Source organism: Roseomonas genomospecies 6, from assembly GCF_008365375.1.
Classification (GTDB): Bacteria; Pseudomonadota; Alphaproteobacteria; order Azospirillales; family Azospirillaceae; genus Azospirillum.
The window spans coordinates 1-55,308 of record NZ_QOKW01000027.1; the positions used below are offsets into that span (position 1 = coordinate 1).

General features: G+C 69.6%; 54 protein-coding genes and 1 tRNA gene (1 of these 55 only partly in view). 25 read left to right on the forward strand and 30 right to left on the reverse strand.

The genetic code is table 11. The features are described from left to right. Nucleotides 1–211: 211 nt before the first annotated feature. The 5 genes from purH to DS843_RS24720 form a co-directional block, all read right to left on the reverse strand. The gene (gene purH / locus DS843_RS24700) at nt 212–1,816 is read right to left on the reverse strand and encodes a bifunctional phosphoribosylaminoimidazolecarboxamide formyltransferase/IMP cyclohydrolase (protein WP_149471490.1); all 1,605 of its coding nucleotides are present in this window, start codon (nt 1,814–1,816) and stop codon (nt 212–214) included. 217 nt (nt 1,817–2,033) lie between these two features. Further along, nucleotides 2,034–3,668, reverse strand: a complete 1,635-nt coding sequence (locus tag DS843_RS24705) for a heparinase II/III family protein (protein WP_149471491.1) — start codon at nt 3,666–3,668, stop codon at nt 2,034–2,036. A gap of 148 nt (nt 3,669–3,816) precedes the next feature. After that, the gene (locus DS843_RS24710) at nt 3,817–5,133 is read right to left on the reverse strand and encodes an RsmB/NOP family class I SAM-dependent RNA methyltransferase (RefSeq protein ID WP_149471492.1); all 1,317 of its coding nucleotides are present in this window, start codon (nt 5,131–5,133) and stop codon (nt 3,817–3,819) included. A 72-nt stretch (nt 5,134–5,205) separates the two neighbouring features. After that, nucleotides 5,206–5,967: a hypothetical protein gene (locus DS843_RS24715; protein ID WP_149471493.1), complete on the reverse strand. Its 762-nt coding sequence runs from the start codon at nt 5,965–5,967 to the stop codon at nt 5,206–5,208. Between the two features lie 190 nt (nt 5,968–6,157). Beyond that, nucleotides 6,158–6,991 (reverse strand): hypothetical protein, encoded by an 834-nt coding sequence (locus DS843_RS24720; RefSeq protein WP_149471494.1) that lies wholly within the window; start codon nt 6,989–6,991, stop codon nt 6,158–6,160. Between the two features lie 388 nt (nt 6,992–7,379). Between DS843_RS24720 and DS843_RS24725 the strand changes: the two genes are divergently transcribed. Then, the gene (locus tag DS843_RS24725; RefSeq protein WP_149471495.1) at nt 7,380–7,676 is read left to right on the forward strand and encodes a hypothetical protein; all 297 of its coding nucleotides are present in this window, start codon (nt 7,380–7,382) and stop codon (nt 7,674–7,676) included. A gap of 102 nt (nt 7,677–7,778) precedes the next feature. Here DS843_RS24725 and DS843_RS24730 read toward each other — a convergent pair whose 3' ends face one another. Together DS843_RS24730 and htpX are read right to left on the reverse strand one after the other, a co-directional pair. Next, entirely contained in the window at nt 7,779–8,711 is a 933-nt protein-coding gene (locus DS843_RS24730) for a DHH family phosphoesterase (protein WP_149471496.1), read from the reverse strand. Nucleotides 8,712–8,818: 107 nt separating this feature from the next. Then, a complete protein-coding gene (gene htpX / locus DS843_RS24735; protein WP_149471497.1) occupies nt 8,819–9,709 on the reverse strand; it encodes a zinc metalloprotease HtpX in 891 nt (296 codons plus the stop codon). Between the two features lie 157 nt (nt 9,710–9,866). Here htpX and DS843_RS31910 point away from each other — a divergent pair, with 157 nt between their 5' ends. From DS843_RS31910 to DS843_RS24750, 3 genes are all read left to right on the forward strand, one after another. Beyond that, entirely contained in the window at nt 9,867–10,109 is a 243-nt protein-coding gene (locus DS843_RS31910; RefSeq protein WP_286192297.1) for a succinate dehydrogenase assembly factor 4, read from the forward strand. Nucleotides 10,110–10,269: 160 nt separating this feature from the next. Continuing rightward, complete coding sequence (locus DS843_RS24745) at nt 10,270–10,767, forward strand: thermonuclease family protein (protein WP_149471498.1); 498 nt, start codon at nt 10,270–10,272, stop codon at nt 10,765–10,767. A 78-nt stretch (nt 10,768–10,845) separates the two neighbouring features. Next, nucleotides 10,846–11,202: a hypothetical protein gene (locus tag DS843_RS24750; protein ID WP_149471499.1), complete on the forward strand. Its 357-nt coding sequence runs from the start codon at nt 10,846–10,848 to the stop codon at nt 11,200–11,202. Between the two features lie 68 nt (nt 11,203–11,270). Here the strand turns inward: DS843_RS24750 and acs are convergent, their stop codons facing one another. Next, nucleotides 11,271–13,211 carry an acetate--CoA ligase gene (acs, locus tag DS843_RS24755; RefSeq protein ID WP_149471500.1) on the reverse strand — a complete coding sequence of 647 codons (1,941 nt, stop codon included), beginning with the start codon at nt 13,209–13,211 and terminating at the stop codon, nt 11,271–11,273. 341 nt (nt 13,212–13,552) lie between these two features. Here acs and DS843_RS24760 point away from each other — a divergent pair, with 341 nt between their 5' ends. Continuing rightward, on the forward strand, nt 13,553–13,843 hold the full coding sequence (locus DS843_RS24760) for a hypothetical protein (RefSeq protein WP_149471501.1): 291 nt from the start codon (nt 13,553–13,555) through the stop codon (nt 13,841–13,843). Nucleotides 13,844–13,879: 36 nt separating this feature from the next. On the opposite strand, the gene DS843_RS24765 is transcribed toward DS843_RS24760, so the two are convergent. The 4 genes from DS843_RS24765 to tsaD form a co-directional block, all read right to left on the reverse strand. After that, nucleotides 13,880–14,293, reverse strand: a complete 414-nt coding sequence (locus DS843_RS24765; RefSeq protein WP_149471502.1) for an EVE domain-containing protein — start codon at nt 14,291–14,293, stop codon at nt 13,880–13,882. Nucleotides 14,294–14,309: 16 nt separating this feature from the next. Continuing rightward, nucleotides 14,310–14,594: a YciI family protein gene (locus DS843_RS24770; protein WP_149471503.1), complete on the reverse strand. Its 285-nt coding sequence runs from the start codon at nt 14,592–14,594 to the stop codon at nt 14,310–14,312. A 213-nt stretch (nt 14,595–14,807) separates the two neighbouring features. Further along, a complete protein-coding gene (locus DS843_RS24775; RefSeq protein WP_149471504.1) occupies nt 14,808–15,818 on the reverse strand; it encodes an NAD(P)H-dependent glycerol-3-phosphate dehydrogenase in 1,011 nt (336 codons plus the stop codon). A gap of 67 nt (nt 15,819–15,885) precedes the next feature. After that, nucleotides 15,886–16,974, reverse strand: a complete 1,089-nt coding sequence (tsaD, locus tag DS843_RS24780; RefSeq protein WP_149471505.1) for a tRNA (adenosine(37)-N6)-threonylcarbamoyltransferase complex transferase subunit TsaD — start codon at nt 16,972–16,974, stop codon at nt 15,886–15,888. 86 nt (nt 16,975–17,060) lie between these two features. Between tsaD and DS843_RS24785 the strand changes: the two genes are divergently transcribed. From DS843_RS24785 to DS843_RS24805, 5 genes are all read left to right on the forward strand, one after another. Further along, nucleotides 17,061–17,927 carry a class I SAM-dependent methyltransferase gene (locus tag DS843_RS24785; RefSeq protein ID WP_149471506.1) on the forward strand — a complete coding sequence of 289 codons (867 nt, stop codon included), beginning with the start codon at nt 17,061–17,063 and terminating at the stop codon, nt 17,925–17,927. Nucleotides 17,928–17,982: 55 nt separating this feature from the next. After that, nucleotides 17,983–18,909 (forward strand): hydroxymethylbilane synthase, encoded by a 927-nt coding sequence (gene hemC / locus DS843_RS24790; RefSeq protein WP_149471507.1) that lies wholly within the window; start codon nt 17,983–17,985, stop codon nt 18,907–18,909. A 5-nt stretch (nt 18,910–18,914) separates the two neighbouring features. After that, entirely contained in the window at nt 18,915–19,670 is a 756-nt protein-coding gene (locus tag DS843_RS24795; protein WP_149471508.1) for a uroporphyrinogen-III synthase, read from the forward strand. A gap of 62 nt (nt 19,671–19,732) precedes the next feature. Beyond that, nucleotides 19,733–21,607, forward strand: a complete 1,875-nt coding sequence (locus DS843_RS24800; protein ID WP_149471509.1) for a carph-isopro domain-containing protein — start codon at nt 19,733–19,735, stop codon at nt 21,605–21,607. Further along, nucleotides 21,604–23,010 (forward strand): heme biosynthesis protein HemY, encoded by a 1,407-nt coding sequence (locus tag DS843_RS24805; RefSeq protein ID WP_149471510.1) that lies wholly within the window; start codon nt 21,604–21,606, stop codon nt 23,008–23,010. The genes DS843_RS24800 and DS843_RS24805 overlap by 4 nt, the downstream gene beginning before the upstream one ends. 184 nt (nt 23,011–23,194) lie before the next feature. Here DS843_RS24805 and DS843_RS24810 read toward each other — a convergent pair whose 3' ends face one another. The 3 genes from DS843_RS24810 to DS843_RS24820 all read right to left on the reverse strand — a co-directional run bounded on the left by DS843_RS24810 (nt 23,195) and on the right by DS843_RS24820 (nt 25,816). Continuing rightward, on the reverse strand, nt 23,195–24,472 hold the full coding sequence (locus DS843_RS24810) for a pentapeptide repeat-containing protein (protein WP_149471511.1): 1,278 nt from the start codon (nt 24,470–24,472) through the stop codon (nt 23,195–23,197). Between the two features lie 7 nt (nt 24,473–24,479). Continuing rightward, entirely contained in the window at nt 24,480–25,448 is a 969-nt protein-coding gene (locus DS843_RS24815; RefSeq protein WP_149471512.1) for a protein phosphatase CheZ, read from the reverse strand. A gap of 143 nt (nt 25,449–25,591) precedes the next feature. Then, the gene (locus DS843_RS24820; protein ID WP_149471513.1) at nt 25,592–25,816 is read right to left on the reverse strand and encodes a hypothetical protein; all 225 of its coding nucleotides are present in this window, start codon (nt 25,814–25,816) and stop codon (nt 25,592–25,594) included. 182 nt (nt 25,817–25,998) lie between these two features. Here DS843_RS24820 and DS843_RS24825 point away from each other — a divergent pair, with 182 nt between their 5' ends. Beyond that, nucleotides 25,999–27,090, forward strand: a complete 1,092-nt coding sequence (locus DS843_RS24825; protein WP_149471514.1) for a Do family serine endopeptidase — start codon at nt 25,999–26,001, stop codon at nt 27,088–27,090. A gap of 6 nt (nt 27,091–27,096) precedes the next feature. After that, nucleotides 27,097–27,825 (forward strand): hypothetical protein, encoded by a 729-nt coding sequence (locus DS843_RS24830; protein WP_286192298.1) that lies wholly within the window; start codon nt 27,097–27,099, stop codon nt 27,823–27,825. Between the two features lie 10 nt (nt 27,826–27,835). On the opposite strand, the gene DS843_RS24835 is transcribed toward DS843_RS24830, so the two are convergent. Then, nucleotides 27,836–28,105 (reverse strand): DUF2934 domain-containing protein, encoded by a 270-nt coding sequence (locus tag DS843_RS24835; RefSeq protein WP_149471515.1) that lies wholly within the window; start codon nt 28,103–28,105, stop codon nt 27,836–27,838. 80 nt (nt 28,106–28,185) lie between these two features. Further along, the gene (locus DS843_RS24840; protein ID WP_149471516.1) at nt 28,186–28,851 is read right to left on the reverse strand and encodes an NnrU family protein; all 666 of its coding nucleotides are present in this window, start codon (nt 28,849–28,851) and stop codon (nt 28,186–28,188) included. A 307-nt stretch (nt 28,852–29,158) separates the two neighbouring features. On the opposite strand from DS843_RS24840, the gene DS843_RS24845 reads away from it, so the two are divergent. The 4 genes from DS843_RS24845 to DS843_RS24860 all read left to right on the forward strand — a co-directional run bounded on the left by DS843_RS24845 (nt 29,159) and on the right by DS843_RS24860 (nt 32,673). Further along, nucleotides 29,159–29,704, forward strand: a complete 546-nt coding sequence (locus DS843_RS24845) for a hypothetical protein (RefSeq protein ID WP_149471517.1) — start codon at nt 29,159–29,161, stop codon at nt 29,702–29,704. Between the two features lie 190 nt (nt 29,705–29,894). Next, nucleotides 29,895–30,380, forward strand: a complete 486-nt coding sequence (locus DS843_RS24850; RefSeq protein WP_149471518.1) for a DUF4398 domain-containing protein — start codon at nt 29,895–29,897, stop codon at nt 30,378–30,380. Beyond that, nucleotides 30,380–31,150: an OmpA family protein gene (locus DS843_RS24855; protein ID WP_149471566.1), complete on the forward strand. Its 771-nt coding sequence runs from the start codon at nt 30,380–30,382 to the stop codon at nt 31,148–31,150. The genes DS843_RS24850 and DS843_RS24855 overlap by 1 nt, the downstream gene beginning before the upstream one ends. A 215-nt stretch (nt 31,151–31,365) precedes the next feature. Next, a complete protein-coding gene (locus tag DS843_RS24860; RefSeq protein ID WP_286192299.1) occupies nt 31,366–32,673 on the forward strand; it encodes a methyl-accepting chemotaxis protein in 1,308 nt (435 codons plus the stop codon). Here DS843_RS24860 and DS843_RS24865 read toward each other — a convergent pair. Next, entirely contained in the window at nt 32,670–34,262 is a 1,593-nt protein-coding gene (locus DS843_RS24865; protein WP_149471519.1) for a phospholipase D-like domain-containing protein, read from the reverse strand. The genes DS843_RS24860 and DS843_RS24865 overlap by 4 nt on opposite strands. Before the next feature lie 254 nt (nt 34,263–34,516). Between DS843_RS24865 and DS843_RS24870 the strand changes: the two genes are divergently transcribed. After that, nucleotides 34,517–34,981 (forward strand): hypothetical protein, encoded by a 465-nt coding sequence (locus DS843_RS24870; protein ID WP_149471520.1) that lies wholly within the window; start codon nt 34,517–34,519, stop codon nt 34,979–34,981. A 73-nt stretch (nt 34,982–35,054) separates the two neighbouring features. On the opposite strand, the gene DS843_RS24875 is transcribed toward DS843_RS24870, so the two are convergent. The 4 genes from DS843_RS24875 to DS843_RS24890 form a co-directional block, all read right to left on the reverse strand. After that, nucleotides 35,055–37,349 (reverse strand): sensor histidine kinase, encoded by a 2,295-nt coding sequence (locus tag DS843_RS24875; protein WP_149471521.1) that lies wholly within the window; start codon nt 37,347–37,349, stop codon nt 35,055–35,057. Between the two features lie 102 nt (nt 37,350–37,451). Further along, nucleotides 37,452–38,165 (reverse strand): gamma-glutamyl-gamma-aminobutyrate hydrolase family protein, encoded by a 714-nt coding sequence (locus DS843_RS24880; RefSeq protein ID WP_149471522.1) that lies wholly within the window; start codon nt 38,163–38,165, stop codon nt 37,452–37,454. Continuing rightward, nucleotides 38,165–39,151: an amidoligase family protein gene (locus tag DS843_RS24885; RefSeq protein ID WP_149471523.1), complete on the reverse strand. Its 987-nt coding sequence runs from the start codon at nt 39,149–39,151 to the stop codon at nt 38,165–38,167. The genes DS843_RS24880 and DS843_RS24885 overlap by 1 nt, the downstream gene beginning before the upstream one ends. A 75-nt stretch (nt 39,152–39,226) precedes the next feature. Beyond that, nucleotides 39,227–40,906 (reverse strand): sensor histidine kinase, encoded by a 1,680-nt coding sequence (locus DS843_RS24890; RefSeq protein WP_167525455.1) that lies wholly within the window; start codon nt 40,904–40,906, stop codon nt 39,227–39,229. Between the two features lie 539 nt (nt 40,907–41,445). On the opposite strand from DS843_RS24890, the gene DS843_RS24895 reads away from it, so the two are divergent. Then, a complete protein-coding gene (locus tag DS843_RS24895) occupies nt 41,446–44,418 on the forward strand; it encodes a PAS domain-containing protein (RefSeq protein WP_149471525.1) in 2,973 nt (990 codons plus the stop codon). Between the two features lie 7 nt (nt 44,419–44,425). Here DS843_RS24895 and DS843_RS24900 read toward each other — a convergent pair whose 3' ends face one another. Then, the gene (locus DS843_RS24900) at nt 44,426–44,647 is read right to left on the reverse strand and encodes a hypothetical protein (protein WP_149471526.1); all 222 of its coding nucleotides are present in this window, start codon (nt 44,645–44,647) and stop codon (nt 44,426–44,428) included. Between the two features lie 300 nt (nt 44,648–44,947). On the opposite strand from DS843_RS24900, the gene DS843_RS24905 reads away from it, so the two are divergent. The 3 genes from DS843_RS24905 (at nt 44,948) to DS843_RS24915 (ending at nt 47,614) form a co-directional block, all read left to right on the forward strand. Next, nucleotides 44,948–45,898: an ABC transporter substrate-binding protein gene (locus DS843_RS24905; RefSeq protein ID WP_149471527.1), complete on the forward strand. Its 951-nt coding sequence runs from the start codon at nt 44,948–44,950 to the stop codon at nt 45,896–45,898. 129 nt (nt 45,899–46,027) lie between these two features. Continuing rightward, complete coding sequence (locus tag DS843_RS24910) at nt 46,028–46,816, forward strand: ABC transporter permease (protein WP_149471528.1); 789 nt, start codon at nt 46,028–46,030, stop codon at nt 46,814–46,816. A 9-nt stretch (nt 46,817–46,825) separates the two neighbouring features. Continuing rightward, nucleotides 46,826–47,614, forward strand: coding sequence for an ABC transporter ATP-binding protein (locus DS843_RS24915; RefSeq protein WP_149471529.1), 789 nt, complete (start codon nt 46,826–46,828; stop codon nt 47,612–47,614). 81 nt (nt 47,615–47,695) lie between these two features. Here DS843_RS24915 and DS843_RS24920 read toward each other — a convergent pair whose 3' ends face one another. Further along, a complete protein-coding gene (locus tag DS843_RS24920; protein ID WP_149471530.1) occupies nt 47,696–48,064 on the reverse strand; it encodes a hypothetical protein in 369 nt (122 codons plus the stop codon). 411 nt (nt 48,065–48,475) lie between these two features. Between DS843_RS24920 and DS843_RS24925 the strand changes: the two genes are divergently transcribed. Next, nucleotides 48,476–48,703 carry a YMGG-like glycine zipper-containing protein gene (locus tag DS843_RS24925; protein WP_149471531.1) on the forward strand — a complete coding sequence of 76 codons (228 nt, stop codon included), beginning with the start codon at nt 48,476–48,478 and terminating at the stop codon, nt 48,701–48,703. Nucleotides 48,704–48,819: 116 nt separating this feature from the next. On the opposite strand, the gene DS843_RS24930 is transcribed toward DS843_RS24925, so the two are convergent. Both DS843_RS24930 and DS843_RS24935 read right to left on the reverse strand, forming a co-directional pair. Further along, nucleotides 48,820–48,893: transfer RNA gene (locus DS843_RS24930), tRNA-Gly, on the reverse strand. Nucleotides 48,894–48,928: 35 nt separating this feature from the next. After that, nucleotides 48,929–49,588 (reverse strand): GNAT family N-acetyltransferase, encoded by a 660-nt coding sequence (locus DS843_RS24935; protein WP_149471532.1) that lies wholly within the window; start codon nt 49,586–49,588, stop codon nt 48,929–48,931. 414 nt (nt 49,589–50,002) lie between these two features. Here DS843_RS24935 and apaG point away from each other — a divergent pair, with 414 nt between their 5' ends. Continuing rightward, on the forward strand, nt 50,003–50,395 hold the full coding sequence (gene apaG, locus DS843_RS24940) for a Co2+/Mg2+ efflux protein ApaG (protein WP_149471533.1): 393 nt from the start codon (nt 50,003–50,005) through the stop codon (nt 50,393–50,395). Between the two features lie 321 nt (nt 50,396–50,716). Then, nucleotides 50,717–51,349 (forward strand): GTP cyclohydrolase I FolE, encoded by a 633-nt coding sequence (folE, locus tag DS843_RS24945; RefSeq protein ID WP_149471568.1) that lies wholly within the window; start codon nt 50,717–50,719, stop codon nt 51,347–51,349. A gap of 13 nt (nt 51,350–51,362) precedes the next feature. Here folE (DS843_RS24945) and DS843_RS31915 read toward each other — a convergent pair whose 3' ends face one another. Next, nucleotides 51,363–51,965, reverse strand: a complete 603-nt coding sequence (locus DS843_RS31915) for a response regulator (protein ID WP_149471534.1) — start codon at nt 51,963–51,965, stop codon at nt 51,363–51,365. Nucleotides 51,966–52,202: 237 nt separating this feature from the next. Between DS843_RS31915 and ybaK the strand changes: the two genes are divergently transcribed. After that, nucleotides 52,203–52,685, forward strand: a complete 483-nt coding sequence (gene ybaK, locus DS843_RS24955) for a Cys-tRNA(Pro) deacylase (RefSeq protein WP_149471535.1) — start codon at nt 52,203–52,205, stop codon at nt 52,683–52,685. Nucleotides 52,686–52,716: 31 nt separating this feature from the next. Here the strand turns inward: ybaK and DS843_RS24960 are convergent, their stop codons facing one another. The 3 genes in view from DS843_RS24960 to DS843_RS24970 are tightly spaced (at most 41 nt apart) and all read right to left on the reverse strand, a layout consistent with a single transcriptional unit that may run on beyond the window. Next, nucleotides 52,717–53,640: a DMT family transporter gene (locus tag DS843_RS24960; protein ID WP_149471536.1), complete on the reverse strand. Its 924-nt coding sequence runs from the start codon at nt 53,638–53,640 to the stop codon at nt 52,717–52,719. Continuing rightward, nucleotides 53,621–54,310 (reverse strand): GTP cyclohydrolase I, encoded by a 690-nt coding sequence (folE, locus tag DS843_RS24965; RefSeq protein WP_149471537.1) that lies wholly within the window; start codon nt 54,308–54,310, stop codon nt 53,621–53,623. Before folE (DS843_RS24965) ends, DS843_RS24960 begins: the two co-directional genes overlap by 20 nt. A gap of 41 nt (nt 54,311–54,351) precedes the next feature. Further along, on the reverse strand, nt 54,352–55,308 hold the 3' portion of the coding sequence (locus tag DS843_RS24970; protein ID WP_149471538.1) for a sensor histidine kinase. 588 nt of this gene lie beyond the right edge of the window; the window shows 957 of its 1,545 coding nt (coding positions 589–1,545); its start codon lies off the right edge, out of view; its stop codon occupies nt 54,352–54,354.

Sequence of the window (55,308 nt, forward strand, 5' to 3'; positions counted from 1 at the left end):
TCCGGCGCTTGGCTCAGAACATCTTGCGGGCGCACCCCTTGGACCGGTCGATGAGCCTCAAAATGTTCAGGGCCATGATCAGCCAAGAATTCTTCTTCGAACTCTTTGCTTACATGCGATAGCCCTGACTTCGCGGGGGAGGGAGCTTGATCCCCTCCCCTGCGAAGCGGCGGAGGGTTAGGGAGGGGGCAAGCGCGTCCTCAATGGCGGCTCAGTGCCGGAAGTGCCGCATCCCCGTCAGCACCATCGCCAGGCCCTTCTCATCGGCGGCGGCGATGACGTCGCTGTCGCGGATCGAGCCGCCGGGCTGGATCACCGCCGTCACACCCGCCTCCGCCGCGGCCAGCAGGCCGTCCGCGAAGGGGAAGAAGGCGTCCGACGCGACCACCGAGCCCTTGGTCAGCGGCTCGCTCAGACCGGCGGCCTTGGCGGCCTCCGCCGACTTGATGGCGGCGATGCGGGCCGAATCGACGCGGCTCATCTGGCCGGCGCCGACACCCACCGTGGCGCCGTTCTTGGCGTAGACGATGGCGTTCGACTTCACATGCTTGGCGACGCGGAAGGCGAACAGCAGGTCGGCCAGCTCCTGCTCCGTCGGGGCGCGCTTGGTCACCACCTTCAGGTCGGCGGGGGTGATGCGGCCGTTGTCGCGGTTCTGCAGGAGGAAGCCGCCCGAAAGCTGCTTCACCATCATCCCCGGCTCCGCCGGGTTCGGCACGTCCTTGGTCAGCAGGACGCGCAGGTTCTTCTTGGTGGCGAGCAGCGCGCGGGCCGCGTCGTCGGCGTCGGGGGCGATCACCACCTCGGCGAACAGCTTGGAAATCTCCTCCGCCGTGGCGGCGTCCAGCGGGCGGTTGACGGCGATGATGCCGCCGAAGGCGCTGACCGGGTCGCACAGCAGGGCCTGCTTGTAGGCGTCCAGCAGGTTCGCACCCTCGGCCACGCCGCAGGGGTTGGCGTGCTTGATGATGGCGACGGCGGGGCGCTCGAACTCGGCGACCAGCTCGAAGGCGGCGTCGGTGTCGTTCAGGTTGTTGTAGGACAGCTCCTTGCCCTGGAGCTGGATCGCCGTCGCCACGCCGGGACGCTGCTCGCCGGTGACGTAGAAGGCCGCCTGCTGGTGCGGGTTCTCGCCGTAGCGCAGGGTCTGGCTGAGCTTGCCCGACAGGGTGGTGCGCGGCGGGAAGGTCTCGCCGAGCTGGCCGGCCAGCCAGGAGGAGATGGCCGCGTCGTAGGAGGCCGTGCGGGCGTAGGCGCGCTGGGCCAGGGTGCGGCGGAGCTTCAGCGTGACGGCGCCGTCATGGGTGGCCAGCTCGTCCAGAACCGCCTCGTAATCCTCGGGGTCGGTGACGACGGTGACGAAGTCGTGGTTCTTGGCCGCGGCGCGGATCATCGCCGGGCCGCCGATGTCGATGTTCTCCACGCAGTTGGCGTAGTCGGCGCCCTTCGACACCGTCGCCTCGAACGGATAGAGGTTCACCACCACGAGGTCGATCGGCGGGATGTCGTGGGTGGTCATCGCCTCGGCGTGGATGTCGCGGCGGGCCAGGATGCCGCCGTGAACGCGCGGGTGCAGCGTCTTCACACGCCCGTCCATGATCTCCGGGAAGCCGGTGTGGTCGGAGACCTCCTTCACCGGGATGCCGGCCTCGGCCAGCCGTTGGGCGGAACCGCCGGTGGACAGGATCTCCACGCCCTTGGCAGCCAGCGCCTGGCCGAGCGCGACGAGGCCCGTCTTGTCGGACACGGAGATCAGCGCGCGCGTGATGCGGACGAGATCGGGGGCGGGCGAGTGGGCGACGTTCGGCGGGCTCATCGGGGCATCCTGGTTGTCATGGAACCGGCTGCGGCGGACGGGACTTGGGAAGACGGAACGGAGGAAGACGGAACTCAACAAGGCGGAAAAGCGAAACACCCCGCTTCGCCACCCCCGCCGGGGCGGGGATCACGGTTGCAGGGCGACAACTCCACAGACTCGAAAGACAGGCACCGTTCCGTATTCCCACGGCCCATCCGCCGCGGATGCGCGCGGTTTACCCCCCCTTGCGCTCGCGGCGCAAGGCCCATTTCACGGTCTTGATGTCGGAACCGGTCTGCCCGGTGATGGCGATCTGGGTGGTCCGCCGCGGTTCGTCGCCGCTGCCCAGGTAAATGCTCTCCTCCAGCGCCAGCGTGCCGCCCGACGCGCGCAGCCGCCAGCCGGCCCCGCTGTTCAGCCGAAGAAGCACCTGCGTCCCGCCCGGGATCGGCGTCGCCTGGACCGAGGGGTGGAGATGGAAGCGGATGGTGAAGGGCCGCGGCTCCGGCGTGGCGCCGATCACCGGTTCCAGCATGTCCTCGCCGCGCAGGTCCTCGCCGTTCTCCGCCAGATAGACGCGGCGGCGGTGCAGATAGCCGAAGTTGCGGCTGTAGCCGTTGTGGGTGGCGACGACCAGCACCGCCCCGTCGTTCTCCTGCCGCTCGCAGCCGACATGGGAGGGGCGCCGGCCCAGCCCGCCGTCCTCGATCACCTCCGACGAGTTGGTCTCGGCCAGCACGACGGTGGAATGGGCGGCGGTTCCGGCCAGGGCGGCGCGCCAGGGGCCGGTCTTCACCGGGTGCGTGCCGCAATTGACGATCAGCCGCTCCTTGCCGACCGACATCTCCAGCGACAGGGTGCCGGCGTGGGCGGTGGCGTCCAGGCCGGTGACCGGCGGCACGCCGGTGTCCATCAGCACCATGGTGCGCCCGGCGATCAGCCGTTCGAAGCCGGTGTGCGGCGCGCTCTTCAGCGGGCGCCCGCGGGCGTCGGCCTGGGCCAGCACCGTGTCGACCAGCGCCGCGTCCTCCTCCCGCCCGCCGTTGAACAGGGCGAGGCCGCCGTCGCCATGGCGGAAGAAGCGCAGGGCCGGGGTCATGCGGTCGATGGCGTGCTGCAACGCTTCCGGCACGTCGGCGCGGGCGGCGCGCAGGACCGACCGCACGTCGATCAGGTCGCGCAGGATGCGGAGCTGAACGGACGGGCAGCGTTCGACATGGCCGCCGTCCGGCAGGATCTGGCGGGGCAGCTCGCGCTCCAGCAGCTTCAGCGCGTCCTGGCCGGTGCGCTGGTTCTCCGGCAGGCAGAAGCCGCCATAGACGAGGCCCTTGGCCGCGGTGACCAGCGCCTTGCCGTCCAGCGCGCCGGGCACCACGCGGGTCAGATGCTTGACCTGCCGGGCGAGGCTGTCGAACACCGCGGCGCGGAACTCGTCGTCGGCGGAGGCGCAGTAGAAATCGTGCAGGCCGATCCAGGCGGCGATGCGGGCACCCAACACCTCCGGCGCCCAGGTCTGGGCGTTCCAGCCGCCGTTGTGCTCCAGCCAGGACAGCACCAGCGCGCGGGCGCGCCGCCGCGCCGCGTCGCCGCCGACCGCCCGCAGGTCGCGCATCCATTCGAAGCCGTGCAGGGCGCCCTGCCAGGCGGCGTTGCCGGCCCGCCAGTTGGGCGCGCCATGGGCGTCCGCCGCCGCGCTCTGCCCGCCGAAGCGGAAGACGCCGGCCAGGACCGCCGAGCCTTCCCCGGCGTCGCCCGGCCAGGGGTCCGGCGGCACGATGGACAGGGCGGTCGGCGCGCGGCCTCCCAGCGTCAGCTTGTAGATCGGGTTGCCGAAGGCGATCTGCGCGACGCCGTCCCGCAAGCGGCCCATTTTCCCACGCCCGGCGCTCATCGGCTCACCCCGTCACACGGCAGGGCGAGGCGATGGCCGGTGCTTCGATGAAGAAGGTCGGGCGATCGGGGGGATGCATCCTGTTGTCGTATCAAATTCGCCTCAACCCCCGCAAGCCGATGGTGCCCTAATCGTGCAACCGTCTCAGCCTTGCCACGAAGAACCCGTCGATGCCGCCGAGGTCCCCGAGCATGCCCGGCAAGGATCGTACCTCACCGCGCTCGTTGATCAATTCGGCCAAATTGCCATCCCCCGCATGACCGCCGCTCAGATCCCCCGGCGTGATGGGAAGACGTTCGACCCGCGGGTCGCGGGACAGGATGCGGTCGATCTGCGCCTCGCCCTCCTCCGGCTGGATGGAGCAGGTGCAGTAGATCAGCGTGCCGCCAGGCTTCACCAGATCGACGGCGTGGGCCAGCAGCCGGCTTTGGGCCTTGGCCAGCTTGGCGATGTCCTCCGGCGCCTTGACGCGCAGGATGTCGGGGTGGCGGCGGATCGCCCCGGTGGCGGAGCAGGGCGCGTCGAGCAGCACCGCGTCGGCGGGCTGGTCCGGGGTCCAGGTGGCGGCGTCGGTCGCCAGCACCTCCGCCGACAGGTTCAGGCGGGCGAGATTGTCCCGCACCCGCTCCAGCCGCTTGGCGGAACGGTCCACCGCCGTCACCTGCGCCCCTTGCGCGACGAGCTGGGCGGTCTTGCCTCCGGGCGCGGCGCACAGGTCGTAGACGCGCTTGCCAGCCAGGTCGCCGAACAGCTTGGCCGGCAGGGAGGCGGCGAGATCCTGCACCCACCATGCGCCCTCGGCGAAGCCCGGAAGTTCCGTGACGTTGCCGCCGCTGGAGCGGCGCAGCGTGCCGGTGGGAAGCAGCGTGGCCTCCAGCCGCTCCGCCCAGGCCGCGGGATCGGCCTTCACGGTGATGTCCAGCGGCGCCTCGTGCAGGTGCGCCTCCACGATGCCGCGGGTGCGGCCGATGCCGTAGGCCTGCCGCCAGGCCAGCCACAGCCAGTCCGGCGTGTTCAGGCGCCCGGCGTCCTGCTGCGCGGCCAGTTCCGGCCCCTCGCGCCCGATGCGGCGCAGGACGGCGTTGATCAGGCCCTTGTAGGGTTCCGCCCCCCTGGCCGCGGCCAGCTCCACCGCCGTGTCCACGGCGGCGTGGGGCGGCGTGCCGAGGAAGACGAGCTGCGCCGCCCCCAGACGCAGGATGTCGTGCACGGTGGCCTTGGGCAGGCCCGGCTTGGCGAGGCTGCCCTGGATCAGCGCGTCGATCTGGCCGAGCCGGCGCAGCACCGTGGCGACCAGAAGCCGCACGAAGCCGCGGTCGCGCGGGTCGAGCCCCCGCAACTCCGGATGCGCGTCGAACGCATCGTCGAAGGGAATGGATTTGCGCAGCACATCGCGCAGCAGATCGAGCGCGGCGGAGCGCGCGGCGAGGGAAGCGTCGGACATGCCGCTGGATGTAGCGCGCCGGGCCGCGGGTGTCGAGTAGCCGCTGCGCGGGACAGCGTGGAATCGGACGCTCTACCGGGCCAGCGCGCCGCGCCGTCCGCCCTCGTGGTCGGGATAGGGGCCGACATCCTCCACGACGAAACAGGCCACGCCCCGGACCTCGCCCCGGCGCAGGACGAAGCGGTTGCCGTTTCCGGCCTTCATCGCCCACAGGCCAGTGCCCTCGAGCGCACCCAACTCCAGCTCCGGCGGCACGGGGTCCTCGCCCAGCCGCTTCAGGAAACGGTCGGCGCGGACGCGGTCGTCCGGCGGCAGGCTGCGCGCCGCGCGGGCGTCATAGCGGTCGCTCTTCACGTAGCGGGTCCCCGCCCCCTGGATGGGGCTGGACGGCCCGCCGGGATCGGCCGCGGCGCGCTCCAGCATCAGCGCCCAGCGCGCGTCCCGCACCAGGGCCAGCGCGCGGCGGTGGACGGCGCGGCAATGCTCGGCCAGCTCGTGGAAGCGCGGCATCAGGTCGCGCTTGCGGAAGCCGACCTCCGTCATGACGCGCTCCACCGCCCCGTCCGCCGCGGTGCCGGAGGCGGGGATGCCGCGCGTCTCCAGCGCCAGCAGCGCGTCGATGCGCCGGTCGCGGTCCGCCGCGGCGGTGCGCTGCTCCAGCGTTCGCGCAAGTTGCTCCAACGCCGCCTCGGCGCGGTGCTCCGCCTCCGCGATGCGGAGGAGAACGTCGTCGCGGGGGGCGGCGGGGGGAACGGTCAGCCAGCCCGCATCGAACAGCGGGGCGCTGGACAGCAGGGCGGTAGTGTGGAGCGAATCGGTGAAGGTGGCGGTCACGGCATTCTATCAAATGTGTTTTCGAGCGATGATACCATCGGCCCCATTCACGTTATGCTGCAATTTCCCGCCAGTCCACCGACACCGGGTGGTCCGGACGCATGAACTCCACTCATTTTCAAAAAAGCGCCTTCCAAATCGCATTACGCATAAGTCATGCAGCACCATTAACCACTCATCTTGTGGCTTATTATTTTTTCTTTTTTGATGATTTGTTGTTCTTTCTTATTATTCCTATTTCATTCAATTCTTCTTTCGAGAAATCATCATCATCGAATACCCCAAGGATGCTCACAAGATCCTCTTTCTCCCCTGACCACCGACGAAACACAATATGTTTGTCTTCACCATTCTTTGCACCCCCGACATCGCTGATAATACTTATCAATCTTCCACTCATACGACTGATGATATTTCCTTCTCCAAGCTGACCACTCAGAACCATTAGCTTGGCATCACAGTGCCCATCCTTGTCATCGCTACTTCGATGTATTATATGTATATTATTTCTTTTGAACACAAAACAACACCCAACGTTACTTTCTTGCAAGCCTCCCACCTTTTGTTTGTCAAAGCAAAATAGAGCGGGGATTTCCTTTCCCGAATTAATATTGATATATTCAAGCTCTATAACCATCATCCCTCTGAGTATCTTTCCTTCATAAATCTCGGATTCTCTGAAATATTCGTAGACTCCCTCCGTACTACGGCATCTCTCCATATGGCTATCAGAGTACAGGTCGTAGCCCATGTAGGTTAAGTACGCAGAAAAGAATTCATAACTCTTCTTTCGATCCGGCACAAACGCACCAGAATCACAAAGCCACCCTCTCTCATTAAGAAATTGGTATAACTTATTACGATCCTCATTTTTTATGTTTGCTTTTCCATTAAGCCATTTTGAAAATTCAGATTGTTTAATCGATAGGCTTGCCTCTTTAATCAACCACGCATAAGTTTTTATATGCTTTTTACTTTTCGCGTCCTTTATGGATTTCCTTAAATCATGCTGCGCCACATCCATAGCCGCACCCCCTCCCTCATACGCTGCCATGAGTCGAAGCAACGAAGCCGTTTGGGAAAATTACACACGATTTTCCCAATTTTTCCATCAACAAAGCCATTTATGCCAATTTTTTCAGAAAAATTCCTTCTTCATGCACATGTAGTCAGTTTTCTTTGGAAAAGTATCCATATCACCTCCCACAATATTCTTCGCGATGCCAAACAATCAGAAAAGACATTACCCTCGTGCGCTCATATATTTCTTCTGGGATGATCCTTTCGATTCATTCCTGTTGCGAGCCACACCGTTTGCGGATACCTTATTTCAACAAGCATTGACTGGCCATAGTCGTTGCCGGCAGATCCGGTTCTGCACCCTAATCCATGACATAGCGATGGAGATGGTGATGTCCGATGATTCGTCTCGATCCCGCAACAGCCGCTCGTCCGTAGATCATCACGAGAAGAAGCGCACCTTCGTACTGCGCGGCGCGGCCGTTATGCTGCTTCGGCGACTCGATAGGCGGCGGACAGCAAACGCCAAGTCCGTGCCAACCCCGATAATCGTCGAACCGTTGAGGCTGCCGGAGCCGGAGTGCTCCTTTTGCCAAGGCAACGGCTTTGAATACACGCCGCTGCACGGCGGCAACGGGCACCTTGGGTGGTTCGTCACCGCCTGCCGGTGCCAAGAGCACCGGCATTAACCCGCAAAGCCCGTTCCCTCAGCGACTGAAAAGCAAGGATATTGAATTCCGTGGCCTCGCAGACCTTGCTGCGGGGCCACACGCCTCTGATGCGAGCGTCCGTCAGCCGTCCGCGCGCATGCGGGCGACGATCTCCTCCAGCGCCTGGTCGGCCCTGTCGTTGTCCACCTGGCAGGTGCCCGCGGCCTCGTGCCCGCCGCCGCCGTATTCCAGCATCAACGGACCGATGTTGGTCCTGGAACTGCGGTTGATGATCGACTTGCCGCAGGCCAGAACCGTGTTCTGCTGCTTCAACCCCCAAAGGACGTGGATCGACACGTTGGCTTCCGGGTACATGGCGTAGATCATGAAGCGGTTGCCGGCGTAGATGGTCTCCTCCCGCCGCAGGTCGATGACCACGACGTTGCCGCGCATGGTGCTGCACCGGGCGAGCTGGTTGGAGAATTTCGCCTCGTGCTCGACATACAGGTCCACCCGCTCCTTCACGTCGGGCAGGGCCAGGATCTCGTCGATGCTGTGGTTCCGGCAACAATCGATCAGCTCCATCATGAGCTGATAATTGGAAATCCGGAAATCGCGGAAGCGGCCCAGGCCCGTGCGCGCGTCCATGATGAAGTTCAGCAGGGTCCAGCCCTGCGGCTTCAGAATGTCCTCGATGCCGTACTGGGCGGAGTCGGCTTGATCGACCGCGGCCATCATCTCGTCGGAGATGGTCGGGAACCGCTCCTTCCCGCCGTAGTAGTTGTAGACCACGCGGGCGGCGGAGGGGGCCTCGGCCTCGATGATGTGGTTGTCGCGCTTGCCGACGCGGATCGTCTCCGACAGGTGATGGTCGAAGGCCAGATGGACGCCGGGCACATAGGGCAGGTTGGTGGTGATGTCGCGCTCGGAGATCTCGACCTTGCCGTCCTGCATGTCCTTGGGATGCACGAACTTGATCTCGTCGAGGATGCCAAGCTCCTTCAGAAGCACGGCGCAGACCAGCCCGTCGAAATCGGACCGGGTGACGAGGCGGTATTTCGTGACGTCGGACATGCGGTTCCCCCCTGATCGCCCCACAATCGGCAAGCAGGGGCGAAAGTAGTCTTACGCCTTTCGTCGTGCAACCGGGAACCGTATGGCCGGGAACCGTGGGGGGCGGCTCACCCCCAGGGGCTGTGCGGCATGAAGGAGGCGCCGGCCATGCCGCGCAGGCGGCGGACCCGCTCCTCCATGTTCGGATGGGTGGAGAACAGGCTGTCGAAGCTGCGCCCGTGCAGCGGGTTGGCGATAAACAGATGCGCCGTGGCCGGGTTCGACTCCGCCGCGTAATTCGGGATCTGGTGGGCATAGCCATGGATGCGGGTCAGCGCGTCGGCCAGCCACAGCGGGCGTCCGCAGATCTCCGCGCCGATGCGGTCGGCCTCGTATTCGCGGGTGCGGCTGATCGCCATCTGGACGATCATCGCGGCGAAGGGGGCCAGGATGGCGACCAGGATGCCGCCGATCAGCCCCAGCGGATTGCCGCCCTGCCCGTTCTGGCTGTTGCTCTGCGACGCGCCGAAGAACATGCCGAAATTGGCGAGCATGGAAATGGCGCCCGCGATGGTCGCCGTGACGGTCATGATCAGCGTGTCGCGGTTCTTCACATGGGCCAGTTCATGCGCCATGACGCCGGCGACCTCCTCCGGGCTGAGCAGGCGCAGCAGGCCGGTCGTCGCGGCGACGGCGGCGTTCTCCGGGTTGCGCCCGGTGGCGAAGGCGTTGGGCTGGTCGTTCTCCATGATGTAGACGCGCGGCATGGGCAGGCCGGCGCGCTCGGCCAGTTGCTGGACGATGCCGTAATATTCGGGGGCGGTGTAGGCGTCGACCTCCCGCGCGCCGTACATGGACAGCACCATGTCGCCGGAATTCCAATAGCTGAACAGGTTCATGCCCAGCGCCACCACGAAGGCGATCATCATGCCGCCCTTGCCGCCGAGCAGATAGCCGACGCCCATGAACAGGGCGGTCAGGCCGGCGAGAAGGATGGTGGTCTTCACATAACTGGTCATGGCGATCTTCCGGGCGATCTTCTGGATGGCTTTGCTGTTGCTGAGGGCTATGGATGGCCGCCGGAGGCTTTCCGCCGGGCCTGTCTGGTGATATGGGCTTGGCGCAAGGCATCGTTCAAGATGGCGAGCCACCGCACCCGATCCCAAGAGGACGGCCATGACCGAGACCACGACCACCGGCAGCACGCCGGCCACCGCCCCGAAGCCCGCCGCCGGGGCCGATCCCACGGAGGCGAAGGCCCCGGAAACGAAGGCCCCGGAGACGAAAGCTCCGGAGACGAAGGCCGAAGAGACGGCCAAGGGACCGGAGCAGATGCCCGGCGAGATCGGCGGCCCGCAGGGGCCGGAGCCGACCCGCTTCGGCGATTGGGAGTTCAAGGGCCGCTGCTCCGACTTTTGAGCGTCATCTAGGACGAAGTGCCTGCACAACGCCGCTCTCGGCGTGAATACAAATGTGTTCAGGATATCATACCTAGGTTGTACTTGATGCGTTCCTGTTCGCGCGCTACTCTGTGGCCGGCTCAAGACCGCCACCGGTCAGCGCCATGGGAGCCCGCGCCATGGGAACGCACACGCCCGCCGACCGACGTCCGAACCGCCCCGCCGCGGCGCGCCTTCCGCTGCGGTTGGCCTTTCTGCTGTGTGTCCTTCCCGGCGCGGTCCAGGCCGCTCCGCCCGCCCTGCCCGGCCCGATCCCGGCGGAGGTGCTGGAGGTCCTGGACGGCGACACGCTGCTGGTGCGCGCCACCATCTGGCTGGGGCAGGTCGTGGAAACTCATGTCCGGGTGGACGGGCTGGACGCTCCGGAGATGCGCGCCCGCTGCCCGCGCGAGCGGGAACTGGCGGAGTCCGCCCGCGACCACGCGCGCCGCCTGATCGGGGCTGCCCCGGTCCGGCTGCTCGACGTCCAGGCCGACAAGTACGGCGGGCGGGTGCGCGCCCGGGTGCTGACCACCGGCGGCGCCGACCTGTCGGCCGCGTTGATCGAGGCGGGGCTTGCCCGTCCCTATCACGGCGAGCGGCGCCAGCCCTGGTGCGATGGGACGAGCACGGGCTAATCCGGTTCCACCGGTTGGCGAATCGGGAACCCGCCGTCTCGCTCCGCTGTTGCCCCTCCCACCAAGGAGGAGCGAACCATGACGACTCAGGTTTCGGCTTATGTCCCTGGCGCCATCGCCTTGCTGGCCGCCAGCCTCGCCCTGTCCGGCGCCGCCGTCGCGCAGGACGCCAAGACGATGGAGGGCGGCCTCGGCGCCGCCCCGCCGTCCCAGGGCGAAGCCTGGATGGAATCGACCGGCGCCCAGGACCCCACCCTGGGCGAGCGCCGGACCGACAAGCAGAAGAACGCGGTGGAGACCCGCGCGCAGGGCCGCGTCGGCTCCGTTCCCGACGCGGCGAGCGGCGACTCCGGCCTGAAACCCGGCACCGCCGAATCCATGAGGAACCAATCCGGCAGCGGCGCCTCCGGCGAGTCGGACCCCTCTCCCAAATAGCGGTTCCAAAACGAAACCGGGGGCCACGAAGGCCCCCGGTCCGTAGACAGGTCCGATGAACGCCGCGGTCAGGCGTTGTTCATGCGGTTCTCGATCAGATCCGTCACGACGGTCGGATCGGCCAGCGTCGAGGTGTCGCCCAGGCTGTCGTGCTCATTCGCGGCGATCTTGCGCAGGATGCGGCGCATGATTTTGCCCGAACGGGTCTTCGGCAGGCCCGGCGACCACTGGATCAGGTCCGGCGTGGCGATCGGGCCGATCTCCTTGCGGACCCAGGCCACCAGCTCCTTGCGCAGCTCTTCCGTCGGCTGCTCGCCCGCGTTGAGCGTGACGTAGGCGTAGATGCCCTGGCCCTTCAGGTCGTGCGGGTAACCCACGACGGCGGCCTCGGCCACCTTCGGGTGGGCGACCAGCGCGCTTTCCACTTCCGCCGTGCCCATGCGGTGGCCCGACACGTTGATCACGTCGTCCACGCGGCCGGTGATCCAGTAATAGCCGTCCGCGTCGCGGCGGCAGCCGTCACCGGTGAAGTAGTAGCCCGCGAAGGTCGAGAAGTAGGTCTGGACGAAGCGCTCGTGGTCGCCGAACACCGTGCGCATCTGGCCCGGCCAGCTATCGGCGATGCACAGGTTGCCTTCCGTCTCGCCTTCCAGCTCCTTGCCGTCGTTGTCCACGACGACCGGCTTCACGCCGAAGAAGGGCTTGGTCGCGGAACCCGGCTTCTGGCCGATGGCGCCCGGCAGCGGGGTGATCAGGATGCCGCCGGTCTCGGTCTGCCACCAGGTGTCCACGATCGGGCAACGCCCCTCGCCGACCACGTTGTAGTACCAGAGCCAGGCTTCCGGGTTGATCGGCTCGCCCACCGAACCCAGGATGCGCAAGGACGCGCGGGAGGTGCTCTTCACCGGACCCTCGCCCTCGCGCATCAGCGAACGGATGGCGGTCGGGGCGGTGTAGAAGATGTTGACCTTGTGCTTGTCCACCACCTGCCAGAAGCGGGAGATGTCCGGATAGGTCGGGACGCCTTCGAACATCAGCGTGGTGGCGCCGTTGGCCAGCGGACCGTAGACGATGTAGCTGTGGCCGGTGACCCAGCCCACGTCCGCGGTGCACCAGTAGACCTCGCCGTCCTTGTAGTCGAAGACGTACTGGTGGGTCATCGACGCGTAGACGAGATAGCCGCCGGTGGTGTGCAGCACGCCCTTCGGCTTGCCGGTCGAACCGGAGGTGTAGAGGATGAACAGCGGATCTTCCGCGCTCATCTCCTCCGGCGGGCAGTCGGCGGACACCGACGCGATCTCCTCGTGGTACCAGAGGTCGCGGCCCTCGGTCCAGGCGACGTTGCCGCCGGTGTGCTTCACGACCAGCACATGCTTGACGCCCGGCGCTCCGGCGACGGCCTTGTCGGCGTTGGCCTTCAGCGGAACCTTGCGGCCGCCGCGCAGACCTTCGTCGGAGGTGATGACGAAGTGGCTGTCGCAGTCGACGATGCGGTCCTTCAGGCTGTCCGGCGAGAAGCCGCCGAACACGATCGAATGGATGGCGCCGACGCGCGCGCAGGCCAGCATGGCATAGGCGGCCTCGGGGATCATCGGCAGGTAGATGGTGACGCGGTCGCCCTTCTTGACGCCGTTCTTCTTCAGAACGTTGGCGAGGCGGCAGACCTGCTCGTGCAGTTCCTTGTAGGTGATGTGCTTGGAAACGCCGGGATCGTCGCCTTCGAAGATGATGGCGGTCTGGTCGCCGCGCGTCGAAAGGTGACGGTCGACGCAGTTGGCGGAAACGTTCAGCGTGCCGTCGTAGAACCACTTGATGTGAACATCGCCGGTGTAGCTGACGTCCTTCACCTTGGTGTAGGGCTTGATCCAGTCGATGCGCTTGCCCTGCTCGCCCCAGAAGGCTTCAGGATCGTTGATCGACTGCTCGTACAGGCGGGCGTAGGCGGCTTCGTCCACATAAGCGGTCTTGGCGATTTCCGGCTTAACAGGAAAAAACGAATTGTCGGACATTGGCTCGCGATTCCCCCGTAGTGCTTCTGGTTACGCCCTGAAGGGCTGTTGGAGGGCGGTTTCCGACCGCCCCTGTTGCCGGTCATTATCCACACAAGTTCCCGTCTCCACAAGCAGAACGGCTGATTGTCCGTCACCTCCATCGGAGCTTTCCGTTCCACTTTGTTGCGGCGCACCGCTCATTCTTTTGAATTCACCCGCTTCGTGGGCGGCGCCTCAGCGCGACTATTTGTCGCGCATAGCACGAAAGCATGACGAGGCACCGGCGGAACCCGCTTAACCCGCCCTTAACCGCCGTATCGTTAGCGTGCATGGCGTTCACCCACCAGCGGGACACCGGGATGGCCAGCACGACCAACGCGGACGGCACGACCCACGACGGCTCCACCTCCGGCGCCGATTTGGCCGGACGCCTGTCGGAGATGGGCAGCCGCACGAGCCTGATGGTCATCGACGCGGCCCTGCGCACGGCGTCTCTGGCCGGTTCGGAAGCGTCTGCTTGCGCCGCTCTGGCACCCTTCGGTCAGGAAGCGGGCTTCGCCGGGGCCGCGGCGGAGATGCAGGCGCTGGCCCGGCGGATGGTTCAGGCCACGCAGGATTTCCAGGCGGTCATCCGCGAACCGGCGGAATAATCTCCCGCCGCGGACGACCGCCCTTTCAAGAACCCGTCACGCCTCGATCCCGGCCAGCCCGCAGACATGCGCCCATTCGTCGTCCGTCACCGGACAGACCGACAGGCGCGACTGCCGCACCAGGGCCATGTTCTGAAGCAGCGGATCGGCCTTCATGGTCTTCAGCGTGACCGGCGTCTTCACGGGCAGCAGCGCCCGCACGTCGACCATGCCGAAGCGCCCCGCCTCGTCGCTCGGGTCCGGGTAGTATTCCCGCGCGATCTCGACGACGCCGACCACCGCCAGCCCCTCGTTCGAGTGGTAGAAGAAGGCCCGGTCGCCGACCTTCATGGCCTTCAGGTTGTTCGACGCCTGGTGGTTGCGCACGCCGTCCCAATGGGTGGTGCCGTCGGCGACCATGCGCTCCCACGAATATTTGAAGGGCTCCGACTTCAGAAGCCAGCGGGCCATCGCCGTCCGCCCCCGGTCAGGACTTCGGGTAGACCCGGCGCCACGCCCGGATCTCGACGGTCTCGAACAGGCCGGCCTTGGCGTAGGGATCGTCGGCGGCGAACGCCTTCGCGGCGGCCTCGTCGGCGCACTCCACGATCAGCAGGCTGCCGGCCATGCCCTGGCCGTCGTCGGACAGCAGCGGGCCGGCGGCGAACAGACGGTCGGCGTGGGCTTCCAGATAGGCCAGATGGGCCGGGCGGTTGTCGGCCCGGACCTGGGCGGCGCCGGCCTTGTCGGTGCAATGGAACATGTACAGCATGGGTGACTCTCCCGTTCGGTCGGGCGGGAGCCTAGCGCAGGCGCGTCCGCTGCGGAAGGTGCGGCGAACGGGGAGCCGGTTCACCACGAAGACACAAAGACACAAAGTTTTTCACAAAGAACCCCGGCACCCCCGACGCCATCCGGGCGATGCCGGACCCCTTCGTGAAAGTCTTCGTGCCTTCGTGTCTTTGTGGTTAAAAAAAACGCCCCCTCAGCGCCCCTCCTCACGGAACGGCCGCGACAGCAGCCCGTCGATGGTCTCGTCCAGCCCGGCACCGCGGTTCAGGATGGCGTCCACGGCGCCGCAGATCGGCATGTCCACGCCCTTCCGCCCCGCCAGCCCGACCACCGCGGCGGCGGTGTAGACCCCCTCAGCGACGGAGCGGCGCTCCGCCAGCACCTCGGCCAGGGTCCGCCCGGCGCCCAGCGCGGCGCCCAGCGACATGTTGCGCGATTGCAGGCTGGAGCAGGTCAGCGTCAGGTCGCCCAGCCCCGACAGGCCCATCAGCGTCTCCGCCCGCCCGCCGAGCGCCAGCGCCAGCCGCGTGATCTCCGCCAGCCCGCGGGTGATCAGCGCCGCCCGCGCGTTGTCGCCCAGCCGGCGGCCTTCCACCACGCCGCAGGCGATGGCCAGCACGTTCTTCACCGCCCCGCCGATCTGCGAGCCGACCACGTCGTCGGACAGGTAGGGGCGGAAGGTGCGGCTCCCCAGCGCCTCGACCAGCCGGGCGCCCAGCGCGGCGTCGGCGCAGGCGAGCGTCACCGCGGTCGGCAGGCCGCGCGCCACCTCCGCCGCGAAGGTCGGGCCGGACAGCACGGCCAGCGGGGTCCCCGCCGGCAGGGCGGTTTCCGCCGCCTCGCTCATCAGGGCGTGGCTGTCCAGTTCGATTCCCTTGGCGCAGATCACCACGGGGGTGCCTGGCCGCAGATGGGCGGCGAGGCCGGCGCAGGCGGTGCGCAGATGCTGGGCCGGTGTCACCAGAAGGATGGCGTCGCAGGCCGCGGCCTCCGCCAGATCGCCGGTCGCGCGCAACTCCGGAGGCAGAGGCACGCCCGGCAGGAAGTCGCGGTTCTCCCGCGCGCCGTTGACCGACTCGACCACCGCCGGCTCGCGCGCCCACAGCAGGGCCTCCCGCCCGGCGCGCAGGGCCGCCAGGGCTAGCGCCGTGCCCCAGGCTCCGCCGCCGATCACCCCGATCCGCCGATACCGCGCTTCCGCCATGGATGCCCCCTCCCGTTCCGTCGCCCGCCTGTTTAGGGGGAGCCTCCGCGCTCCGCAAGCCGGACGGTCACGCCTTCACGCCGGACCCCACGCCGGCCTTGCCGATGGCGGGCTTCGCCGTGGGGTCGAGCGGCCAGCGCGGGCGCGGGGCGAAGTCCAGCGGGTCGGTCTGGCCCAGCCGCAAGCGCTCGATCCCCGCCCAGGCGATCATCGCCGCGTTGTCGGTGCACAGCCGCAGCGGCGGCGCCACGAAGGGCATCCCCTCCCGGTCGGCCAGCTTTTGCAGGCGGGCGCGCAGCGTCTTGTTGGCCGCAACGCCGCCGGCCACCACCAGGGCGCCGCCCTGCGGGTGCATCTCCTTGAACCGGCGCATGGCGCGGGCGCAGCGGTCGGCCATCACCTCCGCCACCGTGGCCTGGAAGGCGGCGGCGAGGTCTGCCCGGTCTTCCGCCGACAGCGCCTTTGCCGACTGCGGCGTCCCCAACTCCTCCACATGGCGCCGCACCGCGGTCTTCAGGCCGGAGAAGGAGAAGTCGCAGCCGGGACGCCCGACCATTGGGCGCGGCAGATCGAAGCGGCCCGGATTCACCGCCTGCGCCGCCGCCTTTTCCAGCAGCGGCCCGCCGGGATAGCCGAGGCCGAGCAGCTTGGCCGTCTTGTCGAACGCCTCCCCCACCGCGTCGTCGATGGTGGTGCCCAGCCGCCGGTATTGCCCCACCCCCTCCACGACCAGAAGCTGGCAATGCCCGCCGGACACCAGCAGCAGCAGATAGGGAAAGGGCACGCCGTCGGTCAGCCGGGCGGTCAGTGCGTGGCCTTCCAGATGGTTCACCGCGACGAAGGGCAGCCCGCGCGCCGCGGCGATGGCCTTGGCCGTCATCACCCCGACGATCACGCCGCCGATCAGCCCCGGCCCGCCGGTGGCGGCCACGGCGTCGATGTCGCCGAGGCCCAGCCCGGATTCGTCCAGGGCGCGGCGGATCAGCCCGTCCAGATGCTCCAGATGGGCGCGCGCGGCGATTTCCGGCACCACCCCGCCATAGGGCGTGTGGTCGTCCAACTGCGAGAGCACCACGTCGGCGCGGATCTCCCGCGCGTCGGTGACGATGGCCGCCGCCGTCTCGTCGCAGCTCGTTTCGATTCCAAGAACGATCATGATGGCCGTCAAACTAGCCGTCTCCGCCGCTCTGGTATAGGGTCTTGGCCCGGATTTCTCCCGGATCTTTCAGGGTTCCGCCCCCCATGAACAGCGATGTGCCCGACGACGACGCCAGCATCCTCTATTACGACGGCGACTACCCGTCGCTGGAGATCGGGGAGGCGCGGGCGGAGCACGCCGCGACGCTGGCCCGCCTCGGCATGCTGGGCGACGTGCCTTTCTACAGGGATCGCGCGGACGAGACCGGCGGGCCGGTGCTGGAGATCGGCTGCGGCACCGGGCGGCTGACCATCCCGCTGGCCCGCGCCGGGCACGAGGTCTGGGCGGTCGACGTGTCCGACGCCATGCTGGACCAGCTCCGCGCCAAGCTGGCGCGCGAGGCGCCGGAGGTGCGGGCCCGCGTCCATGCGGTGCGGCAGGACGCCACGGCGCTCGACCTGCCGATGCGGGATTTCCGGCTCGCCGCCATTCCCTTCAACGTGCTGATGCTGATCCCCGATCTGCCGTCGGAGCGCCGTGCGCTGTCCGCCGTCGCCGCGCATCTGGCGCCGGGCGGGATGCTGGCGCTGGACGTGATGAACCCGCTGACCCTGCCGCTCGACGCCGAGACGACTCCCAGCCCGTCGGAACCGCGGCGCAGCCCGCACACCGGCAACCGCTACGTCCGCAACACCATGGCCACCCGCCTGGACGAGCGGCAGTGCCAGCGCATTCACGGCTGGTACGACGAGCTTCTGCCCGACGGCAAGATCGCGGTGACCGAGTACGGCTTCACCTGGAGGATGATCTTCCGCTACGAGCTGGAACTGATGCTGGAGGCTTCCGGATTCGTCCTGGAGCGGCTGGTCGGGGATTTCGAGGACGCCCCCTGGACCGTGGACAGCCGCCGCATGGTCGTCACGGCGCGGCGCGCCTCTTCCTTCACCGCCTCCCCCTTCACCAAAGAGTAGCACGCCCGTCACCAGGGCTTGCAAACCGCGGTGGATCGCCTAGAACACTGGCCTCATGACCCAACCGCTCCGCATCGGCACGCGCGGCAGCCCGCTGGCGCTGGCGCAGGCCCACGAGACCCGCGACCGGCTGATCGCGGCGCACCCGCATCTGGCCGCCCCCGGCGCCATCGAGATCGTCGTCTTCAAGACGACCGGCGACCGCATCCTGGACCGCACGCTGGCCGAGGCCGGCGGCAAGGGCCTGTTCACGAAGGAGCTGGAGGACGCGCTGCTCGAAGGGCGCGCCGACCTCGCCGTCCATTCGATGAAGGACGTGCCGACCTGGATGCCGGAGGGGCTGGAGGTCTCCACCTTCCTGCCGCGCGAGGACACGCGCGACGCCTTCTTCTCGCGCGGCGGCCATACGGTGGACACGCTGCCCGCGGGTTCCGTCGTCGGCACCGCGGGCTTGCGCCGTCAGGCCCAGATCCTGGAGCGGCGGCCCGACCTGAAGGTCGTGCCCTTCCGCGGCAACGTGCAGACCCGCCTCGCCAAGCTCGACGCCGGGGAGGTGGACGCCACCCTGCTGGCGCTCGCCGGGTTGCGCCGCCTTGGCCTGACCGACCGCATCACCGCCGTGCTGGAGCATGAGGAGATGCTGCCCGCCGTCGCCCAGGGCGCCATCGGCATCGAGATCCGCAGCGCCGACGACGCCACCCGCGCCCTGCTCGCCCCGCTGAACTGCGCCGCCACGGCGGCCCGCGTCACGGCGGAGCGCTCGCTGCTGGCCGTGCTGGACGGCTCCTGCCGGACGCCCATCGCGGCCCTGGCCACGCTGGACGGCGACCGGCTGCATCTGAAGGCCAAGGTGCTGTCCAACGACGGGCGGCAGGTCTTCCGGGCGGAGCGCAGCGGCAGCGACGGCGACGCGGCGGCCATCGGCGCCGACGCCGGAGCGGAGATCAAGGCGGTGCTGCCGCCCGACTTCTTCCAGAGCTGAAGGAGATGGCAGGGCCGCACCTTCTGGTCACCCGTCCGGCGGAGGATTCCGAACCGCTGGCCGGGCGGCTGCGCGCGCTCGGGTTCGCCGTGTCGGTGGAACCGATGCTGGAAATCCGCTGGCTGGACGGGCCGGAGCCGGACGTCGAAAACGTACAGGCCCTCCTCTTCACCAGCGCGAACGGCGTACGGGGCTACACCAGACGTACGAGCCGGCGTGACCGCCCGGTCTACGCGGTCGGCGACGCCACCGCCACCGCCGCACGGGAGGCCGGATTCGCGCGGGTCGAGAGCGCATCCGGCGACGTGTACGCCCTGGCCGCGCTGGTGCGCGCACGCTGCACCGCAACAGCCGGCCCGCTGCTTCATGTCGCGGGAACCAAGCTCGCGGGCGACTTGGCGGGCATGCTGGCGGAGGACGGATTTTCCATCCTGCGGGAAACGCTGTACGACGCCGTTCCGACCGAACGCCTGTCGGACGGCACCGCGGAAGCGCTGCGTACGGGAACACTGGACGCCGTGTTGTTTTTCTCTCCCCGTACCGCCCGTTCGTTTGTTAGGCTTGTCGCCGAGGCCGGGCTCATCGACCGCTGTCGTACAGTGGACGCGCTCTGCCTCAGCCCCGCGGTCGCGGAGGCCGCCCGCGCGTACGGTGAGCTGGGAGTGACACCGTGGCACAACGTACGGGTGGCGCCACGGCCGGAGCAGGAGTCTCTGCTCGGCCTGCTGCCGGACCCATCCGGCGGCACGGGCCGGGTTTGAGCGCATCCGCTTGGGGGCTCGTGTGGCGTTCGTCGAGAACAACTGCGACCAGAAGGCACCCAATGACCCCTCGCCCAGGCTCCGAACACGAGGCTGACCCGAACGGCCACACGCCGTCCGACCAGAACCAGGCTTCCTCCGGCGGCCCCGCCGTCGAACGCATCATCGAACGCTTCGGCGGCATCCGCCCCATGGCGCACAAGCTGGACATCCCAGTCACCACGGTGCAGGGCTGGAAGAAGCGCGGCGCCATTCCGCTGGCCCGCCACGCCGACCTGCGCGCCTCCGCCGCCAAGCACCGGATCAAGCTGAGCGAAGCCGACCTGGAAGCCGCCACGCCGAGCGAGGACCGCAACGCCCCCGACGCCGCCGATTCGGTGACTCCGCTGCCGACCGACGCCGCCATCATCGCGTCTCCCACCCATCTTCCGGAAGGCCCTGAGCCCGACAAGGCCGGACCTTTCGAATCCGGACCCGAGAAGGCCGAGCCGGGGTTGGCCGAAGACACCCCGCCGGGCGGCGGCCCCATCCCCACCGCGGACCTGCCCCCCACCACCCTGCCGCCCGTCGCGGACACCCTGCCGGGTGCCGCCGACACGCTGCCGGGCGGTGATGGGAAGGCCGGGGAGATCAAGGCCGAAGAGCCCAGGATCGAGGACACCAAGGCCGATCCGTTCAAGACGGAAGAGGTCAAGTCCGACGAGGTCAGGAGCGAGACCCCGCCTCCGGTGGAGCCCGTCACGCCCGCCTACGGCACCGCCTCCACACCCTCCACCTCGGCCCGTACGTTCCCGACCGACGCCTCCCATGAGTCGCCCCGCTACGAGGCCCCGCGGGAGGAGCGCCGGTCCGGCGCCGGTTTCGCCACCGCCGTCTCGCTGATCGCCCTTCTGGTCGGCGCCGCCGCCCTGTCGGAGCCCTGGTGGGGTCCGCGCGTTCCGGGCTGGCCCGCCGCCGGCGCCCCCGCCGCCGCTCCGGTCGCCCAGGCGCCCGCCGCGCAGCCGGACCCGGCCCTGCGCAACCAGATCCAGCAGCTAACCGAGCGTCTCGCCAAGCTGGAGCAGCGCCCCGCCGCTCCGGCCAACGGCGCCGCTGCGGGTGGTGCCGCGGGCGGCGTCGACCAGCAGACGCTGGACAGCGCCGTCAGCCAGCTTTCCGCCCGCATCCAGGAGCTTGAGCAGCGTCCCCAGGCCGCTGCCGCCGGCTCCGCCGAGCCCGACCCGCGCGTCGCCCAGTTGACCGAACGTCTCAGCCAGGTTCAGCAGCGCGTCGAGGCGGTCGGCAACGAAGCCCAGGCCGCCGGACAGGTCCGCCAGGAGGTGGACGCGCTGAAGCAGGAGCTGGCCGCCGTCAACCAAGCGGTCGAGACCCGCCGCGACGCCGCCACCGCCGCCCAGGCGCTGGTGCTCGCCGCCGGGCAGCTCCGCTCCGCTCTGGCTGCCGGACAGCCCTTCCAGCAGGAACTCCAGGCCGTCCGCGCCGTGGGGTCGGACGATGCGCAGGTCACGCAGCCGCTGGACGCGGTGGCCGGCTACGCCGCCAAGGGCGTGCCGACCCAGCCGCAGCTCACCGACCGCTTCACGGCCATGGCCTCCGACATCGTGCGCGCCGACAACCAGGGCGAAGGCAACGACTGGGTGGAGCAGGTCACCGGCAAGATCGCCACGCTGGTCACCGTCCGCCGCCAGGGCGGCGGCGTGGTCGGCGACGGCGCATCGGCGGTGGTCGCCCGTGCCGAGGCCGCCCTTCAGGCGGGCAATCTCGGCGGCGCGGTCAACGAGCTGTCGGCCCTGAAGGGTCCGGCGGCGCAGGTCGCCGCGCCCTGGATCGCCGACGCCAAGGCCCGTCTGGCCGCCAACGAGGCCGGCCAGCAGCTCACCTCCCGCGCCATCGGCCTGCTGTCGCAGTCCGCCGGGGTCAAGGGAGCGGCCCAATGACCCGCGCCATCTGGTTCATCATCAAGGTCGCCATCGTCGTCGCGATCGCGGTCTGGCTGGCCAACCACCCCGGCACGGTCGCCATCAACTGGCAGGGCTACGTCGTCGAGACCGGTTTCGGCATCGCCGTGCTGATCGGCGTCGCCGCCCTGGCGGCGGTCATCGTGCTGTACCGGCTCGCCCGCGCCATCATCGGGGCGCCGCGCAGCTTCGGCCGCTACCGCCGGTCCCGCCGGCGCGAGCGCGGCTATCAGGCGCTGACCCGCGGCATGGTCGCCGTCGCCGCCGGCGACGCCACGACCGCCCGCAAGATGGCGCGCAAGGCCGACGGCCTGCTGAACGAGCCGCCCCTGACCATGCTGCTGTCGGCCCAGGCCGCCCAGCTCCAGGGCGACGACCGCGCGGCGAAGGAATACTTCACCGCCATGCTCGACCGGCCGGAGACCGCCTTCCTCGGCCTGCGTGGCCTGCTGACGCAGTCGCTGAAGGCCGGCGATCGGGTGGAGGCGCTCCAGCTCGCCCGCCGCGCCCAGTCGCTCCAGCCGAACACGCCGTGGCTGCTCGGCACCCTGTACGACCTGGAAGCCCGCTCCGGCGAATGGGCGGCGGCGGAAGGCACGCTGCAGCAAGCCGTCCAGGCCGGCGCCATCAACCCCGACCTGGGCCGCCGCCACCGCGCCACCTTGCTTCTGGAGCGCAGCTTCGAGGCGGAGCGCCGGGGCCGGTCCGATTCGGCCCTGTCCCACGCCCAGGCGGCGCACGACCTGCTGTCCGGCTTCGTCCCGGCGGCGGCCCGCGCCGCTCGGTTGCAGATGGCGGTCGGCAAGCACAAGAACGCGGCCAAGACCATCGAGCGCTGCTGGCGCGTCAACCCGCACCCGGACCTGACCTCGGCCTACCGCGAGGTGGTTTCCAGCTACGATCCGATGACCCGCGTGAAGCTGTTCGAGAAGCTGCGCAACCACGCCCCCAACGACGTCGAGTCGCTGCTTGCCGTGGCCCGCGCCTCCCTCGACGCGCAGCTTTGGGGCGAAGCCCGCGCCCATCTGACCAAGGCGCTGGAGATGCGGCCCTCCCGCCGCGTCTTCCAACTCCTGGCCGAGCTGGAGCGGGCGGAGCGGCAGGACGAGGAGGCGGCGCGCGCGTGGCTGGCCCAGGCGGCCAACGCCCCGGCGGACGCGGCCTGGACCTGCACGGCCTGCAACGCGGTCAGCCCGAGCTGGGGCGGCCTGTGCGGCCATTGCGGTGCCTTCGACAGCCTGGAATGGAAGGCTCCGACCGTGAGCCTGTCGCTGATGACGCCGGAGTCCGCTCCCGCCATCACCCATCAGGCGGCGGAACCCGTCATCGGCCAGCCGGGCATGGCACCGGGCGGCCAGATCGCTCCCCAGGGAGCGACCTAGTCCCGCCTTGGTCGCATTAAGGAAAAAGCCCCTTCCCGGTCCGCCGGGGAGGGGCTTTCTTTTTGCGGGGGACGGTAAACCACAGAGACACGGAGTCACAGAGCAAGACCAGAGACGCTCCGTTCTCTGTGTCTCCGTGTTTCTGTGGTGAATCGAGAAACTTTACCGCCCTTCGGCCCCGGACCTACGCCCCGCCCATGCGGGTGCCGTCCAGGATGGCTTCGTCGAGGTTCGCGCTGCTGCGGTCGCAGCCGGTCAGGTCGGCCAGCGTCAGGTCGCAGCCCTTCATGTTCGTGGCGCTGAGCGAGGCGCCGGCCATGCGGGCGCGCACCAGCGAGGCGCGCATCACCTTCGCCCCGGCGCTGATCAGCAGCATCCCCAGATTGGCCCCGTCCAGGCAGCCGTCGATCAGGATCGCGCGGTCCAGCTTCGCGCCGCGCATGTCGGCGCCGCGCAGATCGGCGGAGCGCAGATCCGCCCCGTCGAACTGGGCCGCCTGCAACTGGGCGCCGTTCAGCCGGGCGTTGCGCAGCCGCACCCCCGACCCCTTGGCGAGAGTCAGCACCTTCCCCGACAGGTCCGCCCCGTCCAGGTTCAGGCCCGTCAGGTCGAGCTGCCGCCCCTGCTGGCCGCTGGTGCCGAGCCACAGAAGATGCTGGCGCAGCAACTGCTCGATCTCCGCGGTCGGGGGCGCCGGGCGGGCGGGCTCCGCCACGGGTTCCTCGTCCGGTTCCAGGATCGCCGCCTTCGGCGCCTGGGCCGCGACCTCCGCCTCCTCGTCGGTTCGGATGGAGGTGACGAGGTCCAGCTCCGACACCTTGGCGCCGTCCAGCTTGGCCCCGCGCAGGTCGGCGCCGTTCAGGTCAGCCCCCTGGAGGTCGGCGCCGGAGAAATTGCAGTCGCGCAGGTCGGTGCGCTGAAGCCGCGCGCCGGACAGGCGGGAGTTGGAGAAGTCCGCCGCCCGCGCGAAGCTGCCCGACAGCTTGGCCCGCGCCATGTCGGCGTTGGTCAGCTTGGCCGAGGCCATGTCCGCCGGCCCCGGCTCGAAGCCGACCACCTTCAATTCGCCGGACGCGCTGCGGTTGGCCACGCTGCCGTCGCGCAGGTCCACCTCCACCATCACCGCGCCGTCCAGCGTGGCGCCGCGCACGTTGGCGCCGCGCATGTCGGTGCGGTACAGGCGGGCTTCCGTCAGGTCGGCGCCGCGCAGGTCCGCGCCGTAGAGGTCGGCGTGGTCCAGGATGGTGCCGCGCATCTTGGCGTCGCGCAGGATGGCGCCGGACAGATGCGCGCCGGTCAGGTTGCGGCCCGACAGGTCCAGGCCGGTCAGGTCGAAGAAGGGCAGGTTGGCGCGGGCGCCGTTCGGCCGCCCCTCGGTGAAGCGGACGTGGCGCTCGCACACCCGGTCCAGTTGCTCCTGGCTCAGGCGTATCCGGGATTTGAGGGAGCCGTCGTTCGCCATGGGCTCCTCAGGCGAACAGCGCGTCGATGTCGGCCTGCGAAATCCCGCCGCCGTCCGACGCTTCCGGCGCCGGTGCGGGGGGACGCGGGGCCGGCTTCGGAGCGGCGGCAGGAGGCGGCGGGGGCGGCGGGGAGGCTGCCGGCGCGTCCGCCGGCTCCGCCCGCTCCATCACTTGTGGAATGTGGCTGGCCAGATTGTCGAACAGGGCGTCGATGTCGTCCTGGCTCACCTCCGGCCCGCCGAGCTGCGGGCCGTTCAGCAGATGCGCGTCGGGCCGGGTGTCGCCCAGCTTGCGGTGGGACGACACGTCGCCCGCCCCCAGGCCCGCCGTTTCCGAGGCGCTGGCGATGCGGTCCACGCCCCAGATCTCGATCATCGTGTTCACGCGCTGCTCGATGTAGCGCAGCGTGTTGACGACCTTGGTGGTGCGCTGGCCGGTGATGTCCTGGAAGGAGCAGGCGGTCATGATCTCGATGCTCCAGGCGTCGATGGCGTCCACCATCTCCGCGATGTCGGGATCGTCGCGCGGGATGCTCTGGGTGATCTCCTGGATCTTCTCGGTGGCGTTCAGGATGTCGGTGGTCGCGCGCTCCGTCGCCGCCACGATCTCGTCCAGTTCGCCGGTCGCCGCCTCGATGCGGTTGGACCCGGTGTCGGCGGGGCGCAGCGCGGCGATGTCGCTGCGAGTCTCCCGCACCACCTGGGTGATCGACATCAGCTCCTGCTGGAGCTTCAAGCCGTCGGCCACCCCGGCCGCCGGCGCGGCGCGGGCCAAGGCGCCGGGTTCCACCCCGCGCAGCCGGTTCACCTGCTGTTCCAGCGCCCCGGCCAGCCGGTGGAACTCGTCCGCCGCCACCACGCGGGACCGCCGGTCGCGCATGCGCAGGAACGCGCGCCCGCGCGCGGTCTGCGACAGCGCCTCCTCCATCTGGAGGTATTCATGCTCGGTCAGTTCCAGCAGAGGAACATCGCTCATCATCGTCACCGTCGGCGGGCCACAGTCGAACGTCCGCCATGGAGAAAAGCACGTCTTTGGAAAACCAAGGTTACACCAGACGAGGCCTGGATTTCAGACAAATCCCTGGCATCTCTGGGTCGCAGATCCCGCTGAACAAAGTCTTAATGGCGACCGGGGTGGCGCGCCATGTCGCACCCCTTCGCCTCCTCCGGCGCCCGTCCCGCGGGCGCCATCAGAGCCAGCACCCACAGCGGCGGCGCCCAGAAGAAGGGCGACGCCGCGGCAAGGCAGACCGCCGGCCACAGGCCGGCCATGGTCCGCCCCACGTCGAACAGCGCGGCGGGCGTCGGCAGCGGCGGGACGGCGGGGTTTCGGCGGGTGGGCATAGAGGATTCTCCGTTGGGCGCCGGTGGCATATACTCCGCCATCCTAACAGGATGCGGCCGGCCATGCTGCGGCTGGATGGGAGCGAAAGGCGCGTGCAGGCTTGACCCGCCCGCGCCTTTCGCCCAAATCAGCCGCGCCGCACCCTGCGGGCGGGTTTCGGAAAGCGGGAGAGGAGAAGCCGATGAGGAGGACGGTTCGGGTCGCGTCGGCGGCATGCGTGGCCGGGCTGCTGGCGTTCGGCGCGCCCGGCGCCGGGCTGGCGCCGGTTCCGGCGGCGGCGGCTCTGCCCGCCGGGGCCACCGGGGTGACGACCATCGCGCCGATGCTGGAGCAGGTGACCCCCGCGGTCGTCAACATCGCCGTCCTGTCTCGGGCGCCGCAGGCGGAGAACCCGCTGCTGCGCGACCCCTTCTTCCGCCGTTTCTTCAACGTCCCCGAACAGCAGGCCCGCCCGCAGGTCAGCGCCGGATCGGGCGTCATCGTGGACTCGCGGCGCGGCTACGTCATCACCAATTCCCATGTGGTGGAAAACGCGCAGGAGATCGCCGTCACGCTGAAGGACCGGCGCCGCCTGCGCGCCCGTCTGGTCGGGCGGGACGCCGCGACCGACATCGCGCTTCTGAAGATCGAGGCGGAGAACCTGACCGCCCTGCCCTGGGGCGATTCGGACCAGTTGAAGGTCGGCGATTTCCTGGTCGCCATCGGCAACCCCTTCGGGCTGGGCCAGACGGTGACCTCGGGCATCGTCTCGGCGCTTGGGCGCAGCGGGTTGAAGATCGAGGGGTACGAGGACTTCATCCAGACCGACGCCTCCATCAATCCCGGCAACTCGGGCGGCGCGCTGGTGAACTTCAAGGGGGAGCTGGTGGGCATCAACACCGCCATCATCGGCCCTGCCGGCGGGTCGGTCGGCATCGGCTTCGCCGTCCCGGTCAGCATCGTCCGCTCCGTGATGGAGCAGCTCGTGGAGTATGGCGAGGTGCGGCGTGGACGGCTGGGAGTCGCCATCCAGGACCTGACCCCCGATCTGGCGGACAGCATGAACCTGTCCGGCGACGCCGGGGCCGTCATCACCCAGGTGGAGCGCGGGTCCGCCGCCGACCGCGCCGGCTTCCGCAGCGGCGACGTGGTGGTCGCCGTGAGCGGACGGCCCGTGCGCAGCGCCACCGACTTCCGCAACCGCATGGGGCTGGTGCGGGCCGGCACGCCCTTGCAAGTGACCATCCTGCGCGGCGGCAGCGAGCGGGTCCTGAACGTTCGCACGGCGAACTAGACCCGGATGATCGGAGGACGCCCCCCGCCCCCCCGCCGGCAGGCCCCGCCCGCCCCCATGGTCAGCGCGGCCCAGCGCCAGCGCGAAGTCGCCCGCATGCTGATGCGGCTGGACGACATGCTGAAGAAGTGCGCGGATCTGGCGGCGGCGGCGCGGGAGCGCGTGTCGGTCGGCGGGATGGGCCGCTACCGCAAGTTCTCCCGCAAGGTGCGCGACTTCTTCTCGCTGGCCGCGGTGACCCAGGAGCGTCTGGACGCCGCCCCGTCGGAGATGGAGGAGCTGATCGGCCCGATGACCACCGCGCTGGAGCGCCTGCACGCCCGCATGGTGATCCTGTTCGTGGAGGAGAGCGCCGGCTTCTTCAACACCTTCGCGCGGGTCAAGGCGTTGCCCATCGGCACGCACGAGACGGTGGGGGTGGAACTCCGCGCGCTGATGGAGATCCGCAAGTTCCTCGACGACCCGCTCTATGACGGGGAGCGCGGGCAGGGGCTGCGCAAGCAGACGGACCGCGTGGCCGCGCTGATGCGCGCGGTGATGGACCGCTGCCCGCCCCTGCCCGACTTCGGCGACGAGCCGAGCATCGGGCCGAAGGGCGCGGTCAACAAGCCGCTGCGCCCGCCCCGCCCCGCGCCGCCGCCCTCGGCGGCCCGCGCCGCACCGGAGCCACGCCCTCTGCCCCAGCCCGATCCCCGGCTCCAGGTTCGTCAACTGTCCCTGGACGACGAGGACTGAAGACCCGCCCTCAGCCGTCCGCCGGAGAGGACTGGCGGTTGCGGCTGTGCGCGTCCACGCCGCGCAGATGCTCGGCGGCCTCGTGAAGGGCACGTTCGCTGGCGCTGTCCGGAGTCTGCAAACCGGCCTCCGGGCCGAGGGCGGCGTCTTCCTCCGCGATCTCGCGGGTGGCCTGCCGCCAATGGTCGATGTGGCGCCCTTCGGGACGGTTTTCCCGCTCCCAGATGCCGTAGGCGCGCTCGCGGATGCGGGGGTCGTCGGGTGCGGTGTGATGCTCCATGGCGCTGTCCCTCCTCTGCGGTCCGATCCTTCAAGACCGTCAACAGGCGGACCGCACCGGCGTGCCCGGTTTCCCCGTGGCTACAGCCAATAGAGCGGGCTGACCCCGAACAGCCAGGGATGGACCGCGATCATCGCGGCGTAGGCGGCCAGCGCGGCCAGCACCCGGCCCCAGCCGATCTCTCCGGCGTGGACGCTCTGGCGCCCGGCCAGGATGGCGGCGAAGGGCAGAGCGGAGGTCTCCGCCCGGTAGGCCCGTCCGGCCTCGCTGCGGCGCAGGACCCAGTCGTTCTTGACCATGGCGAACAGGGCGATGACCGCCATGCTGGCGAACAGGACGACGCGCCGCCCGTCGCCCGTGGCCTGGAGATGAAGCAGCGCCCACAGCAGAAGACCCATGCTGCCGGGAAAGCGGGTGACGCGGAAGATGCCCCTCGGCGGATTCGGGGCCTCCGGCTCGCCGGCCTTGCTGGTGATGCGGGCGGCGATCAGCAGGAAGGACAGCGGCATCAGCGCGACGACGAGCGGCGCCGCCCAGGCGGCGGGAACGAACAGCGGCTCTCCGCCTCCGGCCTCGCGGTAGGCCCAGACGAACAGGCCGAGCGCCAGAAGCGACCCCAACGAATGCAGGGCGACGAACCCGCCCCGCCCCAGCCGGGCGATCAGCCGTGGCCGCACCCCCGGCCAGGACGGCACGGCGTGGGTGGCGAACAGGAACAGGGCGGCGAGGAGAAGATCGGTGGTCATGGGGCGAGAGAAAACACCGCTTTGCCCGGCGGAGTCTTGATGAACATCAAGCATGGAATGGGGAAGCGGTCGGTTTCCTGACGATGGTGAACCACAGAGGCACGGAGACACGGAGAACCGGCCTTCCCACCCCTCCGTGTCTCTGTGCCTCTGTGGTGAAAGACGCAGAAGGCAAACCGTGGCGGAGTGTGGCGCAGGCCACAGCGGGGACGGGCGGCTGGGCGTACCGTCCAGTCATCGAACAGGCCGGGACGCGACGCAGACAGCCCCGGCAGCCACTCCCGAGACACCGAAAGGAAACCACACCATGCGCCGCACCACCCTGATCGCCACCGCCGTCGCCGTCCTCTGCTCCGCCGCCACCGTCTCCTCGGCCTTCGCGGGCGACCTGATGACCGGGGGCATCCCGATGGGCAACGTCTCCAACCTCGGCGTCATCTCCAACACCGCGGCGGGCATCCAGAACAAGGCGCAGCAGCAGGTGATGGGCGTCCAGGCCGGCGGCGGGCTGACCGGCCCCTTCGGCACCGCCTCCAACCTGGGCAACGTCTCCAACCTCGCCGCCGGGGTCGGCAACAAGGCCAAGCAGCAGGTCTTCGGCATGCAGACCGGCGGCGTGCAGACCGGCGGGGCCGGGGTGAAGACGCCCTTCGCGCTGGGCGGCTTCAACAGCAACGCCGGCACCGTCAGCAACAGCGCGGTCGGCATCGGCAACACCGCCAACCAGCAGGTCAAGGCCATGCAGTTCGGTGCCCCCGGCGCCCTCTTCAACCAGAACCTCGGCACCGTCTCCAACCTCTCCGCCGGCATCGGCAACAAGGCCAGCCAGCAGGTCACCGGCATCCAGAAGTAAGGCTCCCCCATCCTCCCTCCCATCCAGGCAGACCTTGCGGCCGGGGCATCCCCCCGGCCGTCCTTTTTGCGCCGGAAGGGCGGTTTCCCGGCGCGGATGTGCCGAAAAGGAACCTTCCATTCCACGGCGCGTTGGAGCGGCGTTCACTCTCCCGCGGCCATGCGCCGCGGCCATTCGGGGAACCCGCAGCATGAACCGCGACAGCATTTCGACATTGGGGTGGCACGGGGCGGGATGGCGCGGTGCAGCCGTCCTGACTGCGTCGCTCGGACTGGCCGCCTGCGCCGGCAGCGTGCCGCCACCCACCGCCCAGCTCGGCGCGTCGGCGCAGGCGATCCAGCAGGCCGAACGGGCCGGCGCCCTGGAGCATGCCCCGGCGGAGTTCCAGTCCGCCCGCGAGAAGCTGGCCGCCGCCGACTCCGCGATGCGCGAGGACGAGCGGACCAAGGCCCGCCGTCTGGCCGAGCAGGCGCAGGCCGACGCCGAACTCGCCACCGTGCGGTCCCAGCGGGCGACGGCGCAGCAGGCCGCCAGCGCGGTGCGCACCCTCGCCAGCCCCAACGCCTCCGTGCCGGGGCGGGCGCCCGCCGCCTCCGCCGCCGCCCCCGTGACCCCGCCGGTCATGAGCGGGACCTCCACCTGGGACAGCCCGCGCACGCAGGAGGGCACGCCGTGATGAACGCTTCCGACAAGCAAGCACGGACGGCGAAGAACCGGCTGGCCCTGGCGTCGCTGGCCGTGGCGGCCCTGACGCTGGGCGCCTGCGCCACCCCGGACGACACGCCGGCCCTGGCCCAGGCGCGCCAGTCCTACTCCTCCGCCGCCGCCAACCCGCAGTTGGCGAGCAACGCCACGCTGGAGCTGCGCCGCGCCGAGGAGGCGCTCCAGCGCGGCGAGCGGGCGCGGAGTGACGGCGACCCCGCGGAAATGGACCATCAGGCCTATCTCGCCAACCGCCAGCTTCAGATCGCTCAGGACGTGGCGGCGATGAAAGGCGCGCAGCAGGTGGTCGCCAACGCCGAGACCTACCGCCTTCAGGACCAGATCCGCGCCCTCCAGGCGGAGCGGACGGAACGCGGGCTGGTCATGTCGCTGGGCGACGTGCTGTTTTCCACCGGCAGCGCCCGGTTGACCTCCGGTGCCGACGCGCGGCTGGGCGAACTCGCCAGTTTCCTTCAGCGCAACCCAGAACGCACGGTGCGGATCGAGGGCTACACGGACTCCACCGGCTCATCGGCCACCAACCTGCGGCTGTCGGAGGAGCGGGCCATGGCGGTGCGCGACGCGCTGACCGCCCGCGGCGTCAATCCCAGCCGCATCATGGCCCAGGGCCTGGGCTCCGCGCAGCCCGTCGCGTCCAACGAGACGGCGTCGGGTCGCCAGCAGAACCGGCGCGTGGACATCGTGATCTCCGATCCGGGGTCGGTGGCCGAAACGCGTTACTGACGCGCGCCGCCGCGACGTCACGCGCATCGACGGCGGAAAGAGCGGGCGGGCCTGAACGGTCCGCCCGTTTCCATTGCGCCGAAACAGCGCACCCGCGGAGAATTTGTGGAGAATGCCCGACAATATCAATGTTTCTTTACCTTTTGTGGTGTGTGGTTTTACCATGCGCGCATATGGGGGGACGGGACGTCCTTTCGATTGCGCGGGGAAGCGGAATGACCACTGGACAGGGTGACGAGGGAGCGATGCTCAGCAAGGGGTTCTTGAAGGCGCAGGCCCTGCTTCTCCTCATCATCGGCGTTCCGGTGATCCTGACCGTGGTTCTGCTGAACCCGCTGTGGAACGCCACGCTCCACCGTTTCGGCGTGCCGGAAGGGCCGGCGGCGGCGCTCGGCATGATCGTCACCATCATGGTGGTGATGGTCGTCCAGTATTGGGTGCTGGAAACGCGGCGCACCATGGTCACCAGCCTGTTCAACTTCATCCCGCACGAGCATCTGACCTTCGACGGCGAGACCCTGACGACGGACGAGGCGAACCGCCTGTTCGTCACCCTGCACCGGGATTCGGAGGAGTGGCGCCGCCTGCTGCGCGACAACGGGATGGATGGCCCGCTGGACGAGTTCGGCAGCCTGTGCGCCGCCCGGCTGGCCTTCGCGCGCCGCCCCCAGGGCATCCCGCCGGAGGCCGAACGCGCCATTGCCGAGGTGCCTCGGGCGGTGGAGCAGGCCAAGGCCCGCGTCGCCGCCGCGCTCGACCAGGCGGAGCGGGAGGCGCAGGCCGTGCGCGCCCGCCTGTCCGCCACGCAGGACGCGGTGGCGGAGCTGGTCGGCTTCATCCGCGACAGCGGACACCAGACCACGGGCCGGCACGACGGCGTCCAGCGCGGCGCGGCGGAGAACCGGGAGCTTCTGGCCAGCCTGCAGGAGCATCTCGACCGCCGCCGGGCGGAGGCCGGTTCCGACCTGACCCGGTTCGAGCAGATCGTGGCGGAGTCCCGCGCGCTCGAAGACTCGGTCAACGCCATCACCCGCATCATGTCGGCGACGAACATGCTGGCTCTGAACGCCGCCATCGAGGCGACCCGGGCCGGGGAGTACGGCCACGGCTTCCGCGTGGTGGCGAACGAGGTGCGCGATCTGGCCCGCCAGTCGAACGAGGCCATCCAGGTGATCCAGAAGGGCATCGACCGCATGCAGCAGGCGATTTCCCAGCAGATCGCCGGCCAGGACGCCCAGGCGAAGGTGGCCGCCGAGCATGAACTGCTGACCGCCCTGGCCGACCGGCTCCAGGATCTGAGCGCCGGCCAGCAGGACGTCGCCGGGCACCAGCGGCAGTTGATGAGCGAACTGGACCGGCTCGGCGGCTCCCTCGCCGGCACCCTGTCCGGCCTGGCCGGCGACCTGAGCGTTCCGGAGGGGCTGCGGCGGGAGTTGGACGCGATCAGCGGCGGGCTGGCGCGGCTGGGCGGGCTGGAAGAGGATCTGCGCGGCCTGTCCGCCGGGCGGCGGCGCGCCGGCTAACGGTCCTCTCTCTCCGTCTCCGCCATCGCCCGCGCGACCGCGTAGACGCCGGCCAGCGCCCCGGCGGTGAACAGGGCCGCCCCAACCGCGCGGGTCAGGGACCGGGCGGGCGCCGGGGCCGGGGGCATGCGCTTCCAGACGGCCCAGGCCTCCTCCGGACGGTCGGGATCGGCGATGCGCAGGGCGGCGAAGGCCTGCTCCGTCAGGCCGGGGTCGGTGTCGGGCAGCGGCATCAGACGGCGTCCGGACGGCCTGTTCAGCCGGTCGATGGCGGCGACCAGACCGCCCGCGGCGCGGACGGCGGCGGTCAGGTCCGCGGGGTCCACCCCCATATGCTCCGCCAGCAGGCGGTTGCGCATCGCGCCGATGGCGTTGGCGGTGCGCCAATCTCCGGGCGCCGCCTCCACCGCCAGATCGCATTCCGTGTCGTAGCCCATGGAGCGGTTGTTCAGGTTGCTCGACCCGATGCGCAGCAGCCGGTCGTCCACCACCATCACCTTGGAATGCACGACGATGCCGTTGCCGCCCCCGGTCAGCGGGGTCATGGCGCGCAGGCGCCCGTAGCGGTCGGCGGCGCGCAGCTCCTGCAGCACCACGCCGCGCGGTGTGTCCATGGCCATGCGGTCGAACCAGCTCGGGCTTTCCATCGGGACGACGACCACCACCTCCGGCCCGTCCGGCTCCCGCAGACGCCGGGCCAGCGCCTCGGCCACCCGGAAGGAGGCGAAATACTGGTTTTCCAGATAGATGCTGCGCCGCGCCCCGGCGATGGCGGCAAAGGTCAGCGCCTCGTTCTCGCGGATGGGCCAGCCGGCCAGACAGTCGGGAAGCGTCCGGGCGATGCCCACCGCCGCATCGGTCAGCAGGGGATGCAGCCCCTCCGGCCAGGGATCGGCGGGCTTTTCCGGCGGGGGCATCAGGACTTCCCCCGTGGCGTGGCTCCAGCGCTCGCGGGCCATGCGCCCCAGCGCGCGGGCGGCGGGGCCGTCCACCGCCATCATCACGTCGTGGCGCGGGGCGTGAAGCTCGCCGGTCGGCCAGCGGCGGCGCGGATCGTTGTCCAGATGCTCCGGCGTGTCCCAGCGGTCGCCGGCCAGATCGATGCCGCCGCAGAAGGCCAGCGCGTCGTCGATCACCACCAGCTTCTGGTGCTGCGCCGCACCCACCGGCAGGGCGTCGTCCAGCTCCAGCGTCAGGCGCGGGCCGGTGCGCCGGTTCAGCCGCTCCAGCGGCCCGTGGGGATGCTCCAGCGAGATGGGAAAGGGCATGTCCCATTTCAGCGCGTGGATGTGCAGCGACGGCCGGCTGCGGACCAGATGGGTGAGGAAGTCGCCCAGCGTTTCCGGGTCGTGGGGATCGAGGCGCATCCGCGGGTCGATGTCCCATCCCAGAACGATCACCGAATGCCGCGCCCTCAGCAGGGCGGCGCGCACCGCCGCGAAGAAGGCGGCGCCGTCCACCAGGACGGCCACGCGGTGCGCCCGCTCGGTCCGCCAGCAGGTGGCGCCGGGGCGCAGGATGGGCCGCGTCTTTGACCCCGCACCCGACCCCGAACCCGGAAGGTCCGCCGCATCCCCATCATGGTTCATGCCTGCCTCGGGTCCATGGCTGCCTCGACGTGCCGTAGCGGTGTTTCGGTCAACCCTTTCCGGCGGCGGCCTGTTCCACCGCGCGCCGGGCTGCCCCGGAAGAGAAATGATCCGTCCGGTTTTGCCGCAACGATGTCGGCGCCGGCCTGTTGGGGGTGGCGAATGGGGGACGGACACGCCGCAGGGCGCCGGTCCGAACCTCCGCGAACCAGGGCGCCTTTGAATGGGCGCCGCCACCAGATGGAGAGATGAGGATGCGTACCCTGTTGATCGGCGCCGCTTCGGCGCTCGCCCTGATGGCCGGCACCGCCATCGCCCAGACGGGCGGTAACACGGTGAGTCCGACCGTTCCCAGCACCACCACCTCGCCGTCCACCGGACTGAGCACCTCCGGCCCGGGCTCCGCGCCCGGCAGCACCACCGCGCCGGGCACCCCCGGCTCCACCGGGACCATGAACACCATGCCGGGCGGCGGCACCATGGGCAGCGGCATGCCGGGCACGTCGGGCAGCACCGTGGGCAGCGGCAGCATGGGAAGCGGGTCGTCGGGCAGCGGGACGTCGGGCAGCGGGACGTCGGGCAACTGGTCGGGCCAGACCGTGGCGCCCTCGGGCATGGGCAACGCCACCAGCAGCACCGTGCCCCGCGACAACCAGACCTCCACCGGCACCCACTGCCCGCCGGGCACCCCGAATTGCGGTCCGGACGGCAGCCAGTAAGGACCAGCCGGACTTGAGGGAACGGGCGCGCCGGGACCACCGGCGCGCCCGTTTCTCGTTCAGGCCACCGGGTTCAGGCCACCGGTTCCGGCCGGACCTCCGGGGGCTCGCAGGGCTCCGCCGCCGGGGCTTCCGCGGGGAAGCGCAGCACGAAGCAGGTGCCGCCGCCCTGCCGGCTTTCCACCCGGATGCTGCCGCGCAGGCGGGTGGCCACGATGTTGTAGACGATGTGCAGGCCGAGCCCGCTTCCCCCTTCGCCGCGCCGTGTCGTGAAAAAGGGGTCGAAGATGCGCCCCAGATCGGCGGGGGGAATGCCGCAACCGTCGTCGGAGAACCGCAGCTCGACCTCCTGCGGGTTGGGGCGGGTGACGGCGACGGTCAGCGTGCCGGCCCGCCCGTCCGGATAGGCGTGGATCACCGCGTTCATGGTCAGATTGGTCAGAACCTGGAACAGAGCGCCGGGATAGCTGTCCACCCACAGGCCCGCCGGGCATTCCACCGCCACCCGGTGGCGGGTCTGCTTCAGCCGCGGGCGCAGGCTGGTCAGCACGTCGTCCAGATAGGCGGCCAGATCGACGCTGCGCCGCTCCTCGCTGGTCTGGTCCACGGCGGTCTGCTTGAAGCTCTGGATCAGTTCGGCGGCGCGGTTCAGGTTGGTCTCGATCAGCCGGCAGGCCTCCCCCGCGGTGGCGAGATAGCCGGTGAAGTCGGCCCGGCGCAGCGTGTTGGCCTCCACCCCGCGGACCACCCGGCGGGTCTGGTCGGCCAGATGGGTGATGCCGGTCAGGGCGATGCCCACGGGGGTGTTCACCTCGTGCGCCACCCCCGCCACCATCCCGCCGAGCGAGGCCATCTTCTCCGCCTGGATGAGATGGGCCTGGGTTTCGCGAAGCTCCGCCAGGGCGGCTTCGGCGCGCCGCTTGGCGGCCTCCGTCTCCTCCTCCGACCGTTTGCGCAGCGTGATGTCGTTGACGGCGACCAGGATCGCCGGCTCGTCCACGTCGCAAATCTCCACGGCGGAGATCATCGCCCAGAAGGGGCGGCCTCCGGCGGTGCGCATCTCCATCTCCAGGTCGCTCGCGGCCCCCCGCTCGGCCACCAATCGGGACAGGCGGGCCGCGTCGGACGGGTGGACGAAGAACCGCCCGTCGCGCGTCAGGGTCAGCCGCGTCCCCTCCGCCCCGAACAGCGCCTCGGCCTGCGGGTTGGCGAACAGGACGCAATCGTCCGACCGCCGCGCGATCACGATGGGAAAGGGCGAGGCCGCCAGGATGGCGCGCATCCGCCCCTCCCCCGCCTTCAGCGCCTCGGCGTAGGCGTGGGTTTCGACCAGCGCGGTGCCGAAGCGCTCCACGCTGGTGGAGATGGCCTGAAGCTCCGCGAACAGGGCGGGCGGCAGCCGGACGGACCGGCGCTCCTGCTGCACCATGGCCAGCGCCCGCGAGGCGCGGCGGATCGGGCGGACGACATGGAGCCGCAGCAGCACGTAGAGGACGATCTGAACCGCCGACGCCACCCCCAAGCCGACCAGCACGATCCACAGGCCGCTGCGCGCCTGCCCGGTCAGCGTGCCGGCGATTCGCCGCGTGCTGGTCGTGGCGGCGTCGGTCAGGCTGGCGCTGAGGTCGTTCAGGACGCCGTGGGCGATTTCCGTCTCCAGCCCCATCAGCCCCGCCTCGGACAGGATGGTCCGGCGCAGGGTGAACAGGTCGCCCAGCCCGTCCAGGTCGCGCGCCGCGCGGACCAGCGGCGCCCGCGCCCCCGGCTCCAGCGGGATCAGCGCGTTCACCACCTCCGCCGCGTGCCGGTGGAAGCGGTCGGACTGGGCGGCAAGCTGGTTCGCGTCCGTCGCTGCCAAGCCGCCCGCCAGCGCCTCCAGCGCGCGGTGGAACGGCTCCTGCACCGGCAGGGGCGCGCCGGAGCGCAGAAGATGCAGGAACGCCTCGTCCCCCTTTTCCCGCAGGGCCGTGGCCCGGGCCGCCAGGGCGTCGATGGAATCGGCCCGCTCCGCCGTGCGGCGCACCGCCTGGATCGCCTGTTCGAGCCGCTGGAGGATGGCCGGAGCCGCCTCGAAGCGCCGCGACACCTCCTCCACCTCGGCCAGAGCGCCGGCGCGCTCCTCCGGCGAGCGGGAGCGCAGGACGGCCTCGGCCAACTGGCCCATGCGGGCGGCGAAGACGGCGTATTCGTGCTGGCGGGTGATTTGCGGAACGATGGCGCGGTCGGCCTCCTCGGCGAGGTCGAGCACCCGCAGGAAGGCCCCGCCGACCCCGAAGGTCAGCCCGGCCATCAGAAACGCCGTGGCCAGCGCGGTCAGCATCGTCACCGTGTGCAGCCGAAGCCGCCGGCCATCCCGTTTTCCCGTCACCCGCTGCCCCTCCGGCGTTGCGGCGCCCAGGCCGTCAGGATAGCCGCTTCCGCGCGACGGGGAAATGGTGGTATGCCGAACAGTCCGAGGATACGGATACCCCTACGGAACCGCCGCGTCCTCCAGGCTGGCGGTTCCGGCGGCGGTGGCGGCCAGAGTGCGGAACAGCGCCTGCTGGCGCGGGTCGGCGACGAGATATTCGGGATGCCACTGCACCCCGATCAGGAAGGGATGGCGGACCGCCTCGATCCCCTGGACGATCCCCACCGTCTCGCGCGCCACGACGCGCAGCCCATCGCCCAGCCGGTCCACCGCCTGATGATGCAGCGCGTTCACCCGGCATTCGGAAATGCCCAGGATGCGGTAGAGATGGCTGCGCGGGTCGATGCGGATGCGCTTGCGGGGCAGGACGGTGCGCAGGCGCGGCGCCTCCTCGTACACCTCGTGGATGTCGGTGAGCAGCGACCCGCCGCGGTGCACGTTGATCATCTGCGATCCGCGGCAGATGCCCAGCACGGGCAGCCGCCGCGCCGCCGCGCCGTCCAGCGCGCTCAGTTCCAGCCGGTCGCGTTCCGGGTCGATGCGCATCTTCGGAAGGGCGGCCTCGCCGTAAAGCGCGGCGTCGATGTCGTCACCGCCGCCGACCACCAGCCCGTCCAGCCGCTCGATGGGAAAGGGGTCGCGCGCCGTGATGCGCACCGCCCGCGCCCCGGCGCGGCGCAGGGCCAGACGGTTCGCCCACCAGGCGATGCGGCTGCCGTGCACCGACGCGGTGACCCCGATCAGGGGGCGTTCCTTCCCGATGAAGGCGGCCATCAGACGGCCAGCCGCCGGCCCGCCTCGGCGGCCCAGCCGTCCAGCGCCTTGCGCGCGGCGAAGGCACGGAAGTCCGCCCCCAGCGCGTCGAGCCGGCCGCGGTCCGCCGCCAGTTCCTCCACCGCCACCCAGCGGTTCCAGTCCTGGGCCAGGGTCCAGCCGGGATCGCCCAGCCGCGCGTTCGGCAGGCGGTAATGGAAGGTCGGGCGGGGCCGCACATGCGGGTCGCGCAGCTTGGCCGCCATCGTCTCCGGGGCGAGATGGGCGAACAGCGGAAACAGGTCCAGCTCGCGGTTGCGGGTCGGGTTGGTCTCCAGATAGTCGGTGATCAGCCCGTCGAGATCCGGACGGTAGGCGGGATCGACCACCTTCACCGCATAGTCCACCGGAAAGGCCGCGATGAAGCCGGTCAGGCGGCGGGTCGGGTCCACGCGGATCTCGCGGCGCAGCCAGGAGGCCAGGAGCAGGAAGGCCTTCAGGTGGTCGAGCAGGTAATCCCCGTCGGTGCGCGCCACCTGCGGGTTCAGGTGCAGCCCGAAGGCGAACAGCGGGCTGGCGTCCGTGCCGGCGGCGCCCTGGGCGCGCAGCGCGGCGAACAGGGGCTCCAGCTCCGCCAGCCGGGTTATGGGAACGGGCGGAGCGGCGATCTCGAAGGGCATGACGAGGCTGCCGATGTTGCCCCACCAGGGCCGCAGCGCCTCCACCACGCCATCGATCGCTTTGCCGACCGCTCCGGATTCGTCGCCGTTCGGCTTGCCGGGATGGGCGGAGCGCATGTCCAGCTCCACCGAGAAGTCGCCGAGCCGCGTGCCGGTCACCCGGCAGCGGTGCGGGCTTTCCGGTTCCAGCGCGCCGCCGTAGAGGCTGCGCACGACCGCCGCCGCGGAGGGGGCGTCGAGATTGGCGAACTCGACCTCCACGCCGACCGTGCGCTGGGCGCCGTCCGTCGTGGTGGAATGGGGGGGCGTGCGGAATGCTGTGTCCATGGCGCCCGTTCAACACGGCGCGCCGCACGGCGGTTCCCCGCCGCTCCCGCCGTCTCCGGAATCGACCGGCTATGATCAGTCGGTTGCCGAAGCGCCTTCGGATGCGCGCGGCAGATAGAGCGTCACGGTGGTGCCGGCTCCGACGGTGCTGGTCACGGTGACGGTCCCCCCCGACTGCCGGGCGAAGCCGAAGACCTGGCTGAGCCCCAGACCGGTCCCCTGCCCCGCCGGCTTGGTGGTGAAGAACGGCTCGAAGATGCGGCGCAGATGCTCCGGCGGGATGCCGGTCCCGGTGTCGCGGACGGCCAGCGCCACGAAGTCGCCGGTCAGGCCGGTCTCGCCTCCCCGCCGGCCCGACAGGGTTCGGTTTTCCGCCGTGACGGTCAGCGTGCCGCCGTCCGGCATGGCGTCGCGCGCGTTCACCGCAAGGTTGAGCAGCGCCACCTCCATGGCGTCCGGATCGGCCATGATCGACCACAGGTCGTCCGGAACGATCAGGGCGGTGTCCACCGCGCTTCCGGCGGAGCGTGCCAGCAGCGCCTCCAGCGACGCCTTGCGCTCCTGAAGGAGGAAGGGCACCGGTTCGTAGACGGATCGGCGGCCGAAGGCGGCCATCTGCCGCATCAGCGCCTGCCCGCGCGCCACGGCGGTTTCGGTCTCGGTCAGCACGCGGGTCACGCGCTCCGGGTCGTTGAGGCGGCTGCGGATGACGGCGATGCTGCTCATCACGATGGTCAGCAGGTTGGCGACGTCGTGGGCGACGCCGCCGGTCATGCGGCCCAGCGCCTCCAGCCGCAGGCTTTCCTCCCGCGCCGCCTCCTCGCGGCGGCGCAACCGCAACTCGCGCACGAGAAGCCACAGGAAGGCGCCGGCCATGGTCAGGCTGATCAGCGCCCCCGCCACGGCCAGCCACAGGGCGCTTCTGACCGGAGCGAGATAGGCATCCCGCGGCATGGCGAAGTGCACCGACCATCCATGGGCGGGCAGCATGCGGAAGGCGACCACCGTCGGGAGGCCTTCCAGGCTCATCCCGTCATAGACGCCGCTTTCGGCGGCGCGGCGGGCGCGCAGCGCGGAGCCGCTGGCCTGCTGCCCGATCATGCCCGGGTCTCCGCCGGCACGGGCCACCATCCGCCCCTCGGCGTCGACAATGGCGGCGATCCAGCCCGGCGGCAGGCTGTCGCCGAACAGCAGGCTCTGGAAGCCTTCCGGCATCACCACCGCCGACAGGACGGCAACCGTGGCGCCGTTGCGCGTCACCGGCACGCGGATGGGGAAGGCGTGCTGGTCGCGCGGGCCGCGCAGGATCGCGCCGACCGTCGGCTTCCCGGTGTCCACCACGCGCCGGTGGCTGTCCATCTCCAGCACCGTGCCTGGAGTCCCGCCCACCAGGAAGGGAGCGTCGACCAGCCGGTTTCCCTCCCGGTCGCTGAGCACGATGGTGGTCCACAGGGGAAGGGCGCTCTGCACCCGCTCGGCGTATTCGAAGAAGGCCGCCGCATCGAGTTCACGGCCCGCAGCCAGCCCGTCCAGCAGAGGCGACGCGGCCACCACCTTCAGCGCGTCCATCTGCGCGGACAGTTCACGGTCGACCAGCGCGGACAGCCGATCCGCCATGGCGACCGCGCTGGCCTCCATCGCGCTCTGCTCCTCGCGCAGCCAGGCACCGCCCAGGAGCGCGGACAGGACGACCAGCGGCAACAGCGCGGCCAGCACCAGAAGGAACAGCGGACGGTGGTAGGACTTCGTTGGCACGCGGGGTTTCCAGATCGGCAGGGAGCGCACTGTACCATGCCCGTCCGACGCCGGAAGCGGCGGTTCCGGTTCGGCGGTCCTGCGCATCCTGCATTGACCATGGGTTGTGGGCGTCGCGTCCATCCACCGAAGATAGTCGTTCGCGAAATGGTTGAGGAACATATTTTTCGGGAGCCCGCAAAGGAGTCGCCGCGGGGGGCCGCATCGGACCCGGCGGGAGCGCTCCGTTCCGCCGGGACGGGAACGCCGTCCGCGCATCGCCATGAACAGCGCGAGGTCCTGCCGCCACCCCAAGAATTACCCCTTTCGATCAAAAGATTTTCGTGACTTTTTTGAAAACAGATAAATGATTTCGCCTCCTACCCGAACCGCATACCTCTTTATCGCTCCACAAACTTCTAATGACTGCAAAGCTTCAAGAAAATAAATCCACTGCATTAACTGCGATTTAACCATGCAAAGGTTATCCCGAACACAGGCGAAGCGATTGCCGCCTTTCATTCCGGCTGCTTTCCCGCCCGATGGGAGCCTGTGACACGATGACCCTGCTGGCCCGCCTTTTCCTGCTGGTGCTTCTGGCCGTCCTGCCGGCCTTGGGCATCCAGGCCTACAGCGTGTTCCAATTCCGTGCGGAACGCGCCGAGGAAGTCGCGGTCCAGGCCGAACGGCTGCTGCATCTGGTCGAAGGCGAACAGGCGCGGATCGTGGACGGAGCGCGGCTGATGGTCACCTCCATCGCCGAATCCGCCACCCTGCGGTCCGGCGACCACGCCCAGTGCCAGGCCCATCTGATCCGGTTGGCCCGCCGCGCGCCCGAATACCGCAACCTGAAGGTCCTCGACCGCAACGGCGCCGTTCTGTGCAGCCCCTCGCCCGACGGCGCCCCCGCCATCGCGGATCTGCCGCACGCCCGCCGCGCGATGGAGGAGGGCCGTTTCGTCGTCGGCGAATGGACCGCCCCCGGCCCGGCGGCGGAGCCCGGCACCGCCATGCTTCCCTTCGCCGTCCCCTTCCGCGACGAGTCCGGCGCCGTCGCCGGAGCGGTGACGCTCGGCCTCGACCTGCCCTGGCTGAGCACGAATTTCGCCGCGCGCCCGCTGCCCGAGAACGCCAGCCTGCTGGTCAGCGACCGCAACGGCACCATTCTGGTCAAGCTGCCCAACGGCATCGCCCAGCGCGGCGAACGCATGCCGAAGCCCTATCTGGACCTGCTGAACGCCCCGAGCGGCGGTGTCACCACCCTGCCGGGCATGGACGGGGTGGCGCGGGTGCTGGCCTATTCGCCGTCCCGCCAGGGCACGCGCGACCTGTTCGTCAGCGTCGGGCTGGACCACACCGCAGCGGCCGGCACCATCGACCGCGCGACCCGCCAGGGGCTGCTGATGACGCTGACCGGGCTGGTCGTCGCCATCCTGGCCGCCTGGATCGGCGGGACCGTGTTCATCCGCCGCCCGGTGGAGGCGCTGATCCGCGCGACCCAGGGCTGGAGCGCCGGCAACTCCAGCGCCCGCGCCGGTCTGGTGGACCGCAAATCGGAGATCGGCCAGCTCGGCCGCGCCTTCGACGCCATGGCCGAGACGCTGGAGGCGCGCGAGCGCGCGCTCCGCGGGTCGGAGGAGCATCTGCGCGCCGTCCTCGACACCCTGCCCACCTTCATCGGGGTGCTGAGCCCGGCGGGCGACGTGCTTCAGGTCAACCACACCGCCGTCCAGGCCGCCGGCCTGCCGGTGGAGCGGATCGTCGGGCGCCCCTTCCACGAGGCCTGCCGGCGTTCCTTCCCCGGCGCCGCGGGCGACCGCCTGCGCGCGGCGGTGGAGCGCGCGGCCCAGGGCGAATCCTCGCGCTTCGACGCCGTGGTCCACGCCGCCGGGGATCATCCGGCGATCATGCCGGCGATCATGGAGGTCCGCGTCACCCCGATGCGCGGAACCGACGGGCGCATCACCCACCTGATCGTGTCGGGCATCGACATCACCGAACGCAAGAGCACCGAGGAGGCCCTGCGCGTCACCAACGAGCGCTTCCGCACGGCGCTGCGCAATTCCGGCGTCGTGGTCTTCAACCAGGACTGCGCCCTGCGCTACACCTGGATGCACAACCCCGCGCTCGGCTACACGGCCGAAAAGGTGGTCGGCAAGACCGACGTCGAGGTCTTCGAGGACGGCGCCGACGCCGAGGCCCTGACCGCCATCAAGCGCCGCGTGCTGGACACCGGCGAGGGCGTGCGCGAGGAGGTCCGCATCCGCCACGACGGACAGGAGTATTTCTACGACCTGACCATCGACCCGCTGCGCGGCCCGGACGGCGCGCTGGCCGGCATCACCTGCGCGGCGGTGGACGTGACGGGCCGCAAGCAGGCCGAGGCCGACCTGCGCCGCGCGCGGGAGGAGGCGGAGCAAGCCGCCGCCGCAAAGTCGAAGTTCCTGGCCGTCGCCAGCCACGACCTGCGCCAGCCCGTGCAGTCGCTCTACCTCTTCGCCGCCGCCCTGGGCGACCGCCTGCACGGGCACCCCAGCCTGCCGCTGCTGGACAACATGCGTCAGGCGCTGGACACGCTGAAGGGTCTGTTGGACGGGCTGCTGGACATGTCGCGCCTGGAATCCGGCAAGATCGCCGCCAACCCGGCGGAGGTCCGGCTGGGTCAGGTCCTGGGCCGGCTGGTCGCCGAATACGCGCCGCGCGCCGCCCAGAAGGGGCTGGAGCTGCGCGCCGTGCCGACGCGGGCCTGGGTGCGCACCGACCCGTCGCATCTGGAGCGCATCCTGCGCAACCTGATCGAGAACGCGCTGCGCTACACCCGCCAGGGCCGCATCCTGATCGGCTGCCGCCGCAGCGGCCCGGACCGTGTGCGCGTGGAGGTGTGGGACAGCGGCATCGGCATCCCCGCCGACCGGCTGGAGGACATCTTCGAGGAGTTCACCCAGATCCAGGGCAGCGGCGACCGCGGGCTGGGCCTCGGCCTCGCCATCGTCAAGCGCCTGTCGAAGCTTCTGGACCACCGCGTGCGCGTGCGGTCGAAGGAGGGAATCGGCTCCGTCTTCTCCGTGGAGATGCCGCGCGTCGTGGCGGAGAAGCCCCGCGCCGCCGCCATCCCCCCGGCGGGCATCGACCTCTTCCGGCAGGCCGCCAACGACTGCGCGACCAAGGGCATGGTGCTGGTCATCGACGACGAGGCCATCATCCTGCTGGGCCTGAAGGCGATGCTGGAGGGCTGGGGCTACAGCGTGCTGACCGCGCGGTCGGGCGATCAGGCGCTGGAACGGCTGCGCGCCGACGGGCGCCGCCCGCAGATCGTGCTGGCCGACTATCAGCTCCAGCAGGGGCGGACCGGGCCGGAGGCTCTGGCGGCGGTGCAGGGTCTGGTCGGCAAGGACGTGCCGGGCATCATCCTGACCGGCGACACCGCCCCGGAACGGCTGGACGAGGCCCGCCGCAACGGGTTCGGAATCCTGCACAAGCCGGTCTTTCCCAACGACCTGCGCAAGATGATGGCCAGCGCCGGGGCGGCGTGAGGGGAAATCAGCGCCGCCGGACGATCCTCCGCCACAGCGGCACCGGGCGCTCCTCCGCGGCTTTCTCGGCGAGCCATTGGTCGGCCAGCTCGCGCACCTGCCAGCCGCCCAGGTAACGGTCGCAGTCGATGGCGCTGTACAGCCGCACCTTGTCCCGGCCGAGTCGTTCGAAATAGTCCAGCGTCCGCTGGCGGTCCATCGGGGTCATCGGGTTTACAGGGGGGTTCATCAAGGGGTCCATCGAGCGCATCCTGTCCGGCCTCCCTTCCGTGCTGCTCAAAAGAACGGCATACACCCGTTACCGTTTGTTCAGTTGGTATATGGATTGGGCACCGAAGCATCCCAATAAGCCTTTGGCGGCAAGGGCTTCCCTTCGGCCCATCCAACGAAGGTCAGGCTTGCGCTTCCAATGCCGCCCATCCCTTCCCACCCGCCCCGCCCGCGTGCACAATGCGGCACACGGATGCGTGGGCGGCGAACCGCCTCCCGACGCGATCGAAAGGCAATTCAGAACGGGGAGCGGGGAATCATGAGGAAGACGTCGTGGATGGCCGGAGCCCTGGCGGCGGCCGTCGCCGGGCTGTGCGCGGTTTCGGCCTCGGCGCAGACCAAGGTGACCGTGGCGATGAGCGGCTGGACCGGCTTCGCGCCGATCACGCTGGCCAAGGAAACCGGCATCTTCAAGAAGAACGGCATCGAGGTCGAGATCAAGAAGATGCCGACCTCCAACCGCCACCAGGCGATGGCGGCGGGCGAGGTGCAGGCGATCACCACCACGGTGGACACGCACCTGCTCTACGCCTCCTCCGGCGTGGACGTGACGCAGGTGCTGGTGCTCGACAGCTCGCACGGCGGCGACGGCATCGTCGTGCGCGACGCCATCGGCGGCCTCGCCGACCTGAAGGGCAAGCAGGTGGCCGTCCAGTATGGCGGCGTGCCGCAGTTCTGGCTGGCCTATGTGCTGAAGAAGAACGGGTTGTCGATCGGCGACGTGCAGACCGTCAACCTCCAGCCGTCGGACGCCGCCAACGCCTTCGTCGCCGGCCAGTTCGACGCCGCCGTGACCTACGAGCCGTACCTGTCCAAGGTGCGCGAGGCCAAGGGCAAGATCATCGTCACGTCCGACCAGACGCCGGGCGTCATCATCGACACGCTGGCCTTCCAGCCCGACTACATCCAGAAGAACCCGAAGGTCGTGAAGGCCTTCGTCGACAGTTGGTTCGAGGCGCTGGACGAGATCAAGAAGGACGAGAAGAAGGCCTTCGAGATCATGGCCCGCGACGTCAACCAGACGCCGGAACAGTTCGCCACCTCCGCCAAGACCGTGCTCTGGTACGACAAGGCCGGCAACATCGAGTATCTGACCAAGACCATGCCGACCTTCATCAAGGAGGTCCAGGACGTGATGCTGGAGGCCAAGCTGATCCGCAAGGCCCCTCCGAGCCTGGACAGCATGACCGACGCGTCCTTCGTGAAGTAAGTTCTTGCCCCCTCCCCAACCCTCCCCCGCTTCGCGGGAGAGGGGGTTAAGTTCCCTCCCTCGCCGAAGGCGGGGGAGGGTCAGGGAGGGGGCACCGCCTTCCAAACCCGACAACGGTCCACCAATCCCATGTCCCCCCTCTTCACTCCGCTGAAGCCGGTCGCTCCGGCGCTGCGCACGGTGCTGGGCATTGCCTGCTTCGTGCTGTTCTTCCTGGGCTGGGGCATCGCCACCTACGGCGGCTTCGTGAAGCCGCTGTTCCTGGCCTCGCCCGGCGACACGCTGACGGCGGGCATCGCTCTGTTCCGGGAGTTCGGCTTCGCCGAGGACATCGCCGTCACGGTCTGGCGCGTCTTCGCCGGCTTCGCCATGGCCGCCGCCCTGGCGGTGCCGCTGGGCATCCTGATGGGGGCCTTCAAGCCGGTGGAGGCCTTCTTCGAGGCCTTCGTGTCCTTCGCCCGCTACCTGCCGGCCTCGGCCTTCATCCCGCTGCTGATCCTGTGGGCGGGCGTCGGCGAGTTGCAGAAGATCCTGGTCATCTTCATCGGCTCGGTCTTCCAACTCGTCATCATGGTGACGGTCATCGTGTCGGGCATCCGCACCGATCTGGTGGAGGCCGCCTACACGCTGGGCGCCAAGCGCGACGGCGTGGTTCTGCGCGTCCTGCTGCCCGCCGCCGCCCCGCAGATCTTCGAGGCGCTGCGCCTCGTGCTCGGCTGGGCCTGGACCTACGTGATCGTGGCGGAACTGGTGGGCGCGTCGCGCGGCATCGGCCACATGATCATCGACGCCCAGCGCTTCCTGGACACCGGCCAGATGATCTTCGGCATCTTCGTGATCGGCGTGATCGGCCTCATCACCGACCTGCTGTTCCGGGCGCTCAACGCCCGTCTCTTCCCGTGGGCCAAAGGACGATAAGCGCCGGCCATGAGCAAGCTGTCCATCCGCAACGTCGAGAAGACCTTCCCAAGCCGCAACAACACGGCGCCCACCCGCGCGCTGGAGCCGACGAGCCTGGAGGTTGCCGACAACGACTTCATCACCATCCTGGGGCCGTCGGGCTGCGGCAAGTCCACGCTGCTGCGCATCGTCGCCGGTCTGGAGACGCCGAGCGCCGGCGAGGTGCTGCTGGAAGGCAAGGCGGTCTCCGGCCCCGGTCCCGACCGCGGCATGGTGTTCCAGTCCTACACGCTGTTCCCCTGGCTGACCGTGCGCGACAACGTCTGCTTCGGCCTGCGCGAGCGCGGCCTGCCACGGGCGGAGCAGTTGGCGATCGCCGACCGCTTCCTGGCCCAGGTCGGGCTGAAGGGATTCGAGAACCACCACCCGGCCCAACTGTCCGGCGGCATGCAGCAGCGCACGGCGCTGGCCCGCGCGCTGGCCAACGACCCGAAGATGCTGCTGCTGGACGAGCCCTTCGGCGCGCTGGATCACCAGACGCGCGAGCTGATGCAGGAACTGCTTCTGGGCATTTGGGAGGCCGACCGCAAGACGGTGATGTTCGTCACCCACGACATCGACGAAGCCATCTTCATGGCCAGCCGCGTGGTGGTGATGTCGGCCCGCCCCGGCCGCATCAAGTGCGACATCCCCATCGAGCTGCCGCACCCCCGCTCCTACAAGGTCAAGACCACCCCGGAATTCGCCGCCTACAAGGAACGGCTGACCGAGGAGATCCGCGTGGAGACCATCAAGGCCGTGACCATGGAGCGCTGACTCGGCCTTCTTCGGCTCCCGACACAAGAAGAGCGGCGCCCGCAAGCGCCGCTCTTTCCATTTGTGGGCTCCACCGCCGGATCAGGCGTGGCTGCCGGTGTTCACGACCAAATCGGACAGGGCGATGCCGGCGCGCCGGGCGTCCGCGGCCAACTCGCGCTGGCAACTCCAATGGCACCGCCCGTCGATTTCCAGCATCCGGCCATGGCGCCTCATCACCCAGACGCCGGTGGTCGCCATGTGGATGACCCGGGCCAGCGCGTTGTCGGCGGCGGCCGGACGGGCTTGCACCGCCGGAGCGGCGGCAGGGTGGGCCGGAACGTCCGACCGATCGAAGATCGGAGCGTTGGGATAACCGCTGACCGGCTGCAACGGATGCCGTTCGCGGCGGTCGCTCGGACGGCTGGGCGAGGTGGCGGCAAGGGCCTGGGGCCGGGAGAGGTGCAGCATGGTGGGCATCCTGGAACGTTTCCATTGAGCCTGCGACTTGTGCGTCGCGCAGGTCGTTACGACACTTAACCTTTCACGCGGCAAGGATGATGTAAAGGAGAAAATCGTTCAAAATTTGAACAGTGCCTCGATGCCCAGATGGCGGCACCGCCAACGAGCGCGTGTTTTCGAGCGATCCCAAGCGTCTTCACCTCTGCCGCCGGTTGGCACAGTCTGCCTGCCGGTTTCAAAGGAGGGGTTCCCAAGACCTCACCGCACCCTATTTGGGATAAGTATCGCTCTTCTCTGCCCCGGAATAGTCACACGCAAAAGCGTGTTCGATCCGTAAGCATGCGTCACAAGCGCAGGCTTGGCCATCGGCCTCCGGGGCTGATGGAGTCCGAGAATGCAGGAAAGACAATGGGTAGGACCATGGTGAAGAAACTGGCAGTGATCCTGGTTGGCGGCCTTGTACTGGCGGGCTGCTCGAACCTCAGCCACCGTGAACAGCGTACGCTTTCCGGCGGCGCCATCGGAGCCGCGGGCGGTGCGGCGGTCGGCGCCCTGACGGGCGGCAGCGCGGTTATGGGCGGCGTGATCGGCGGTGCGGCGGGTGCCGCGGTGGGCGCCCTGACTTCGGACAGCGGCAAGCGCCGGTAGAGCACCATTTCAGCACGGGGGATCGGGCCGCCGGACCACCATCCGCGGCCACCCCCCAAAAATGCAAAAAGACCCTGAATGCCAGGGCCTCGGAAAACTTTCAATTCTTGAGATTTTGGAGCGGGTGAAGGGAATCGAACCCTCGTCGTAAGCTTGGGAAGCTTCTGCTCTACCATTGAGCTACACCCGCGCGCCGCATGTTTATAGGCGACGCTTTCGCCGCTTTCAAGCGGTTCGAGCACGCCACAGGCGGGATTCCGAAAGTTCCCGCGGAGCTGCGGCGAAAGCCGAGACCAGGGGCGTGATCAGGCGCGGGAACAAGGCCACGGGTTTGGGCTCCGGCAGCAGGTCCCTGTCCGTGGGCGCGGCACAGTCGTCGTCCGCCATCGGAGCGGTCACCATGCCGGCAGCGCCGGCCAGGGCGCCCGGGACCAGTTCCAGGCCCAGAAAGCGGTCGAGATCCACCGGACCCGGCAGCGCCATGTCCAGCGTCAGGTCCCGGGTGAAGCCGAACCGCGCGTAATAGGGCGCGTCGCCCACCAGGATCACCGCCCGGTGGCCCAGCGCCGCCGCCTTGTTCAGGCTCATCCGGATCAGCTTGCTGCCCAGGCCGCCGCCCTGCAGCCGGTCCGACACGGCGATGGGGCCAAGCAGAAGCGCCGGCACCGTGCCGCCGATGGTCACCGGCCAGTAGCGGATCGTGCCCTCCAGGATTTCGTTGCCCAGCTCGTCATGTTCGATGGCGACGAAGCCGAGTTCCGGGATCGGGGCCACGCCCTCCCGCAGCTTGTAGGCGGTCTTCTTGAAGCGGTCCGGGCCGAAGGACCGGTCGAGCAGGGCTTCGATCGCCGCGTCGTGCCGCGGCTCTTCCAGGGAGATCATCATGTCAAGGGCTTCCCGGCAGAAGGACTTTGGTCGGAGGCGGATCGCGCCGCCGCGCCGGGGGAGCGCCGGATCAGTGCCGGCGGAGACCCGAAGCGTCCGCACGCGACCCAAGGACGGCCGCACCCGCGCGCAGCGCGGCGTGGCGTCGTCGTCGGATGCTGATGTCGTGCGGACGAGACATGGGCAAGGCTCTTTGGCCGTTGCGGGGAACACGCATATATCACCAGTGGACAGGGGGTTCAAGGGATCGTGAAAGGGCAGGAACCCGGCCTGCGCGCATGGCGTCCCGGTGTGTCCCGCATGCATCGCCGCGGCCCCGTCCCCCCGCGGCGATGATCCGGAGGGGGTGTTCACCGCTCCGCCACTGGACAGGCGCTTTGCCCCGCCCCTATTCTCTGTGCCGGGAGTGCCGCCATGTACACGAAAGTCACCCGCGCGATCCGCGTCACCGTCCAGCCCGTCTTCCTCGACGAGCAGTCCGTGCCCGCCGAAAGCCGCTATGTCTGGGCCTATCACGTCCGGATCGAGAACGAAGGCCAGGAAACCGTCCGGCTGCGCACACGCTATTGGCACATCACCGACGCGCTGGGGCGCGTGCAGGAGGTGCGCGGGCCGGGCGTGGTGGGCGAGCAGCCGGTGCTGGAGCCCGGCGGAAGCTTTGAATACACCAGCGGAACGCCGCTGCCCACGCCGTCCGGTATCATGGTCGGTTCCTACCGGTTCGAAACGGGCGGCGGCGAGGCCTTCGACGTGGCGGTCCCCGCCTTCTCGCTGGACAGCCCGCACCAGCCCCGGCAACTGAACTGACGCCGTTGAAAATCCGCCGAAAATCCGCCCGCGCTCTGCAACCAATTGCCGCGGGCCGGGCTTGAAAACCGAATCCGGCGCCTTGACTGTAGGGTGTCCGGTCCCACTTGCGCCATACTCCGATCTGCTGCCCACAGCCCCGCACCACCATTCCGGTGATCCGGGCGCGCTGCGGGCCGTATGTATACCTGACAAGCCGGCTCTGGCATCCGATGCCGCGGCGCCGGCCAGGACGCGACCCCAAGACGTGCCTCCAAGACGTGACCAGGAATCGAAAGGCTTCGCCCCGTGACGGCTCCCAAGACCCCGCACGCCGACAACATTCTCCGCGGCCCCGGCCACCCCGCCGGCACCACGCCGACCGGTGACGCCCGACCGACCCGTGCCGAGGCGGAAGAGGCCGTGCGCACCCTGATCCGCTGGGCCGGCGACGATCCCGCGCGCGAAGGGCTGGTCGGCACGCCGGACCGGGTGGTCCGCTCCTACGAGGAGTTCTTCGCCGGCTACTCCATCGACCCGGAAGACATCCTCAAGCGCACCTTCGAGGAGACCGACGGCTACGACGAGATGGTCGTGCTGCGCGACATCCGGCTGGAGTCCTATTGCGAGCACCACATGGTGCCGATCATCGGCCGGGCGCACGTCGCCTATCTGCCCCGCCACCGGGTCGTCGGCATCTCCAAGCTGGCGCGGCTCGTGGAGGCTTACGCCAAGCGCCTGCAAATCCAGGAGAAGATGACGGCGCAGATCGCCAACACCATCGATCAGGTGCTGCAGCCCGAAGGCGTGGCCGTGGTGATCGAGGCGCAGCACCAATGCATGACCACCCGCGGCGTGCACAAGACCGGAGTCACCATGGTGACCAGCCGCATGCTGGGCGCCTTCCGCAGCGATCCGTCCACCCGGCGGGAGTTCCTGACGATGATCGGGAACCCCGGTTCCCGCGCGGAGTGAGGGCGGGTCCGCGCTATTCCGCGCGGATGCCGTGCTGGCGCAACAGGCTGTAGAGCGTCGGGCGGCTGACCCCCAGCAGGCGCGCCGTCGCCGACAGGTTGCCGCCGGAGCGGGCGAGCGAGTCGAGCAGGGCGCGCCGCTCCGTCTCGTCGCGCAGGACGCGCAGCGTCGGCGGAGCGTCTCCCGTGTTCAACCGGCGCCCTTCCAGTTCCAGGTCGGCGCGCTGGAACGCGCGCTGCACCACCCCGGCCAGTTCCTGCGCGTCGATGGGCTTGCCGCACACGTCGTGGGCGCCGCGGGCCACGGCGCGCACCGCCAGCACCCGCTGGTCCTGCGGGACGAGCGCGATGATCTTGATGGACGGCGCCTCCCCCAGGATCAGCGACAGGGCGTCCAGACCATCGCCGGCACCGTTGGAACCTTGCCCGTCGGGATGCGGGTCGAGCTGCGCCAGATCGACCGACAGGGCCACCACCGGGGGCCGGTGCGCGCGCACCGCCTCCAGGGCGTCCGCCACGCCGCTCGCGACGACGATCCGGCACACCGGCAGGGCGTTCCGCACCCGGTCTTCCAGGGTGGGATCGTCATCGACGACAAGCAGCGTGCGTGGAACCATGATTCTCCAACTCTCCGACCGGGAACGCGGGCCGGCGGTCAGAATCGCGGCAGACGGCCCGTCTGTCCAAGGCGCGTTGGCATGAATCCCAGAGCAATTAGGGCAAAATTGCGTCGTCGAAAGGGGTGCACCGCGGCATGGCCCCTGCCCGTCCACCGCCCTCTCCCCCTCGCTGAGGCGGTCTGCTAAGGTCCCGGCGCGAAAAGGCGATTCCGCGCACGGGGGAGCGAGGTCATCATGGCGGCGAAGGTCACACCGGCGGTGAACGCGGTGAAGGCGGCGGGGATCGCCCACCGTCTGATGGAGTATGAGTACGACCCCTCGGCGGACGCCATCGGCCTGCACGCCGCGTCGGCCATGGGGCTGGACCCGGCGGTCGTCTACAAGACGCTGATCGTCCAGTTGGAGCCCAAGGCCCTGGCCTGCGCCGTGATCCCCGTGGCGGCGAAGCTGGACCTGAAGGCGCTGGCCGCTGCCGCGGGCGCGAAGAAGGCCGATCTGGCCGACCCCACACTGGCGGAGCGGACCACCGGCTACATGGTCGGCGGCATCAGCCCGCTGGGGCAGCGCAAGGCCCTGCCCACCTTCATCGACGCCAGCGCCGAAACGCTGCCGGAGATGGTCGTCAACGGCGGGCGCCGCGGGCTGCAGATCGCCCTGGCCCCCGCGGATCTGGCCCGCGCCACCCGGGGGACCGTCCGGCGGATCGCGGTGGGGTAGGCGCCCCCCTCCCCGCCGCTTCCGCCCGAGGTCAGCCCTTCCGGGCGCCGAACCACACGGTGCCCAGCCCGGCGGCGGCGATCAGCACCCCGCCCAGCAGGACGGCGGGCGACGGGTATTCGCCCCACCACAGGAAGCCGATGGCCGCCGACGCGGCGATCCCCAGATAGTCGATGGGCGCCAGCACCGCCGCGGGCGCCCGGCGGAAGGCTGCGGCGTTCAGCAGGATGGCCGCCCCCGCCGCGAAGCCCAGCAGCAGGAAGGCCGGCAGGTCCGCCGCGTCCGGCATCCGGAAACCCGTCAGCAGCGCCGCCGGGGCGGTCAGCAGGCACCCCGCCAGAACGAAGACCAGCCCGGTGGCCGCCGGCCCGTCGGCCTGGGCCGTCCGCCGGGTGGCCAGGATGCACACCGCGTTCAGGAAGGCCATGGCGAGCGCGGCGAGGCTCCACGGCTCCAGCCGCGTCGGCGGGGCGATCAGGAAGACCCCGGCCATCCCCAGCGCGACGCACAGGACGGAGGCCGCCCCCGCCCGCTCGCCGATGGCCGCGCCGGAGAGCAGCACCACGAACATGGGCGCGGCGTAGGACAGGGCCACCAGATCGGCGAAGGGCAGGTGCTGGGTCGCCGCGTAGAAGATCAGCGCCGCCCCGACCCCGCTCAGCGCCCTCAGCGCGTGGCCGCCGGGCCGGGTGACGGACAGGGCGCGCCGCCCGGCCAGGGCGAAGGCCGCCGGGGCGACCACCGCCAGCGACAGCACGAAGCGCAGGAAAAGCACCTCCGCCGCGCCGTAGCGGGCGCCCAGTTCGCGGGCCAGCGCCCCGGCGGTCAGCACCAGGGCGAGCGACGCCGCCATCAGCGCCGCCGCCCCCGCCACGCCGGTCCCCCGTCCATTGGTCCCCCCTCCGCCGGCCATCAGGCCGGGCGGAACGGTCCGCTCAGCGGGCGGAGCGCTCAAGCGTGGTGCACTCCATCAGGAACTCTTCGCGCAGGTCGCGCGAGTTCAGCATCTCGCCGTGGAAGGAGCTGTTGACCATGCGGCTGTCATGGCCGGCGCGCACGCCGCGGTGGGTCTTGCACATGTGCACGGCGCTGATCCGCACGGCCAGTCCGCGGGGCCGGGTGGCCTCCACGATGAAGTTGCCGATCTGCTTCACCAGCTCCTCCTGGATCTGGAAGCGCGCGGCGAAATGGTCGACGATCCGGTCGTACTTGGACAGGCCCAGGATGTTGCCGCCCTTGGCCGGCAGGATGCCGATGAAGGCCGTGCCGTAGATCGGCATCAGGTGATGCGCGCAGGTGGAGCGCACGGCGATCGGGCCGGTGACGATCAGATGATCGAACTCCTCGGCGTTCTTGAACTCCGTCAACTCCGGCGGCGCGGTGAAGCGGCCCTTCAGAAGCTCGCGCACCAGCATCTTGGCGACGCGGCGCGGCGTGTCGCGGGTGTTGTGGTCGTTGCGGTGGTCGATCCGCAGCACGTCGAGCAATTCTTCGACCTTCCGCGCCGCGGCGTCGATCATGGCCGCCTCGCCCGCAGCGTCCAGCGGCGTGTCGAGCGCCTCGTTCGACCGGCGCGCCTCCATCGCCTCCTGCACGAGGGCGAGAACATTTGCCTGCAACGTCATAAAACCCGATCCCTTCTTTGCTTGCTTATCTCCGGCGGGCCTTAGGCACGGCCTGCCTGATCCTGCCGCGGCGGCACCCCGCCGACCCGTTCCGCCGGGAAATGGAGCGACGCCCGCAGACCGGCCCCCGCCGCGCTTTCCAGCAGCAGACGGCCGCCATGAGCCTCCATCAGGCTTTTCACGATGCTCAGCCCCAGCCCGGAGCCCTGAAAGCGGCGGGTCGCACCCTCCTCCGCCTGATAGAACGGCTGGGCGGCCTTTTCAATCTGCTCCGGCGTCATGCCGATGCCCTGGTCCTGCACGGCGATGACGAAGCCGCCCTGCGGGTCCATCCACGACTGCACCTCGATCGCCGAGGGGGCCGTGCTGAACTTCACCGCGTTGGACAGCAGGTTCAGAAGCATCTGCCGCACCGCCCGCTCGTCGGCCTGAAGCAGCGGCCAGACCGCCTCCGCCGCCGTCCGGATCGTCCGCCCGCGCCCGGCCTGGGTTCCCAGCACCGTGGCGATGGCGGTGCCCACCACCTTGCGCGGGTCCACCGAATCGAAGGTCAGGCTGGCGTGTCCCGATTCCATCTGGGCGACCGTCAGGATGTCGATGACCAGCCCCAGCATATGCCGGGCGCTGCTCAGGATGTAGCCCGCATATTGGGCGTGTTCCCGGCGGGCGCTTTCCCTGGCGTTCACGGGCGCGCCGCCGCCGCCGCCGGGGCGGGTGCCGCCTCGGCCATCGCCGCGGGTATCGCCGCGGGTATCGCCATCGTCCTGGATCAGCTCCGAAAAGCCGATGATCGCGTTCAAGGGGGTGCGCAGTTCGTGGCTCATGGTCGCCAGGAAGCGGGTCTTGGCCTGGCTGGCCTCCTCCGCCTGGGCGATGGCGGTCTGAAGGGCGCCGGCCATGGCTTCCATCCGGTCGTGCGCCCGGCGGATGGCCCGGTTCTGGATCAGCAGCACGGAGATGAACAGCACGCCGCAGACCGCCAGACCGGCCGCCAGCAT

Bases quoted from the DNA above. Each gene is read 5' to 3' on its own strand.
- purH (WP_149471490.1), bottom strand. From the start codon at position 1,816: ATGAGCCCGCCGAACGTCGCCCACTCGCCCGCCCCCGATCTCGTCCGC.
- DS843_RS24705 (WP_149471491.1), bottom strand. From the start codon at position 3,668: ATGGGCCGCTTGCGGGACGGCGTCGCGCAGATCGCCTTCGGCAACCCG.
- DS843_RS24710 (WP_149471492.1), bottom strand. From the start codon at position 5,133: ATGTCCGACGCTTCCCTCGCCGCGCGCTCCGCCGCGCTCGATCTGCTG.
- DS843_RS24720 (WP_149471494.1), bottom strand. From the start codon at position 6,991: ATGGATGTGGCGCAGCATGATTTAAGGAAATCCATAAAGGACGCGAAA.
- DS843_RS24725 (WP_149471495.1), top strand. From the start codon at position 7,380: ATGTCCGATGATTCGTCTCGATCCCGCAACAGCCGCTCGTCCGTAGAT.
- DS843_RS24730 (WP_149471496.1), bottom strand. From the start codon at position 8,711: ATGTCCGACGTCACGAAATACCGCCTCGTCACCCGGTCCGATTTCGAC.
- htpX (WP_149471497.1), bottom strand. From the start codon at position 9,709: ATGACCAGTTATGTGAAGACCACCATCCTTCTCGCCGGCCTGACCGCC.
- DS843_RS31910 (WP_286192297.1), top strand. From the start codon at position 9,867: ATGACCGAGACCACGACCACCGGCAGCACGCCGGCCACCGCCCCGAAG.
- DS843_RS24745 (WP_149471498.1), top strand. From the start codon at position 10,270: ATGGGAACGCACACGCCCGCCGACCGACGTCCGAACCGCCCCGCCGCG.
- DS843_RS24750 (WP_149471499.1), top strand. From the start codon at position 10,846: ATGACGACTCAGGTTTCGGCTTATGTCCCTGGCGCCATCGCCTTGCTG.
- acs (WP_149471500.1), bottom strand. From the start codon at position 13,211: ATGTCCGACAATTCGTTTTTTCCTGTTAAGCCGGAAATCGCCAAGACC.
- DS843_RS24760 (WP_149471501.1), top strand. From the start codon at position 13,553: ATGGCCAGCACGACCAACGCGGACGGCACGACCCACGACGGCTCCACC.
- DS843_RS24765 (WP_149471502.1), bottom strand. From the start codon at position 14,293: ATGGCCCGCTGGCTTCTGAAGTCGGAGCCCTTCAAATATTCGTGGGAG.
- DS843_RS24770 (WP_149471503.1), bottom strand. From the start codon at position 14,594: ATGCTGTACATGTTCCATTGCACCGACAAGGCCGGCGCCGCCCAGGTC.
- DS843_RS24775 (WP_149471504.1), bottom strand. From the start codon at position 15,818: ATGGCGGAAGCGCGGTATCGGCGGATCGGGGTGATCGGCGGCGGAGCC.
- tsaD (WP_149471505.1), bottom strand. From the start codon at position 16,974: ATGATCGTTCTTGGAATCGAAACGAGCTGCGACGAGACGGCGGCGGCC.
- DS843_RS24785 (WP_149471506.1), top strand. From the start codon at position 17,061: ATGAACAGCGATGTGCCCGACGACGACGCCAGCATCCTCTATTACGAC.
- hemC (WP_149471507.1), top strand. From the start codon at position 17,983: ATGACCCAACCGCTCCGCATCGGCACGCGCGGCAGCCCGCTGGCGCTG.
- DS843_RS24795 (WP_149471508.1), top strand. From the start codon at position 18,915: ATGGCAGGGCCGCACCTTCTGGTCACCCGTCCGGCGGAGGATTCCGAA.
- DS843_RS24800 (WP_149471509.1), top strand. From the start codon at position 19,733: ATGACCCCTCGCCCAGGCTCCGAACACGAGGCTGACCCGAACGGCCAC.
- DS843_RS24805 (WP_149471510.1), top strand. From the start codon at position 21,604: ATGACCCGCGCCATCTGGTTCATCATCAAGGTCGCCATCGTCGTCGCG.
- DS843_RS24810 (WP_149471511.1), bottom strand. From the start codon at position 24,472: ATGGCGAACGACGGCTCCCTCAAATCCCGGATACGCCTGAGCCAGGAG.
- DS843_RS24815 (WP_149471512.1), bottom strand. From the start codon at position 25,448: ATGAGCGATGTTCCTCTGCTGGAACTGACCGAGCATGAATACCTCCAG.
- DS843_RS24820 (WP_149471513.1), bottom strand. From the start codon at position 25,816: ATGCCCACCCGCCGAAACCCCGCCGTCCCGCCGCTGCCGACGCCCGCC.
- DS843_RS24825 (WP_149471514.1), top strand. From the start codon at position 25,999: ATGAGGAGGACGGTTCGGGTCGCGTCGGCGGCATGCGTGGCCGGGCTG.
- DS843_RS24830 (WP_286192298.1), top strand. From the start codon at position 27,097: ATGATCGGAGGACGCCCCCCGCCCCCCCGCCGGCAGGCCCCGCCCGCC.
- DS843_RS24835 (WP_149471515.1), bottom strand. From the start codon at position 28,105: ATGGAGCATCACACCGCACCCGACGACCCCCGCATCCGCGAGCGCGCC.
- DS843_RS24840 (WP_149471516.1), bottom strand. From the start codon at position 28,851: ATGACCACCGATCTTCTCCTCGCCGCCCTGTTCCTGTTCGCCACCCAC.
- DS843_RS24845 (WP_149471517.1), top strand. From the start codon at position 29,159: ATGCGCCGCACCACCCTGATCGCCACCGCCGTCGCCGTCCTCTGCTCC.
- DS843_RS24850 (WP_149471518.1), top strand. From the start codon at position 29,895: ATGAACCGCGACAGCATTTCGACATTGGGGTGGCACGGGGCGGGATGG.
- DS843_RS24855 (WP_149471566.1), top strand. From the start codon at position 30,380: ATGAACGCTTCCGACAAGCAAGCACGGACGGCGAAGAACCGGCTGGCC.
- DS843_RS24860 (WP_286192299.1), top strand. From the start codon at position 31,366: ATGACCACTGGACAGGGTGACGAGGGAGCGATGCTCAGCAAGGGGTTC.
- DS843_RS24865 (WP_149471519.1), bottom strand. From the start codon at position 34,262: ATGAACCATGATGGGGATGCGGCGGACCTTCCGGGTTCGGGGTCGGGT.
- DS843_RS24870 (WP_149471520.1), top strand. From the start codon at position 34,517: ATGCGTACCCTGTTGATCGGCGCCGCTTCGGCGCTCGCCCTGATGGCC.
- DS843_RS24880 (WP_149471522.1), bottom strand. From the start codon at position 38,165: ATGGCCGCCTTCATCGGGAAGGAACGCCCCCTGATCGGGGTCACCGCG.
- DS843_RS24885 (WP_149471523.1), bottom strand. From the start codon at position 39,151: ATGGACACAGCATTCCGCACGCCCCCCCATTCCACCACGACGGACGGC.
- DS843_RS24895 (WP_149471525.1), top strand. From the start codon at position 41,446: ATGACCCTGCTGGCCCGCCTTTTCCTGCTGGTGCTTCTGGCCGTCCTG.
- DS843_RS24900 (WP_149471526.1), bottom strand. From the start codon at position 44,647: ATGAACCCCCCTGTAAACCCGATGACCCCGATGGACCGCCAGCGGACG.
- DS843_RS24905 (WP_149471527.1), top strand. From the start codon at position 44,948: ATGAGGAAGACGTCGTGGATGGCCGGAGCCCTGGCGGCGGCCGTCGCC.
- DS843_RS24910 (WP_149471528.1), top strand. From the start codon at position 46,028: ATGTCCCCCCTCTTCACTCCGCTGAAGCCGGTCGCTCCGGCGCTGCGC.
- DS843_RS24915 (WP_149471529.1), top strand. From the start codon at position 46,826: ATGAGCAAGCTGTCCATCCGCAACGTCGAGAAGACCTTCCCAAGCCGC.
- DS843_RS24920 (WP_149471530.1), bottom strand. From the start codon at position 48,064: ATGCTGCACCTCTCCCGGCCCCAGGCCCTTGCCGCCACCTCGCCCAGC.
- DS843_RS24925 (WP_149471531.1), top strand. From the start codon at position 48,476: ATGGTGAAGAAACTGGCAGTGATCCTGGTTGGCGGCCTTGTACTGGCG.
- DS843_RS24935 (WP_149471532.1), bottom strand. From the start codon at position 49,588: ATGATGATCTCCCTGGAAGAGCCGCGGCACGACGCGGCGATCGAAGCC.
- apaG (WP_149471533.1), top strand. From the start codon at position 50,003: ATGTACACGAAAGTCACCCGCGCGATCCGCGTCACCGTCCAGCCCGTC.
- DS843_RS31915 (WP_149471534.1), bottom strand. From the start codon at position 51,965: ATGGTTCCACGCACGCTGCTTGTCGTCGATGACGATCCCACCCTGGAA.
- ybaK (WP_149471535.1), top strand. From the start codon at position 52,203: ATGGCGGCGAAGGTCACACCGGCGGTGAACGCGGTGAAGGCGGCGGGG.
- folE (WP_149471537.1), bottom strand. From the start codon at position 54,310: ATGACGTTGCAGGCAAATGTTCTCGCCCTCGTGCAGGAGGCGATGGAG.